Origin of the sequence: Staphylococcus chromogenes (assembly GCF_029024625.1) — a bacterium.
Lineage (GTDB): Bacteria > Bacillota > Bacilli > Staphylococcales > Staphylococcaceae > Staphylococcus > Staphylococcus chromogenes.
On sequence record NZ_CP118953.1, the window covers coordinates 2191516 to 2249186 of the forward strand.

General features: G+C 38.1%; 62 protein-coding genes and 3 riboswitches (2 of these 65 only partly in view). Of the genes, 16 read left to right on the forward strand and 46 right to left on the reverse strand.

Going from position 1 to position 57671, the window contains the following annotated elements; genetic code table 11:
* Positions 1-740 carry the 3' portion of an NAD-dependent epimerase/dehydratase family protein gene (locus PYW36_RS10710; protein WP_103158713.1) on the forward strand. 112 nt of this gene lie to the left of the window's left edge, so only the last 740 of its 852 coding nucleotides appear in the window; its start codon lies beyond the left edge, outside the window; it ends in the stop codon at positions 738-740.
* Between the two features lie 314 nt (positions 741-1054).
* On the opposite strand, the gene PYW36_RS11400 is transcribed toward PYW36_RS10710, so the two are convergent.
* The 4 genes from PYW36_RS11400 to panB all read right to left on the reverse strand — a co-directional run bounded on the left by PYW36_RS11400 (position 1055) and on the right by panB (position 3841).
* The gene (locus PYW36_RS11400; protein WP_338323073.1) at positions 1055-1393 is read right to left on the reverse strand and encodes a DUF5079 family protein; all 339 of its coding nucleotides are present in this window, start codon (positions 1391-1393) and stop codon (positions 1055-1057) included.
* A 405-nt stretch (positions 1394-1798) separates the two neighbouring features.
* Positions 1799-2182, reverse strand: coding sequence for an aspartate 1-decarboxylase (gene panD, locus PYW36_RS10715; protein ID WP_037575534.1), 384 nt, complete (start codon positions 2180-2182; stop codon positions 1799-1801).
* The gene (gene panC, locus PYW36_RS10720) at positions 2179-3036 is read right to left on the reverse strand and encodes a pantoate--beta-alanine ligase (RefSeq protein ID WP_103158714.1); all 858 of its coding nucleotides are present in this window, start codon (positions 3034-3036) and stop codon (positions 2179-2181) included. The genes panD and panC overlap by 4 nt, the downstream gene beginning before the upstream one ends.
* On the reverse strand, positions 3029-3841 hold the full coding sequence (gene panB / locus PYW36_RS10725) for a 3-methyl-2-oxobutanoate hydroxymethyltransferase (RefSeq protein WP_103158715.1): 813 nt from the start codon (positions 3839-3841) through the stop codon (positions 3029-3031). Before panB ends, panC begins: the two co-directional genes overlap by 8 nt.
* Positions 3842-3907: 66 nt before the next feature.
* Between panB and PYW36_RS10730 the strand changes: the two genes are divergently transcribed.
* Complete coding sequence (locus PYW36_RS10730; protein ID WP_103158716.1) at positions 3908-4780, forward strand: oxidoreductase; 873 nt, start codon at positions 3908-3910, stop codon at positions 4778-4780.
* 23 nt (positions 4781-4803) lie between these two features.
* On the opposite strand, the gene PYW36_RS10735 is transcribed toward PYW36_RS10730, so the two are convergent.
* The 13 genes from PYW36_RS10735 to cntK all read right to left on the reverse strand — a co-directional run bounded on the left by PYW36_RS10735 (position 4804) and on the right by cntK (position 16271).
* On the reverse strand, positions 4804-5355 hold the full coding sequence (locus PYW36_RS10735; protein ID WP_103158728.1) for a hypothetical protein: 552 nt from the start codon (positions 5353-5355) through the stop codon (positions 4804-4806).
* A gap of 77 nt (positions 5356-5432) precedes the next feature.
* Positions 5433-5621: a hypothetical protein gene (locus tag PYW36_RS10740; RefSeq protein WP_103158717.1), complete on the reverse strand. Its 189-nt coding sequence runs from the start codon at positions 5619-5621 to the stop codon at positions 5433-5435.
* Between the two features lie 27 nt (positions 5622-5648).
* Positions 5649-5963: a DMT family transporter gene (locus PYW36_RS10745; RefSeq protein WP_037575519.1), complete on the reverse strand. Its 315-nt coding sequence runs from the start codon at positions 5961-5963 to the stop codon at positions 5649-5651.
* Positions 5964-6284, reverse strand: a complete 321-nt coding sequence (locus PYW36_RS10750; RefSeq protein ID WP_037575517.1) for a DMT family transporter — start codon at positions 6282-6284, stop codon at positions 5964-5966.
* A gap of 49 nt (positions 6285-6333) precedes the next feature.
* A riboswitch (guanidine-I (ykkC/yxkD leader) is annotated at positions 6334-6438 on the reverse strand.
* A 685-nt stretch (positions 6439-7123) separates the two neighbouring features.
* The gene (cntE, locus tag PYW36_RS10755; protein WP_037575515.1) at positions 7124-8335 is read right to left on the reverse strand and encodes a staphylopine family metallophore export MFS transporter CntE; all 1212 of its coding nucleotides are present in this window, start codon (positions 8333-8335) and stop codon (positions 7124-7126) included.
* Positions 8336-8349: 14 nt separating this feature from the next.
* Positions 8350-9087 (reverse strand): ABC transporter ATP-binding protein, encoded by a 738-nt coding sequence (locus tag PYW36_RS10760; RefSeq protein WP_103158718.1) that lies wholly within the window; start codon positions 9085-9087, stop codon positions 8350-8352.
* Positions 9081-9899, reverse strand: a complete 819-nt coding sequence (gene cntD, locus PYW36_RS10765; RefSeq protein ID WP_037575511.1) for a staphylopine uptake ABC transporter ATP-binding protein CntD — start codon at positions 9897-9899, stop codon at positions 9081-9083. Before cntD ends, PYW36_RS10760 begins: the two co-directional genes overlap by 7 nt.
* Entirely contained in the window at positions 9896-10762 is an 867-nt protein-coding gene (cntC, locus tag PYW36_RS10770) for a staphylopine uptake ABC transporter permease subunit CntC (protein ID WP_103158719.1), read from the reverse strand. The genes cntD and cntC overlap by 4 nt, the downstream gene beginning before the upstream one ends.
* Complete coding sequence (opp1B, locus tag PYW36_RS10775; protein ID WP_037575506.1) at positions 10763-11695, reverse strand: nickel/cobalt ABC transporter permease; 933 nt, start codon at positions 11693-11695, stop codon at positions 10763-10765.
* Between the two features lie 12 nt (positions 11696-11707).
* Positions 11708-13306, reverse strand: coding sequence for a staphylopine-dependent metal ABC transporter substrate-binding lipoprotein (gene cntA, locus PYW36_RS10780; RefSeq protein WP_103158720.1), 1599 nt, complete (start codon positions 13304-13306; stop codon positions 11708-11710).
* A 29-nt stretch (positions 13307-13335) separates the two neighbouring features.
* Positions 13336-14628 (reverse strand): opine metallophore biosynthesis dehydrogenase, encoded by a 1293-nt coding sequence (locus tag PYW36_RS10785; protein WP_103158721.1) that lies wholly within the window; start codon positions 14626-14628, stop codon positions 13336-13338.
* Positions 14625-15452, reverse strand: coding sequence for a staphylopine biosynthesis enzyme CntL (gene cntL / locus PYW36_RS10790; protein WP_037575500.1), 828 nt, complete (start codon positions 15450-15452; stop codon positions 14625-14627). Before cntL ends, PYW36_RS10785 begins: the two co-directional genes overlap by 4 nt.
* Before the next feature lie 9 nt (positions 15453-15461).
* A complete protein-coding gene (gene cntK, locus PYW36_RS10795) occupies positions 15462-16271 on the reverse strand; it encodes a histidine racemase CntK (protein WP_103158722.1) in 810 nt (269 codons plus the stop codon).
* A 249-nt stretch (positions 16272-16520) separates the two neighbouring features.
* On the opposite strand from cntK, the gene PYW36_RS10800 reads away from it, so the two are divergent.
* On the forward strand, positions 16521-17231 hold the full coding sequence (locus PYW36_RS10800; RefSeq protein WP_103158723.1) for a hypothetical protein: 711 nt from the start codon (positions 16521-16523) through the stop codon (positions 17229-17231).
* A gap of 44 nt (positions 17232-17275) precedes the next feature.
* On the opposite strand, the gene PYW36_RS10805 is transcribed toward PYW36_RS10800, so the two are convergent.
* Positions 17276-17959 carry a YjjG family noncanonical pyrimidine nucleotidase gene (locus tag PYW36_RS10805; RefSeq protein WP_103158724.1) on the reverse strand — a complete coding sequence of 228 codons (684 nt, stop codon included), beginning with the start codon at positions 17957-17959 and terminating at the stop codon, positions 17276-17278.
* 175 nt (positions 17960-18134) lie between these two features.
* On the opposite strand from PYW36_RS10805, the gene PYW36_RS10810 reads away from it, so the two are divergent.
* Positions 18135-18665: a hypothetical protein gene (locus PYW36_RS10810; protein WP_142382076.1), complete on the forward strand. Its 531-nt coding sequence runs from the start codon at positions 18135-18137 to the stop codon at positions 18663-18665.
* 43 nt (positions 18666-18708) lie between these two features.
* Here PYW36_RS10810 and PYW36_RS10815 read toward each other — a convergent pair whose 3' ends face one another.
* The 5 genes from PYW36_RS10815 to PYW36_RS10835 all read right to left on the reverse strand — a co-directional run bounded on the left by PYW36_RS10815 (position 18709) and on the right by PYW36_RS10835 (position 23993).
* Positions 18709-20307: a coagulase domain-containing protein gene (locus PYW36_RS10815; RefSeq protein WP_172458452.1), complete on the reverse strand. Its 1599-nt coding sequence runs from the start codon at positions 20305-20307 to the stop codon at positions 18709-18711.
* Between the two features lie 516 nt (positions 20308-20823).
* Positions 20824-21144 (reverse strand): antibiotic biosynthesis monooxygenase, encoded by a 321-nt coding sequence (locus PYW36_RS10820; protein ID WP_037575490.1) that lies wholly within the window; start codon positions 21142-21144, stop codon positions 20824-20826.
* A gap of 339 nt (positions 21145-21483) precedes the next feature.
* On the reverse strand, positions 21484-21834 hold the full coding sequence (locus tag PYW36_RS10825) for a DUF4064 domain-containing protein (protein ID WP_422784796.1): 351 nt from the start codon (positions 21832-21834) through the stop codon (positions 21484-21486).
* A 350-nt stretch (positions 21835-22184) separates the two neighbouring features.
* Positions 22185-22616: a MarR family winged helix-turn-helix transcriptional regulator gene (locus PYW36_RS10830; RefSeq protein ID WP_103159594.1), complete on the reverse strand. Its 432-nt coding sequence runs from the start codon at positions 22614-22616 to the stop codon at positions 22185-22187.
* A 33-nt stretch (positions 22617-22649) separates the two neighbouring features.
* A complete protein-coding gene (locus PYW36_RS10835) occupies positions 22650-23993 on the reverse strand; it encodes a dihydrolipoyl dehydrogenase family protein (protein ID WP_103159593.1) in 1344 nt (447 codons plus the stop codon).
* Between the two features lie 134 nt (positions 23994-24127).
* Here PYW36_RS10835 and PYW36_RS10840 point away from each other — a divergent pair, with 134 nt between their 5' ends.
* A complete protein-coding gene (locus tag PYW36_RS10840) occupies positions 24128-24382 on the forward strand; it encodes a hypothetical protein (RefSeq protein ID WP_105965615.1) in 255 nt (84 codons plus the stop codon).
* Positions 24383-24435: 53 nt separating this feature from the next.
* Here PYW36_RS10840 and PYW36_RS10845 read toward each other — a convergent pair whose 3' ends face one another.
* The 9 genes from PYW36_RS10845 to xpt form a co-directional block, all read right to left on the reverse strand.
* Positions 24436-25854, reverse strand: a complete 1419-nt coding sequence (locus PYW36_RS10845) for a sucrose-specific PTS transporter subunit IIBC (RefSeq protein WP_103159592.1) — start codon at positions 25852-25854, stop codon at positions 24436-24438.
* Between the two features lie 28 nt (positions 25855-25882).
* Positions 25883-26845, reverse strand: a complete 963-nt coding sequence (locus PYW36_RS10850) for a carbohydrate kinase family protein (protein WP_037575479.1) — start codon at positions 26843-26845, stop codon at positions 25883-25885.
* Between the two features lie 108 nt (positions 26846-26953).
* A complete protein-coding gene (locus PYW36_RS10855; protein WP_103159591.1) occupies positions 26954-27928 on the reverse strand; it encodes a LacI family DNA-binding transcriptional regulator in 975 nt (324 codons plus the stop codon).
* A gap of 422 nt (positions 27929-28350) precedes the next feature.
* Positions 28351-28548 carry a hypothetical protein gene (locus tag PYW36_RS10860; protein ID WP_103159590.1) on the reverse strand — a complete coding sequence of 66 codons (198 nt, stop codon included), beginning with the start codon at positions 28546-28548 and terminating at the stop codon, positions 28351-28353.
* Positions 28541-28798, reverse strand: a complete 258-nt coding sequence (locus PYW36_RS10865; RefSeq protein ID WP_107398971.1) for a hypothetical protein — start codon at positions 28796-28798, stop codon at positions 28541-28543. The genes PYW36_RS10860 and PYW36_RS10865 overlap by 8 nt, the downstream gene beginning before the upstream one ends.
* 813 nt (positions 28799-29611) lie before the next feature.
* Positions 29612-31153 carry a glutamine-hydrolyzing GMP synthase gene (gene guaA / locus PYW36_RS10870; RefSeq protein ID WP_037575473.1) on the reverse strand — a complete coding sequence of 514 codons (1542 nt, stop codon included), beginning with the start codon at positions 31151-31153 and terminating at the stop codon, positions 29612-29614.
* Positions 31154-31175: 22 nt separating this feature from the next.
* Positions 31176-32642: an IMP dehydrogenase gene (gene guaB, locus PYW36_RS10875; RefSeq protein ID WP_037575470.1), complete on the reverse strand. Its 1467-nt coding sequence runs from the start codon at positions 32640-32642 to the stop codon at positions 31176-31178.
* A gap of 35 nt (positions 32643-32677) precedes the next feature.
* Entirely contained in the window at positions 32678-33946 is a 1269-nt protein-coding gene (pbuX, locus tag PYW36_RS10880; RefSeq protein ID WP_037575467.1) for a xanthine permease PbuX, read from the reverse strand.
* Complete coding sequence (gene xpt / locus PYW36_RS10885) at positions 33943-34527, reverse strand: xanthine phosphoribosyltransferase (protein ID WP_037575465.1); 585 nt, start codon at positions 34525-34527, stop codon at positions 33943-33945. Before xpt ends, pbuX begins: the two co-directional genes overlap by 4 nt.
* Positions 34528-34773: 246 nt before the next feature.
* Positions 34774-34876: riboswitch (purine riboswitch) on the reverse strand.
* A 243-nt stretch (positions 34877-35119) separates the two neighbouring features.
* On the opposite strand from xpt, the gene PYW36_RS10890 reads away from it, so the two are divergent.
* The 5 genes from PYW36_RS10890 (at position 35120) to PYW36_RS10910 (ending at position 39971) form a co-directional block, all read left to right on the forward strand.
* Positions 35120-35530 (forward strand): general stress protein, encoded by a 411-nt coding sequence (locus tag PYW36_RS10890; RefSeq protein WP_037575461.1) that lies wholly within the window; start codon positions 35120-35122, stop codon positions 35528-35530.
* A 246-nt stretch (positions 35531-35776) separates the two neighbouring features.
* Positions 35777-36451, forward strand: a complete 675-nt coding sequence (locus tag PYW36_RS10895) for a hypothetical protein (protein WP_037575458.1) — start codon at positions 35777-35779, stop codon at positions 36449-36451.
* A gap of 112 nt (positions 36452-36563) precedes the next feature.
* Positions 36564-37166, forward strand: a complete 603-nt coding sequence (locus tag PYW36_RS10900; protein ID WP_037575455.1) for a hypothetical protein — start codon at positions 36564-36566, stop codon at positions 37164-37166.
* Positions 37167-37187: 21 nt separating this feature from the next.
* Positions 37188-37290: riboswitch (TPP riboswitch) on the forward strand.
* A gap of 105 nt (positions 37291-37395) precedes the next feature.
* Positions 37396-38505, forward strand: coding sequence for a glycine oxidase ThiO (gene thiO / locus PYW36_RS10905; protein WP_103158652.1), 1110 nt, complete (start codon positions 37396-37398; stop codon positions 38503-38505).
* A 74-nt stretch (positions 38506-38579) separates the two neighbouring features.
* Complete coding sequence (locus PYW36_RS10910; protein ID WP_103158651.1) at positions 38580-39971, forward strand: L-cystine transporter; 1392 nt, start codon at positions 38580-38582, stop codon at positions 39969-39971.
* A gap of 122 nt (positions 39972-40093) precedes the next feature.
* Here the strand turns inward: PYW36_RS10910 and nfsA are convergent, their stop codons facing one another.
* Entirely contained in the window at positions 40094-40849 is a 756-nt protein-coding gene (nfsA, locus tag PYW36_RS10915; RefSeq protein ID WP_103158650.1) for an oxygen-insensitive NADPH nitroreductase, read from the reverse strand.
* Between the two features lie 143 nt (positions 40850-40992).
* Between nfsA and PYW36_RS10920 the strand changes: the two genes are divergently transcribed.
* From PYW36_RS10920 to PYW36_RS10935, 4 genes are all read left to right on the forward strand, one after another.
* Positions 40993-41769: a 2-keto-4-pentenoate hydratase gene (locus PYW36_RS10920; RefSeq protein ID WP_103158649.1), complete on the forward strand. Its 777-nt coding sequence runs from the start codon at positions 40993-40995 to the stop codon at positions 41767-41769.
* Positions 41770-42140: 371 nt separating this feature from the next.
* The gene (gene ahpC, locus PYW36_RS10925) at positions 42141-42710 is read left to right on the forward strand and encodes an alkyl hydroperoxide reductase subunit C (protein WP_037575442.1); all 570 of its coding nucleotides are present in this window, start codon (positions 42141-42143) and stop codon (positions 42708-42710) included.
* Positions 42711-42956: 246 nt separating this feature from the next.
* Complete coding sequence (gene ahpF, locus PYW36_RS10930; RefSeq protein ID WP_103158648.1) at positions 42957-44480, forward strand: alkyl hydroperoxide reductase subunit F; 1524 nt, start codon at positions 42957-42959, stop codon at positions 44478-44480.
* 211 nt (positions 44481-44691) lie between these two features.
* Positions 44692-45165, forward strand: coding sequence for a hypothetical protein (locus PYW36_RS10935; protein ID WP_037575435.1), 474 nt, complete (start codon positions 44692-44694; stop codon positions 45163-45165).
* Positions 45166-45224: 59 nt separating this feature from the next.
* Here the strand turns inward: PYW36_RS10935 and PYW36_RS10940 are convergent, their stop codons facing one another.
* The 9 genes from PYW36_RS10940 to PYW36_RS10980 form a co-directional block, all read right to left on the reverse strand.
* The gene (locus tag PYW36_RS10940; RefSeq protein WP_103158647.1) at positions 45225-46175 is read right to left on the reverse strand and encodes a DUF1002 domain-containing protein; all 951 of its coding nucleotides are present in this window, start codon (positions 46173-46175) and stop codon (positions 45225-45227) included.
* Between the two features lie 160 nt (positions 46176-46335).
* Positions 46336-47328, reverse strand: coding sequence for a biotin synthase BioB (bioB, locus tag PYW36_RS10945; RefSeq protein ID WP_037575430.1), 993 nt, complete (start codon positions 47326-47328; stop codon positions 46336-46338).
* A gap of 160 nt (positions 47329-47488) precedes the next feature.
* The gene (locus tag PYW36_RS10950; RefSeq protein WP_103158646.1) at positions 47489-48154 is read right to left on the reverse strand and encodes a PepSY domain-containing protein; all 666 of its coding nucleotides are present in this window, start codon (positions 48152-48154) and stop codon (positions 47489-47491) included.
* Positions 48138-49508, reverse strand: coding sequence for a HAMP domain-containing sensor histidine kinase (locus PYW36_RS10955; RefSeq protein WP_103158645.1), 1371 nt, complete (start codon positions 49506-49508; stop codon positions 48138-48140). Before PYW36_RS10955 ends, PYW36_RS10950 begins: the two co-directional genes overlap by 17 nt.
* Positions 49509-49512: 4 nt before the next feature.
* Positions 49513-50190 carry a response regulator transcription factor gene (locus tag PYW36_RS10960; protein ID WP_037575423.1) on the reverse strand — a complete coding sequence of 226 codons (678 nt, stop codon included), beginning with the start codon at positions 50188-50190 and terminating at the stop codon, positions 49513-49515.
* A 9-nt stretch (positions 50191-50199) separates the two neighbouring features.
* Positions 50200-51591, reverse strand: a complete 1392-nt coding sequence (locus tag PYW36_RS10965; protein ID WP_103158644.1) for an SLC13 family permease — start codon at positions 51589-51591, stop codon at positions 50200-50202.
* Entirely contained in the window at positions 51581-52801 is a 1221-nt protein-coding gene (locus PYW36_RS10970) for a glycerate kinase family protein (RefSeq protein ID WP_103158643.1), read from the reverse strand. Before PYW36_RS10970 ends, PYW36_RS10965 begins: the two co-directional genes overlap by 11 nt.
* 119 nt (positions 52802-52920) lie before the next feature.
* On the reverse strand, positions 52921-54078 hold the full coding sequence (chrA, locus tag PYW36_RS10975) for a chromate efflux transporter (RefSeq protein WP_103158642.1): 1158 nt from the start codon (positions 54076-54078) through the stop codon (positions 52921-52923).
* Between the two features lie 10 nt (positions 54079-54088).
* A complete protein-coding gene (locus PYW36_RS10980) occupies positions 54089-54391 on the reverse strand; it encodes a PadR family transcriptional regulator (protein ID WP_037575417.1) in 303 nt (100 codons plus the stop codon).
* A gap of 161 nt (positions 54392-54552) precedes the next feature.
* Here PYW36_RS10980 and PYW36_RS10985 point away from each other — a divergent pair, with 161 nt between their 5' ends.
* A complete protein-coding gene (locus PYW36_RS10985) occupies positions 54553-54933 on the forward strand; it encodes an iron chaperone (RefSeq protein WP_103158641.1) in 381 nt (126 codons plus the stop codon).
* Between the two features lie 90 nt (positions 54934-55023).
* On the opposite strand, the gene PYW36_RS10990 is transcribed toward PYW36_RS10985, so the two are convergent.
* The 4 genes from PYW36_RS10990 to rpsF all read right to left on the reverse strand — a co-directional run bounded on the left by PYW36_RS10990 (position 55024) and on the right by rpsF (position 56955).
* The gene (locus PYW36_RS10990) at positions 55024-55698 is read right to left on the reverse strand and encodes a CPBP family intramembrane glutamic endopeptidase (protein ID WP_103158640.1); all 675 of its coding nucleotides are present in this window, start codon (positions 55696-55698) and stop codon (positions 55024-55026) included.
* 147 nt (positions 55699-55845) lie between these two features.
* On the reverse strand, positions 55846-56088 hold the full coding sequence (gene rpsR / locus PYW36_RS10995) for a 30S ribosomal protein S18 (RefSeq protein WP_037565082.1): 243 nt from the start codon (positions 56086-56088) through the stop codon (positions 55846-55848).
* Positions 56089-56131: 43 nt separating this feature from the next.
* Positions 56132-56635, reverse strand: coding sequence for a single-stranded DNA-binding protein (gene ssb, locus PYW36_RS11000; RefSeq protein WP_103158639.1), 504 nt, complete (start codon positions 56633-56635; stop codon positions 56132-56134).
* 23 nt (positions 56636-56658) lie between these two features.
* Positions 56659-56955 carry a 30S ribosomal protein S6 gene (gene rpsF / locus PYW36_RS11005; protein WP_037565086.1) on the reverse strand — a complete coding sequence of 99 codons (297 nt, stop codon included), beginning with the start codon at positions 56953-56955 and terminating at the stop codon, positions 56659-56661.
* 313 nt (positions 56956-57268) lie between these two features.
* Between rpsF and PYW36_RS11010 the strand changes: the two genes are divergently transcribed.
* Positions 57269-57671, forward strand: the 5' portion of a protein-coding gene (locus PYW36_RS11010) for an NAD(P)-dependent oxidoreductase (RefSeq protein WP_103158638.1). Its footprint extends 233 nt past the window's final position; the window shows 403 of its 636 coding nt (coding positions 1-403); it begins with the start codon at positions 57269-57271; its stop codon lies beyond the right edge, outside the window.

Sequence of the window (57671 nt, forward strand, 5' to 3'; positions counted from 1 at the left end):
GACAAAAATTAGAACACCTCGGCGCTGAAGGCTTTATAGGTAATATTCTTGATAAATCGACCATTGAAGCGGCCATTTCACGATTTCAACCCGATGTTATTATGCATCAAATTACAGACTTGAAAAATGTGGACATGGTTGCAAATACAAAAGTACGCATCGAAGGCACACGTCACCTTGTAGATGTGGCTGAAAAATATGGGGTGACGCACATCATTTCCCAAAGTTTAGCGTTTATGTATGCCCCTGGGGAAACACTCGCTGACGAAAACACGCCTCTAGATACAGTATCAGAGGGAGAGCGTAAAATTACCGTTGACGGTGTCATTGGCGTCGAAGAAGAAAGTGCACGTTTACCTCATTTCGTCGTTCTGCGCTACGGGATGATGTATGGGCCCGGCACATGGTTTGGAAAAGACGGTATGATTTACAACCAATTTAAAGAAGGTAAAGTCACTCAATCAAAAGGTATAACCTCATTTGTTCATATCGATGATACAGTCGAAGCGGCCGTTCATGCTTTGACCCTGCCATCAGGAATTTACAATGTGGTCGATGATGAACCAGTAGATGGCGAAACGTGGGCACAATGGTACGCCCAACAACTCAAAGTCGCCCCCGAAATAGAGTACACAGAAGCAGCACCATTTGAACGTGGCGCCTCCAATTCAAAATACAAAACACAGGAAGGCACTTTACGCTATCCATCATGGAAAGACGGGATGCGCGATTTAAGCTAAAAAGCGAAGAGACAATAGTGAGCATAAAAACAGAAAAGGGTTGGGACATGCGGATGCCCCAACCCTTAAATGTATATCTATTTTTAATCACATTGAATATTCTGTTGTTACGGTTTAAAAAGATAAAGACATTATCTCCTATATTGCGGGATGAATGTAATTATGTCTTGTTATTTCCAACAGCCATATCTGGCGTGCCATTTCTTAATTCATCAGTGAAAAGTGCATAGTATAAAAATAATCTTATTAAAATTGCATCTATAGGTATTAGATTTACAATAACTAACCAAAAATAAACTTTTTCGTCTCCGATGTTAGGTGCAGTTAAACTGATATATTATTAGCCCAATACTAAATAACTTTAATAAAACCGCTAAAATATTTAGACTTGCTTTCGCATCATTGACAATAATATGAAACTCATTGATACAAAAAAGTACGAGACCCAAAAATGAAATAAATATGGCTAATTGGACCCAAAGCCAATAATCAAATAAGTCCCAATGTGTATATGCATTGCCTAATATGTAGCCCACAGAAGTAGAAACTAATTGCATATAACCCACAAATAAATTAACTAATAAGTACCTCAACGCTGAGAGTACGTTCATTTTGATATTGTTGAAACTATCTTTTTCATAATAACGGCGCACGAGATAAGCCAAATACCAAGTGTCACATAAATAGTCATAGGCACTTCATCCCATGCTTGTGTGAACATCATTGCTAAAGTAAAAAAAAATGCCTAGTAGTATCGGTACTGAACCCATAGGCAAGGAACTTAATAAAAACACCTTTTCTAGGCTACTAATTCTCTGAATTTGACTGGGGATAAGTAACCTAGTTTTTGTTGAATTCTAAAATTATTATAATTCATATGTTGAATAACCTACTAATTTCATTTCTACTGCTTTCATTTTAGTTTCTACACTATAAGCAACTCGTTTCATAGAAAAAAACACCTCCGAATAAATTCATTTTAATATGAATTCAACGAAAGTGTTTTTATTTTGTTCCCATTTTTTGGGGTCGCTTCATAGCCTTCCATGGGGTCTCTTTTATACAATTACTGTTTGTTCTTTTTCTGTAATCATTTGTTCAATTTCATTGTTTTCATTCATTACAGCGACTTTTGGAGAATGTGTCAATAACTCGTTTTCATCTAGTTGCACATACGTCATAATAATTACGACATCTCCAACTTCTACCAGTCGAGACGCGGCACCATTTAAACAAATTTGCCCGCCACCTCTTTTGCCAGCGATGACATAGGTTTCAAATCGCGCACCATTATTGTTGTTCACGATTGCTACTTTTTCATTAGGCAAAATATCCACCGCATCCAATATATCTTGATCAATCGTGATGCTCCCGACATAATTTAAGTTTGATTCTGTCACGCGCGCACGATGAATTTTACTGTTCATCATTGTTCTTATCATTTTTCTTCATCTCCAATAATAATATTATCTATTAAACGTGCTTTAGAAAATTTTACAGCTAAAGAGATGAAAATCTGACCAGAAATACGGGTTTGTTGTACTAACTCTGGATAACTGTAGACTGCTACTTCTTCAATGGCACCATCTGTATGGGTTTTGAGATATTCTGTCACTTTCTCAATGATGATGTCACTTTGACGTTCTCCATCTTTATATAATGTATTCGCGAGTTGTAAACTTTTGTATAGATGCGGGGCTTGTTGGCGCTCGTCTTCGGTTAAATAAACATTTCTCGAACTTCTCGCAAGTCCGTCACGTTCACGTACAATGTCGACACCTTGAATAACAATAGGGTGGTTCATTTCTTTGACCATTTGTTCAATGATGGCCAACTGTTGTGCATCTTTTTTTCCGAAATACGCTACATGGGGTTGAACAATGTTGAAGAGTTTATTGACCACCGTCACCACACCCTCAAAATGTCCCGGTCGCTTTGCCCCTTCTAACACGGAAGCCAGTCGTCCTACATTTAAAGTAATTTCTAATGAGTGAGGGTACATCTCTTCGACACTTGGATAAAAAACATAATCGACACCGATTTTTTGTGCGGCTGCCACATCTTGATCGATTTGTCTCGGATAGGCGTCGAAATCTTCATTTGGACCAAATTGTAAGGGATTAACAAAAACACTGATGACCGTGATATCGTTATATTCAATGGACTGACGCATCATTGTTAAGTGACCTTCATGAAGCGCCCCCATCGTTGGCACAAAGCCAATACTTTTCCCTTCTAAACGCAATCGAGTCGTTAATTTTTGCATTTCTTGAATCGTTGTTATTACTTTAGTCATTGAATTCACCCATAATTTGTTTTTGATACATGTAGGCATCTGATGGAAAATCGCCTGCTTTGACTTCTTGATGATAATGTTTTAACGCATCAATGCCCGTTGAAAAATCACCATATTGTTTAACGAATTTCGCGTGGCGGTCAACGCCATAATTTAACATGTCATGATAGACGAGTACTTGGCCGTCTGTATTTTTCCCTGCACCAATGCCTATCACTGGAATCGACAACTGCTCTGTGATGACTTTAGCCAAATCGCTCGGAATCGCTTCAAGCACAAGTGCAACGGCTCCTGCTTGTTCTACTGCTTTAGCGTCCTCAATCAGTTGTGTCGCTGCGGCTTTTGTGGCCCCTTGCATTTTGTACCCTAAAATTCCGACACTTTGTGGTGTTAATCCAAGATGTGACACGATTGGAATCCCCATTTGTGTCGCTTGTTGAATGAATGGGGTTAAATGTGCGCCTTCCACTTTGAGAGCGTTGCCATGACTTTGTTGATAGAGGCGTACCGCGTGACGGATATCTGTCGCAGCGTCTATTCCAACAGAACCAAAAGGCATGTCTACCACAACAAAGGTGTTTGGCGCCCCACGTCTCACCGCGCGACTATGATGCAACATATCCTCCAATGTCACATCTACCGTACTTTCATAGCCGAGTACCGTCATACCGAGCGAATCTCCAACTAAAATGATATCGATTTCAGCCGCTTCCACTTGTTTAGCGCTCGGATAATCATAGGCCGTCACCATCGTGATTTTTTCTTTATCTCGTTTCATCTGTTGTAACTGACTTAATGTTTTCAACGTACTCACCCTTTTTTGATATACTTTATGATAAGTATATCTGATTCAAATAAAGGAGCAACTGATATGACTACTTTAGCAATTATTGGTCCTGGCGCAGTGGGCACCTCCCTCGCACATGCGCTCGAAAATTGCCCGCTAGACGTTGATCTTTTAGGGCGACGCGATGAAACACTTACTTTTCATGAGTACGCCACCTCAAAAACACATACCATCAAAGTGAAAGCACTTCAAAATGCGAAAAAACGTTATGATTGGCTGATGATTGCGGTTAAAACGACACAACTGGATGCGATTTTACCTGATATTACGCGTTTGATTCATCCAAATACACGAATTATCCTTGCGCAAAATGGCTATGGACAACATCAAAAATTCTCGCACCCTCATGTCTATCCTGCCGTCGTTTATATTAGTGGACAAAAAGAGGCGCAACAAGTCACCCATTTTCGTGACTACCGCCTTCTTATCCAACAAAATCCTTCAACACAAGCACTTCAAGATATCGTGAAACCTTCCCAATTGGATTTGCGACTTGAATCTGATATTGACACTCACATCTGGTACAAATTACTTGTCAATTTAGGTATTAACTCCGTCACCGCATTAGCAAGAGAGACCGCCAAAGTACTCCAAGATGATGCTATGACAGAGTTGTGTCGTCATTTAATAGAAGAAGGGCGACAAGTAGCACAGGCAGAAGGCATTGATTTTGCGCCATCTTTAGTTGAGGACATCATGCACATCTATGCTGGATATCCTGATGATATGGGAACAAGTATGTACTATGATTTAATGCATCAACGCCCTTTAGAAGTTGAAAATATTCAAGGGTATCTTTATCAGTGTGCGATTAAGCATCAATTAAACACACCGCATCTCGCAATGGCTTATACACTTTTACATTACGAACATCAAAAAGCACAAACGTCTATTTAACTTTGACGTTTGTGCTTTTCACGTTACATTTTATCTTTTTCTACCGTTTGAATAAATTGAAGTTCGTAAACTTCACGGTCTTGATAACTGTTAAATTGGTCGATTTTTCCTTTTAAATAAATTGTTTGGCGTTTTCGACTTGCGTTATGCTTAAACTGAATTTTAATTTTCAGATTTGATTCATAACCATTTTGACGTATCGTGCTTTCTAACTCTTTAAACACTTGCTTGTTGATGGGCAACATATACCCTTCTTTGCTCGGTAAAATGCTGGCATATTTCTCTTGCAAAATATCATCTTCGTCTACATAAATCGCAATTTGCAGTTCCTTTGCTGCGCCAGCCCCCATATTATATAACTTTAAAAAGTCGTCGCCTAATTGTTCATTATCTCGATCTATTGTATTTCTCAATGTTAATCCATCACTGTCACGTGTCATGAGGATTTGATTAAATCCGAGTGCAGGTAGGAAACTCATTTTCATTTGATACAGTTGTATCGATACAGAAATAAAGTAGAATAACGCCATAATAAAAGTACCAACCGAACCCACGGCAGATAATATATTGATGATACTCATCTCATACCTCCTACATGTGAAAAGTTAGCCTTTGTGTTATTCCACGGTGTTCATTTTTCAAACGCTAACATTTAGCGATGTTGACCGAGAAAATCTTTCGGCATCATTGGATGCACTGTCCATGTTAGTAGTAATCCTAATAACACAGCAACTATCACGGTATTCATCCAATCAAAACCATGTCCTAAAACAGCCAATACCGTTAACACTAAAAATCCTAAAACACTCAAAATAAGCCATGATCCTATAAATTTCATCATCTTTATCTTCCTTTCTATTGCTTCTCGTTAACTTAATAATTTTAAACCTATCGTGCACGCTAAAATGACAAAAATACACGCTAAACGGAGTGCATTTTTACTTTCACCATAAAACAAAATCCCGACTAAGGCGCCTCCAACAGCTCCAATTCCAGTCCATACAGCATACCCCGTACTCATCGGAATAGATTGAAGTGCCAACGACAAAGTTGAAAAACTAAGCACAAAAGTAAGCGCGACCGCTAAAATTGCCCACTTTTTCTTTTGTACGGCATACATATTCATAAAAACGACACCTAGCATCTCAAATGCTCCTGCTAAAATCAATATGAGCCAAGCCATTTAGTTCGCCTCCTCTGTCGTCGCCATTTTCAAACCAATCACTCCTAAGAGCAGGATGAAAATCAATAAAATCTTTATGAAGTTAAACGGTTCTCCAAATATTATGAAATCCATGAGGGTCACTCCCGATGTTCCTAAACCTACAAACGTCGCATACGCCGTCCCGACCGGAAGATGTTTCGTCGCATTGAGTAACAGTACAAAACTAAGCGTGATGGCAACAACTGTCAGCAGCCACTCTAAAGGAGTGGTCGCATGCGTCAATCCAACGACCCATCCTACTTCAAAAATCGCGCCTACAATCACTTTCAACCAGTTCACGTTTCATCTCCTCCCAATAAAAGAACCTGAGAGACTTATGTATCCATAAATCTCCCAGGCTTTTGTCCTTCCGTGTCATGTGAAGTCCGTTTCACATGGGTTTTCTCTCGGACCAGACTATTCAACTGAATACGGAACCCTAGAAAACATTCACATCTATTCAATTTATTTAACGTTATATAGCGTAACACACTCCATTTCACGTGTAAACTAAGTGAAACGCAACACTAAAATCGCACGTCCTATAAAAAGACATATAAGATGCCTATCTGTCCTTTTTGGAAAAGTTTTTGAACATATAGAGAAAAAGTTAGATAATTTGAGCATTTTTAATTTGTTTCTAATGTTCATGTTTTATAATCATTACATGTTAGAAATTGAAAATGCTCGACTGTCTATCATTTTCCAAGTTTTGATACAGACAATCCTAATTATTTCAATTTCTAACAGCAATAATCCTCTTAGCACGTGCTATTAGTGTAGGCCGGAACCCCACTTCCGGTCTTTTTTAGTGTGCTCGTCTTACTAATATACCCTGTTTAGGTGCATTTTTTCAATCTTTCTCTATGTTTTTTAATAATTTATCATATTTTGTAGATTTTTAAGTGACGCAAAAGAAAAATATACATTGAATATAACCTTTTGTTTATCGATGAATTTTTGAATGATTCTTTAATAAAACACTTATGCGTTCCGTTTCCCGAATAATATGAAGGACGATGTAGCATAAAAACGAGCAATGATGACAAATATTCACCATTGCTCATAGAAATTTCTATATTTAAAATGTTTCATTCATTAGGGGGTGTTCTCAAAACTTCTTTTTGAACATTTCTTTATTATGAAACTCGTGTTGACTCGGTTTTATCGATAAATCGTGCGCGGCGTTCTATACAAAAGAGGGTTGTTGTCAGTAGCATGATCCCACAAATGAAGTACATGACTGCATAGTTTGTAAGGTCGGCAATCGGACCCATTAACGCGGAACCTAAGGAAACTCCTAAATCCGCTGTTGCAATAAATAAACCGAGCAACATGTTGCGTCCATATTTAGGCAGTTTGAAACTTAAGAATGAGGTCAGTGTGGGATAAATCAAGGCTTGGGCAATTCCAATTAATACGGCACTCACATAGAGGACAAGTGACCCAATCGTGTGCCCTACTGCAATACCCAATACTGCAAGTGTGAGTAAACTCATCACTTTTACCATAAATCCTACATGCCAACGTCCGTCAGAAGGAATATACTGTCGCAAGTAAAATCGTGCTAAAACGACGGTAATCGCTTGAATCGCAAGGAAAAGTCCCGCGTGGCCAACACCGTATGTCTGCGTATATAATACGATGAATGTTGCGACGGCACCAAACCCAATAGACGCCACTAACATAACTAATCCTGCTTTAAATAAAAATTCGTTTTTGAAAAATTGTAAAAAAACGGAGACAGGACCATAAGGAAGCGTCTCTTTCTTTTGGGGTTGAGGCTCATCCTGAACGTTTGTGTCTAACGTTGCGCTAAAACCAAATACCCCTGTCGTCACTGCAATGATAATCATCGCAACAGCAAAATAACTCATGTTATCCATTTGCCAGATACCCACTGCAATAAGCGGTCCGATGACCCCTGGTATGTATGAAAATAGCGAATACAAGGAAATCCCTTGCGCACGGTCTTCCTCAGGGAGGGCGTCAATGATTCCAATTTGTAAAGCCATAGAGAAAAAGGCCGTACAGACCCCTTGCATTACCCGGGAAATAAAGTAACCTTCTAACCCCGTAAAGCCATACATGATGAGGGCAATGCCGTTAATCACTAGGATGAGTCTTAAAATTTTGATAGGTCCGATGTTCGCAATCACATGGCCTGCCCACGGACGAAAGAGCATAGCTGTTAACATGTAGGCCCCCATGACGATACCAATCGTTGTATTCGTCGCGCCAAAGTCATGCCCCTTTAACGGGATCATCACATTAAGGATTGCATTTGCACTAAAGAAAAATAGCGCTAATATATAAAGCCTTAAAAAAGGCCAAGCAAGCGCGCCTTTCATTACGTCGCCTCCTATTATATAAGTTGTTTTTCAAGCAACGCCCGCGTATATTCGTGTTGTGCTTCATGAATGCGGTGTTTGGATAACGTTTCTTGGACCTCACCTTCTTTGAAAATCAGTAAACGGTCACATAAATACGTGGCTGCTTGAATATCATGGGTAATGAAAATATAACTGAGCTGATATTCTTCTCGTAAACAAACTAATAAATCTAATATTTGCGTTTGGATAGACATATCCAACGCACTAATCGCTTCATCTAGTACCAAATAATCTGGTTTTGTGCTAATGGCCCGGGCAATCGCTACACGTTGTGCTTCTCCACCAGACATCATTTGAGGATAACGTTTGAGAAAACTTTCATCGAGTCCGACCTCTTCAAGTAAACGAATCATTTCCTCTTGGCGTGCTTCTGCTGATAAATTCAATTGTTTGAGTGGCTCTTTCAAAATTTGTTCTACATTAAAGTATGGATGTAATGACGATTTGTAATTTTGAAAAACCGCACTCATTTGTCCTTGTCGCACGTCCCGTCGACAAACACATTGACCGTTAATTTCGACACGTCCATGATTCGGTTTTTCAATGCCAAGAATCATGCGACCAAGCGTGGATTTTCCGCTGCCACTTTCACCAATGATGCCAATACTTTCTCCTTTAGCACATGAGAAACTGACTCCTTTCACCACTTCTCGGTATCGACGCAAGCCTTTATCACGATAAGATTTTTTCACATCTTGAACACTTAGCATGGACGGTCATCCCTCACTTTTTCAAAATACGACGTCAATTTTTGACGGGCATTCACAAGATATTGTGTATACGCATGTTGCGGGTGGTCTAAAACGTCTTTTACCGGTCCATACTCAATCACATCGCCATTTTTCATTACGAGCACATCATCCGCAATATGTTTAACGACCGCTAAATCATGTGAGATGAAAATCATGGCACACCCGACCGCTTCTTTAATATGTTGAAATTCTTTTAACACTTCATATTGGGTAATAACATCTAGCGCCGTTGTCGGTTCATCTGCAATAATCAACTCCGGCTTTAATGCAAGCGCCATCACAATCATCAAACGTTGTAACATCCCTCCTGAAAGTTCATGAGGATACGCTTGCATAATCCGCTTGAAATCATGCAACCCCAGCATATCAAAATATTTTTTCAGTAAGGCTTGTTGCTCTGCTTTTTGCGTAATATGATGACTTTTTAATATCTTACGCATCTGATAACCAAGCGTAAATGATGGATTGAAGGCCGTTCCGCCTTGTTGCATAATCATCGCAATCTCTTGACCACGGATGCGCCGTAATTGTGCTTCAGTTTGGTCTAATAAAGAAATGTCGTTAAAATGCGCTTTACCATTCATATGAATGTTCGATTCATTCAATCCGAGCAGGGCTTTACACGTAATAGATTTGCCGCTGCCACTTTCACCGATAATCGCCAGTATTCTACCTTTTTCCAATGTGAATGAACAGTGATGCACAAGCACCTGGTTCGTATGGCCATCGATGAGCGTTAATTTTTGGACATCTAAAATCGGTGAACTCATGACATCACTCCTCTTTTCACACGTTGTTTTACTTGTTGTTTCGATAGCTTTGGATCAACCGCAATTTGAATGGCATCTGATAAGAAATTAAAAGCAAGGACAATCACAATAATGGCTATTCCAGGCGCAAACATCAGCTCTGGATGACTGAACATCACTTTGCGGGCCTCATTCATCATCATGCCCCATTCCGCAGTGGGCGCTTTTACACCTAACCCTAAAAATGAGAAACCTGAAATTTGTAAAATCATCGACACCATTGAACTTGAAGAGATAACGGCAATATCCGCTATGGTGAGCGGTAAAATATGCGTCACAATAATGCGTGTATGCGATAAACCAATGGCACGCGCAAATTTTACGTCATCAGAGTCACGATACTGCATGACACTTGTTCTAATGATGCGACAAAACCATGCCCAACGCGTAATGATAAATGCGACGAAAATACTTTTTAAACCAATACCGAGGACGCCAATTAAAGCGAGCGTCATCACATATGTCGGAAATGACAACATAATATCACAAGCACGCATTAAACAAGTATCCACCCACTTGCCAAAGTATCCTGCGATAAAACCTAGCACCATACCGATGAAAACGGCACAAAGGAGTGCAGCAAGTACTAACATTAGACTTGGGCGAATCGCATAAATCAGACGGGTTAAGATGTCTCGCCCTAAATGATCCGTCCCTAGCCAATGCGCAAGGGACATCCCTGCAAATTTATTTTGAATGTCGACAGCAGTAGGCGTATAGGGCGTTACAAAAGGCGCACAAATGCCTAATACGAGATACAAGCCAATCACAAAGAGCGCGAATTTTGCGCCGCGATCTTGCCATAAACGTTGAAGGACTATCATTTAACCGCCCTCCCTTAACTTAGGATTGAGCCACATATTAATGATATCTGCCAACGTATTCAATAAGATGAATAAGACAGAAATGATTAAGACGTAAGCTTGAATGATCGGAAAATCTTGTTCCATCACGGCCTTGACGCTCAGTTGTCCCATGCCTGGCCAAGCAAAGATATTTTCAATCACGACAGAGCCTCCCAAAATAATGGGAATCGACATACAAAAGATAGAGACCACCACTTGCATCGCATTACGAATGACTTGGAGGACAATCGTTGGAAAGCCAACCCCCATCGCACGTGCATACAACACATAATCTTGATCAAGTTGTTGAATCATTGCGCTTCTCACATTTCTAAAATAAATGCCAATGTAACCGAGAGAAATCGTTAATACCGGTAATACATAACTTTCTGGACCAGTTAAACCTGAGGTCGGCAATAAGTTCATACGCACAGAGACGTAAATAATTAACATCGCCGCTAACCAGTAAGACGGAATCGCTGTTAATACAAACGCCACGCTACGTGTGACACGGTCAAACCATGTCCCACGTAACAAGGCAGTGAGTGTCCCAAGCAAGAGAGACATCGTAATAATCACTGCACTTGAAACGAGCGTCAGTTTCAGCGTATTGAAGAATGCAGGCCACACACGTGTGCTCACTTCGTCACCCGTCACAAAACTTTGTCCAAATTTGAACTGTAACGCGTCTTTTAGCCATTCCCAATATTGCACGAGAAAAGGGTCATTCAGACCATACTTCGCTCGTGTTTCCTCAATAAGGCTTTGTGTAATATTCGGCACTTCTTGCGCATGTAAAATAACAACGGCTGGATCTTCATTGGATAGCCTAGTTAAAGCAAATGTAAGAAAACTGATGATAAGGAGCAAAGGCAGGGTCAGTAATAACCGTTTAACGATACTGTATCCCATGGTGTCACATCCCTATTTGTAATCCATTTGTTCAAATGGTAATTCGTATTGTGATTGTTTAAATGTAATGCCTTTTAAATCTTTAGGTGCAATAACCGTCATTTTCCCGTGTGAAATTGGGATAAAAATGGCTTCGTCGTGCACTGTCGTTAAAATGTCATGATACTTTTTATCTTGTTCTTTCGCATCTTGCGTTTTTAATGCGTCATCAATGTTTTGGTATAACGCTTCTTTATTGTCGATACCTGATGTGGCAGATTTATATCCAGTGTCTGCTTTAAACGCTGAAATTGTGCTTTGTGGGTCATATTGTAAGCCCCATGTTTGGTTGAATAATAAATCATAATCTCCTGATGTACGGCGTTCTGCAATTTTGTCTGAAGTTTCACCCACAATGTGTAATTTCATGCCAATTTCTTCTGCTTTCGCTTGGATAAATTCAGCTTCTTGTTTTTGAGAATTCGAGTTGTTGTCGTAATATAATTTCATTTCTAACTTTTGACCGTCTTTTTGACGCAACTCCCCTTTTTTCTCTTGTTTCCAACCGGCTTCATCTAAAGTTTTAGCCGCTTTGTTTAAATCAAATTGACGTTCAGGTAAATCGATATCTGCGTGAGGCACGTTTTTAGAGAACAACGTCTGTGCTGGTTTTTCTGTTTTATCTAAAATTTTATCTGAGATGCTCTTTTGATCCACACTTTGCCATAACGCTAAACGCACCGCTTTGTCTTGGGCTGGGCTGTCTTTTTTCCCAGAGTTCGCAACAATCATTTTTGTATTCATCGGTTGGCTGCGTTTTAATGCGTAATCACCTGAATCTGTAAGTTGTTTTACCGCTTCATTATCAATATTGTCTGCACCGCGGTCATCCGTAAACGCAAAGTTGACTTCCCCTTTTTGTAACGCTAAGAAAGAAGTTTCGCCTGCTGGTAATACTTTTGCGACAATACTTTTCAGTTTAGGCGTACCACCCCAATAGTCCTCATTACGTTCGAATGTCGCACTTTCATCTTTTTGATGATCTTTTAATTTGTATGGACCTGTACCACTGAACGTTTTCAATCCCTCTTTCGTCCCGCCATTTTTAAATGCTTTTGGAGAAACAAACACATAAGGTCGTGTCATCGCAAGCTCTTCTAACGTCGCGTTGTAAGGTTCTTTTAATGTTAAGACAAAAGTATGGTCATCTTTGACTTCCGTTTTATCGATAATCGTTGATAATTTAATCCATGAATGAAGTGACTTGTTTGCTTGAACTGCGTCAAAGTTCTTTTTCACTGCTTCTGCGTTAAAGGGTGTGCCATCATGGAATTTAACTCCTTCACGTAAATGGAACGTGTACGTTTTACCATCTTCAGAGACCTCCCATGACTTTGCGAGCAGAGGTTGAATGCCTTTTTGTGTATTATCTACTAATGATTCGTACACCATGCCTTGTGCTGACATCGATCCACCGTAGACGTGGGGGTTCATATCCCCAATGTCTTTAGAAGTGGCGTACGTAATATTTTTGTCTTCCTTCTTTTGTTCAAGTGCCTTCGTATTGCCACAAGCGGCTAATACCACGAGTGTCGTTAATGCTAAAATAAACCATTTGAATGTCTGTTTCATGCTCTTATTCCTTTCATTCCATTTTTTACTCAGTGTGCGTTTAGCCCTTGTTGAATACAGGTCATATCGTCTTCAAACGCTTGTGGAAAAAATTGCTGTGATTTCTTTAAATGCGGTTGTTCGGAGTTAAACTGTTGAAGCGCTGTTTCATAGCGACTGAGTAAAACATCAATCATCGGTGTTTCAATATTGAGTGTGCGGCCGAGGCCTTGTATGATTTTTGTTCGGTAATAATCTTCATACGGCATGCGTGGTATTTCCCATATACCTGCTTGGTTTTGACTAATTTTCCGGAAAGGGACGGCAGAAAAATCATCATAAAAACCTTGCACGTCCGGTGTAGAAAAAGGATCAATCAATATTCCCGTATAACGTACATACAATAAATACTCTTGCTCAATGGCAGGAAGTGATTCAAATTGTGCAATACGTGACGTATCCATCGTTTCAGGACGTAAGGGGTAGTTTTCTTCCACCATAAAGCGCAATAAATTCAACGGTTGAACATCCATTGCTTGTAAAATGGCGGAAATCTCTTGCCACATCTCTCTCATTTCATGAATCAAATCCATCGTAATTGGGCCTTCTGGATATAACTTGTAAACGTAAAAAGGCACCTTTGTTCCGTAAAATATCGCCTGTAACGCATGTGTGTTCATAAAAAGTGCTGGATGCACATATAACGAACTGTTGCGTGATTCAGCCTCGATAGCATCCGACACACACGTAATCGGCAAATCAATTTGTGCGAAAAGTTGCGCTAAACACGTCATCCATGCTGACGACGCCTGTGAAGAACCAAGATACAAATGTTTCTTTAATCCCATCGTCATCACTTCATGCGGGTGATCCGCATTCGTCACTCGTGTATCACCTAAATACGTCGAACAACTTATGACTTCCACATTCGGTTGTATAGTCTGAAGCGCGGCGCGTACAATTAAGTTCGAGCCCATCGTCGGTGACACGAGCAATACACTTTCAACCTGTTGTAACACGCTATCAGGCAATTGTCGTAATGTAGCGGTGTAGGCATCAGCAGTACACGCTAACACGAGCAAATCAAATGTCCCCTCAACCGCCTCATACGATGGGAAAACGTTACTTGGGGTCATTTCACCGGTCAATTTGAGGTGTTGCTCATTTTGAACCGTTGCTTTAACATATCCTGCCTGACGCACTGCATCGACAAATTGTTTTGAACGCATAGAGACGTGGCTCCGACTGACAAAGGCCACTTCAGCTTGAAGATAGCGATGAAAAAGTACCCCTAACTGTACTGCCACAGGGCCTGTCCCCATGATTAAAATACGCGTCTTCATGCGCCCACACCTTTCACTACATCTGCTTTTTGATATAAGGCAATATCGAAAATTTGATTTGGCTGAATGACTTCATCGACACACACCCATTGATGTGCGTTTGTCTCTCGCTTCGGATAATTAAAAATCGATTTTAAGTCATTGCCATAACGCATTGACACTACAGTCTCTGGACCTGTGAGTGCATACAGTTGTGCTAAAATATCGTATTTCACTGGGACGGTCGAGCTAAAAATGACGTGCGTCACTTCTTGAATTTGTGGCAGTTGATCGACCGTCGCCTGATACAATTCGATCGAGGCTTGCGGCGCTAAATCGGCCACAATTTGACGGCCATATTCAATCGCTTCTGCATCAATATCAATACCAATCACTTTAGCCCCCGTTTCTTTCGCTATTTGAATGGGGGTCATCGGAAATGCACCGGAGCCGACTAACAAGACCGTATCATTCGCAGTGATAGCGAATTGACCAAATTCTTCCTGAATACAATGTTCAATGTTTTGAAAATACGTCGTTTCAGTCGCTTCGCCTAAAATGTGACGTTTCGCACGTAAAACTTCCATTAATTTCACACATTTGGCTGTAATATCGGCAAGGGCTGGCACAATGCTTGGTGGGTGGGCTTGTGTCTGCTGCCAATCATGAAAACGCGTCGTATTGTTTTCATTTAATATGTATCGACTGAACACATCGACTTCGCGTTCAAGCTCTGAAATTGATTCAAAATTAAGGGCAACTTTTTGATAATGTGCCACAAAATTCCGATAAAACGTTGCAAGTTCTAGTTCCATTTCTGTCTCGAGTTGGATATTTTGTGTCATAATACTCTCCTATTCTATATAAGCCATTCCCGTCGCGACGGTTTTAACGTTTCCCCTTATTGAAATGTGTATCTTCTCCTTAAGCGTTACATAGGTGCGCAATGCCCCACCCGGTTGATGTACAATGACATCCGCTTGCCCCTTTGCTTCGTGCAAGGCTTCAAATACGCCGATAGAACCTGTGCCCGAGCCACAACTTTGTTCCCAAATCACACTGCCAAGTTCAGGCACATAAATGAGTGGATACAATTGACGTTTCGAAACGTGATACAGCAGTATCCCCACCGTTTTAAAATGATTCGGCCACACTTCAGAGGTGACGAATGCTTCCACTTGTTGACGCATCCTTTCATCATAAATTGTTATTGGAACAACAAAATGACAATAAGAGGCATACTCAATTTTTAACGCATCGACATTTTCATCACCTAAATGTACAGAGATCCATTCATAACTTAAAGGTGGCGGTAACGTCGCCTCATAATCCCCTAATCCATGAATCACGCAAGTCGTCGGTTCTGTCACCCCTGAAACTTGAAGGGATAACTGACCCTCCTCGACCCACTGACGCTCTTTCAAGTAATGCAACATCGATAATGTCGCATTACCACAAAACTCATTGCCACTCATACGTAAATGGTAGAGATCGTCTCCTGATTGTGGCTTCAAAATAAAGCCCACCTGTTCACAACAAACATGTGACGTTCGCATTAACTGATTCGCAATCCTCACATAGTCCGTGCAATCATGTTCAGAATCTACTAACACCGTCATATTTCCAGACGGATTAAATTTAGAAAAATGAACAATATCTTTCATCAACTAATCTCCTTTGAAAAGCAATTGTTCAATGTACAAATCGTAATGATAACGATTTAAGAACATAATACTTATTTTAAATAGTTCTGTCAATAGTGATAATCATTATCAATTAAACAAATAAACGAATTTCGAATCTTTTTCTTCTATATCATGAGCAAGCTAGAAAATGTGAAAATTTGATGACACAATGTAAAGAAAACATAGTAAAATAATGTAGAACAATATAAAAGAGCGAAGGGGATATCTATGAAATTAAAGTCAATCTTATTTCTATTGTTAACGAGTGTTTTATTACTTTCTGGATGTAGTCTTTTTGGGGAAGACGACAAACAAAACACACAAACAGAAGAACATAAAAAGAAAGATAAAAAAGAACAAGACAAGAAAGAACCAGAGAAGAAAGAAAAACAAGCTGATGAAAGTTCTAATGATGAAAATAGCGGTGAAACCTCACAAGATAATACACAATCTTCTAATGAAACAGCAACATCTCAAAAGAAAAATTTAGATGTGAACAATGTGACAGATAGAGCATCATTAGAGGCTATTATTTATGGTGATTATAGTGAATATGACAAAATATTAGCTTATAATAGCGCAGTTGCAAATGGTATTATCCCACAAGGTAATGTTATGGAAGGACCTGCCGCTGCAGCCTATGAAAGCTCATTGCGTATCGAACGCGGCGAAGAACAATCGATCTATGAAAAACACCAACAAGACGCCTCCACAAGCGAAGATGTTAACGCTGAAATCAATGCGGCAACAACTAATGAAGAACGTATTGATGCATTACGAAAAAAATACAACGGCGGACTTTCATCTGGTGAACTTCAAACAAAATATGCTATCGAACAAGGTTACTATGATGGCGAAGACGCTGAAGAAGTTTATAGTGAAATCCAACGAAGAGAAGCAGATATCGCTGCGGGTAAATACGACCATTACCAACAATAAAAAAATAGGCAAGAAGCTCTTTATTGAGTTTCATGCCTTTCATTTTACAGAATCTGTTGAATATCTTTCATTGATTTCAAAGTATAAGTCGGTGTAATTGGCGTATTGTTCTCCACATTGCGATGGTTATACCAAACGGTATCTATGCCTCCATTCATCCCACCTTGAATATCAGAGGTGAGAGAATCACCGATAATGATAAAATCTTGTTTTTGAAATTCTGGCATCGTTTTATAAACGATATCGAAAAAATCTTTACTCGGCTTTTGTGTCCCCATCTCATCAGAAACAAACAAATGGGCGATATAATTCATTAAATCTGTTTGGGCAATACGTCGCTTTTGCGTGTCTGTCACACCATTCGTCACAATGGCTAGCGTATACTTCGTCTTTAAATAATCTAGCGCCGCTTCCACACCGTCAAGCCACTTAATTTGTGCCGTCGCTAAACCATCACGAAAAGTAACATCCGCTTGATGCCCGTCGACCTCCATCTCATAATACTTAAATGTTTCAATAAATCGATGACTTAACACTTCTGCTTTTGTAATCTCTCCACGTTGGAACGCTTCCCAATGCGCTTGGTTGATTTTTTTAAACATCTCATAATCCCTTTTATGCGTAGGCACTTTATAGTGATCCATCAAATAAGCGTACGCTTGAACCTCCGCATCATGAAAATCTACCAACGTATCATCAAAATCAAGTAAAACTACCTTGTAACTCATTATGGCCACTCCCGTTACTTCGTCATTTAGCGCTATTGTAACAGAAAAAACGTATTAAAATGAAGTCTGCTCTCTAAAACACCATTATAGTCTTCAAGAGTCAAAGTCATCCTCCCCTTTTCTCATTCATAGTATACTGTACAATATAGAAAAAGAAACAAAGGGGATAATGATGTTGATTAAATATTTAGGAACTGCGTCACTCATAAGTGTATTATTACTCACTGGATGTCATCAAGACGAGAGCAAAGAGAAAAACAAAGAATCTACTTCTAAAATCACACAAGAAAAAAGCACAAAAGAAAAACAACAAGAGAAAACCTATTCGAATGAAACTCAAAGTGTTGAACCGATGACAAACCAAAGTAGTGAAACGATGAACCAAAATATGAACGAAACTAATGCTTTACCCAATAACTCAAACGCAACTACGTCTATCCCAAATAACACAAATGAAACGAGTCACACCTCTTTACCAAACGGAGATGCTATGTTTGCCATGCCAGGTACAGAAGACAGTAACGCATCAGAGGCTCAACGAGAATGGGAAGCTCAAAGAGCACAAGACTTATCACAATCTGAAGGGAATTATAATGAAAGTTGGAGCACTGCAGATCAAGCGCATGCTGAGTATGAAACTTTAAAATCCGGGCATCCTGGAATGGCGAACGATACGAGCGTACCTATGGAGCCATTTCCTGAATAGAAAAGACTAGCTTTTTATCTGCTAGTCTTTTTTGGCTATCTTATTAATATTGGCCGTTATAGATTTTATCAATTTGTTTATTTAAGCGAGCTTGTTGCGCTGGGTCTAACGTTTTTACTTTTTCACGTGCAGCCACAAGATCTTGTGCAGAATGTGAGTTCACATATTGATTCACTTTTTCTTCTGCTTCTCTTACAAGGTTACGCTTAATTGCTCGTTTGTCACGATCAGTGTAACCAGAAGTATCACTTTCGCTGTAACCATATTTATAGCCTGATTTTTGATAGAAAGAAGATTGATCAATATCTACAACGTTTGATTCTGTAATGGTTTCTTTAACTTCGGGCGTAGTGTCTTCAGTTGTTGTTTGTTTTTGGTTGTTTGCACCCTTTGCCTTAGGTGTTGTATCTTCAGTAAATTCAATTAAGTTACCGTTTCCACCATATTGATTTGACGGTTTAGAGTCAGCGTCCGTTGTCACATGGTTTGATTCACCACTCATCCCTTTTAATGCAGGTTGTTGACTTTGACGCGGTGCCATAGGTAAAGTAAATGTTTCTTCACGTTGTTTTTGTTTTAATACAGGTTGTGTTTGTCTTTCAGTCGTTACCGTATAAGCCGGAAGCTGTTGTGTCGGTTCTTTAATCACAAGTTCATTTTTTGAATCATGATGTTGCTTTAATTGTTTATGAGGAAAAGCTTTCGGATTATCTTTATATGATTCCTTTTTCATTGATTTCTCTTTAGCCTTTTTATTAGCTTCAGCTTTGGCTTTTCTAGAGTTTTCAGTGATTTTAGCTAAACTTTCCTCAGCTTTCTTTGCTCGTAATTCTACGTTAGGATCTCTAAAACGTGCATCTTCTTTTGCTTTTTGAGCGTCTTCACTAACTTTTTTAAGAACATCTAAGTTGTCTTTATTTTCTTTAGTTAATGGCTCTATTTTAACTGGCCTTTCTAATTTAATATCTTTAAAAAATTCATCAATTATCGTTTCCAGATTGCCACTCATTTCGTCTAACATTCTTTGATTAGTTGGTAACTTATCTCTACGTTCTTCAGGAGTAGTACCAACTATCAAATCTAATTTTGCATATAAATCTTCTCTTGCATCTTTGTATGCATTTCCTCCGAATGCTCTAGCTGACATTAAAGCTTGATCTTCCAGATTATATATTAAATCAAGACCTTTATCGAACTTATCATCATCAAATCTTTTTAAATCTTTATGTTCATTTTCAATTTTAGCAGCTCCACTCATAAAATCTTGTTTATTTTGTTCTAATGACTTACGAATGTTATTATATTTTTCAACTGTCATTCCACCATTAGAAGGGTGTCCTTTTAGAATAAGTTTATTAAATGCATCTAATTCCGCTAAAAATCTATCTTGATATTTTTGATATGCATCTTTATATTCTAATTCATCATAACCGCCATGTTCATTTAATGATAAATTTTGAGTTAGTAATTTAAAGTTATCTTCGTACTTTTCCCTAGTAACACTATCACTTCTATTTCCTACCATTTTTAAAGTCTCAGACTCGTGTTCAGTCTTCTTCACCACTGCACTTGCATTGTTATCAAATATAAAATTAGACGCTAAAATTGCGCTTGCTGATAATACTAATAATTTCTTTTTCATTTTGTTCTCCTTTAATTTAAATAAAATAACCCTTGTCAAATTCCCTCCTATTTGACGCAGCTTTTCGATTATATAAGCTTTGTCCAACATAAACCATTAAGTGTTGGTTAACCTAATATTAATTCTAGTTTAAAATAGTTCGTTTCTAAAAATTGTAGTACACTTTCATTTTAAATCCTCAAAAGTGTAGTGAATCTGTATGTTTTGGTTACATTCTACACTTTAGAAATCTTTATATACCAAGAATGTCTTTAAAATGACTTATTTAAAAGATATTTAAGATTTTTTGACTGAATTTTAAGAAAATTTAGTCGTATTTTGTATTTTAAATATTCCACTTATTTTTAACTATTTTACAGAGCTGTCTTAACTCTGTGTTATTTTTAACTCAATAAAATTTAAAAACGTAAAATAAAAAGGCTAGAAGATCTCTAGTATCCTCTAACCTTTTGTGATTATAAATTCTAATTTTATTACGTATTATAGTTAAAATTTTTCATCAGACGACTTGATGATTTATTCATCATATTTATACGCAATCGTATATGTTGTGACCTTATTGTTAATAATTGGACTCTCTTCGTTCCCTTTATTATTTCTTGCTTTTTGATGAGCCTCTTTAAATGCATCTGAATGTAGCCAGTTTTTAAATGCATCCTCAGACTGCCAAATTGTTAAAATTTTGACTTCATCATAGTCTTCAGTTTCATTTGTGACCGTCACTAACATATCTTTAAATCCTTCGATGGTGTCGATGCCTTGTCTATTTTTGAAGCGTTCCACGACACTTTCAGATTTCCCTTTTTTTATTTTCAAACAGTTTTCTGCCATAAACATAAGTCATCACTCCTTAGTGCAATTCTATTAATTTGTATATAATTTATATTCAATCAGTTCATTTAAGTTATTCTTCAATAAAAATCATATTATTAAACGCTCAAAATTTGAAATATAATGCTTTTGGTCTTCGGAATTCTTAATTCTATCAAGCATTTCTACAATTCTTATTTTGTGTAGACCTCATCAATTTAATCTTACAAATTGATGTGTGACGCACCTATTAACTGTAAATAATAGATTAATAAAAACAACCAAAAAAGGACTAAAGACATTAAAATGTCCTAGTCCCAAAACAAATATTTATTGTAGGTAACAATTTATATACTTAATTGATTATTACTTTCTAATTAAAGCAAGAATACCTGCTACTAGAATTAAAATACCTGATAAAATACCAAAAAAACTAATAAGAACAAAATTTAGTATTCCACCTACTACTAAAATTACTCCCATAAGCACTCTTTTTTTATTAATAATACAACTTATGATTAATGTAATAATACAGACAATAATTACAGACACACCTAACCCTGTAGCTTGTCCACTATCAGCAGCTCCAAATTCAGTCCCAATACTACCGGCCATAATTGCAAATAGACCACCAAGAATACCAAATACACTACCCATAATTCCAAGTACCATTTCTGCGACTCTATTAGTCGGTTTTGAATAGAATTGCTCGTTCACAAATAAACTCCCCTTTAACTTTAAATTTGTCAAATAAATCAGTCAGTCATAATAACATATTTCTTTCCAGTTATTTGCACTTAAATTATATCCTATAAAACTTACCGGCACAATAACATTTTACTAATATAATGAAAATTATACAGTTAATAAAAACAATTTAAATTGAGGTGTTTAGATTTTGCCTTTTTCCAACAATCTAATGAGTCAAAAGAATAAAACAATTCTAATCTTTAGATTTTATAATTAAGTAATGTCACATAAGGACTTTAATTGATTGTTCTAAAAAGCAGTATGAATAGCCCTATTAAAGCTTAAGAACCATCCATACTGCCTTTTACAATATTTTGTTAAAGATCAAATTCATTTTTAAGCGTCTGTTCAATTTTGATAAGTTCATTTCTAACGCATTGATATTCTTGAACATCCATAATGGACTGTACGCTATTTTCTAATTTATCGCATATTTCTTTTTCATGTCGCTTTGCTTTATCTGTTAAATGAATTTCTAAAAATTTCTTGTTTTTAATTCGTTGTATCCAGCCTGCTACTTCAAGTCTTTTCAATAATGGTGTTAATGTATTGCTAGAAAGATCTAGTTTTTCACCCAATGATTTGACAGTTTGTGGGCTTTCTTCCCAAAGCGCAAGTAATACTAGATATTGAGAAAATGTAAGTTCATAGTTTTTTAATTCTTTTTCATAAAATTTATTTAGTCTTCGGTTTAAATTATAGACCGAAAAACAGAGTTGATTCGATAATTTTAATTCTTCATTGTACATAGCCCGACCTCATTTTACAGAAACGACCTTCTACTACATCATGGCTGTTTTTAACAAATCTAGTACGCCACTGGAAGATCCAGGAAATGCGAAAATCATTTGGTTCAACTCTTTCACTGTGAGTTTTCCGTTAACAATAAATGTTAATAAATTGATTAAGTCAGGCGCATCATCTGCATAAACAGCTGCACCGACTAGTTGCTTTTGTTCGTTTACAACAATCGTCATTTCCGCTTCAATTTCATTTTTATATTCAAAGCGCATTTGTTTACCAAATGGAATATCAATCACTTTATAATTCTCATTTTTTTGCGCTTCTTCAATACTTATACCAATGTTTGACAATCTTGGCAACGTATAAAGTACAGATGGAATTGCCGGATATTTTATAGGTTGTGTATTCCATCCTAAAATATGTGCAGCAATATAATTTGATTCGAATGTTGCGGTTGGCGTTAATTTAGGGATGGCTTTATGAATTACATCGCCACTTGCATAAATGTTAGGAATATTCGTGCGTAAATAATCATCAACTTCTACACCTTTTTTTGAATACTGAATGCCGACTTCATCCAATCCAATACCTTCCACATTAGGGTTTCTACCTGTCGCATCTAAAACATAATCAGTCGCAATTTTTAAGCCTGATTCTGTCACAACCTCATAATTTGAAGCTTGCTTTTTAATAGCCATAGTATTTTCGTTCATATGAAAATGCACGCCATCTGCTTTTAACTTTTCGATTAATTTATAGACATGTTGTCGATAAAATCCTTTTACGGGTTCCTCATCAACATGAATCATATGCGTCTCAACGCCCGCTTTCGCAGTAATAGATGCAAATTCTAAACTTATAATTCCAACGCCTATAAACGTGATATGTTTTGGCATATGTTCAAGTGACAAAAAGTCTCTACTATCATGTGCAAATTCTTTACCTTCAATATTTAAGCGATTACTGTGTTGACCAGTTGCAATCACAATATGTTCTGCATTGATTTTTTCGTTATTGACTTCAACTGTATGAGGGGCAACAATTTTACCCGCTCCTTTAATAATATCAATCCCTATTTCTTGAAACAGATGTTGTAACTTATCCGCTAATGGATCAATCACCGCATGCTTGTAATCCATTAGATTTTCCCAATCTACAGCGAGGTGCTCTGTATTCAGTATATTTCCGTAATGAGAAGTTTCTTCTAAAATTTCAAATGGATTTTCTAATAAAATTTTGGCATTGCAACCATAATTGGTACATGTTCCTGCAATACGATCTTTTTCAATGATAGCAACAGATTTACCCGCTTGATTGAGTGTCAGTGCGGCGTGCCATGCCGCATGCCCACTCCCTAAAAAGAGAACATCATAGTTTTTCATTTTATTTCCTCCTAAAGTTATATGCAACTTACAAGTCGCGCGCGATTTGTTAAAGCATATCATTCCTCTATTTAAATTACAAATTATATAACTTATATTTGAAAAATTAGTTTAGACTTTTTGATTTCTCATGAATGGGGAAACTGAAAGTTAGATTTCAAATCATTACTAATCCTTACAATGGAAATGTCACTTTAGGATTAAAATATCGAATTTGGGAATTTAGAAAAAAGCAATATTTACTTGAATATGTCGAAAACCATCCCATCATTGAAATAGAAGGAAATATGCATTTTGAAAGAACGTCTTACTATAAAGAAATGTGCACGATTAACAATCAAACGCCGAAGTCCTTAACCAAAAGGTATATTGTCATTTACACACGTTAATACCACATAAAAACACTTCCTATTTTGAAATAAGGAAGTGTTTTATAATGCGATTATTTTGCTTCTTTAAGTGCTTTAGCCATTTTATCGCTATATCCGAAGAACCATGTGAGCACGAATCCTACGACGAATGAAACGATTAATACTAAAATATAGAGTGGCAATTGGCCAATATCTTTAATAAATAACAACATACCTGGTAATACCGTAATGGCCATTCCTGAAGCTTTTAAATGGAACAATGAGGCAAGAAATCCTCCTACAGCTCCGCCAATTAATCCACATACAAACGGCTTAAAGTAACGCAAGTTCACACCAAAAATGGCAGGTTCTGTAATTCCTAAAAATGCTGAAAACGCGGAGGGTAGTGCGAGTGCTTTAAGCTTTTTCTGACGTGTTTTAAGACCAACCGCAACTGTCGCAGCCCCTTGTGCTGTCATTGCTGCTGAAATGATAGGGTTGAATTCATTGTACTTAAACTGTTCCAATAATTGAATTTCCATAAAGTTGAAAATATGATGTACCCCTGTCACCACAATAATTTGTTGGAAAAAGCCAATGAGTAAGCCGGCAATACCAAATGGCAAGTCTAGTACTCCTTTTGTACCTGCGAGTATGATTGTTTCTAAGCCGTGGAACACAGGTCCTATGACGAAAAGACCTAGAGTAATCATAACCAACAATGTTAAAAATGGAGTAACGATTAAATCAATCGCATCTGGAATTCTCTTGCGTAAAAATGTTTCAAATTTGGCGCCAAGTAAACCCACGACAAAGGCAGGTAATACTGACCCTTGATATCCTACAACTGGAATAAATCCTAAAAATTTCAACGCCTCAGCTGAACCATCTCCTACTTGGTACGCATTTGGTAAGGCAGGGTTTACGAGCATCAAACCGAGCACTATCCCAAGAACTGGACTTCCACCAAAAACTTTAAAGGCACTCCACGCTACAAGCGCAGGTAAAAATGCAAAAGCGGTATCTGTTAAAACTTGAGTAAAGAGAATGAAATTTGGTGAAATGTCTATTGGGGTCATGCCCATCCAAGATAAGATTTGTTCGTTCATCAATACGCCACGGAGTCCCATAAATAAACCCGTCGCCACTAATACTGGTATAATCGGAACAAAAACATCACCAAACGTTCTAATCGCACGTTGGAACGCATTGCCTTGTTTACCTGCTTCTTGTTTCACTTCACGCGTCGATTGACCTTCAATACCTAAGTCTTCAACGGCTTTATAAATTTTATTTACTGTTCCCGTCCCAAAAATAATTTGGTACTGTCCAGAATTAAAAAATGCACCTTTCACTTTATCTGTATTTTCAATACTGTTTTGGTCGATTTTTTCTTTATCATGAAGAACAATTCGTAGTCTTGTCGCACAATGGGCAATCGACTTTATATTCTCTTGTCCCCCAACCGCTTGAATGACTTGTTTTGCGATTTGTTGATCTGACATGGCCATGTTGCTTCTCCTCCTCTGACGTCCTCGTCTACTTTTGTATTAACTCTTGAACCTCTTCTAATGTAGGTATACTTCCAATCGCACCTTTTTTCGTTGTGGTTAAAGCGCCTACCGCATTACTCATTGCGAGAATATCTGGTGCGTGTTTCTTCAAATAATCAATAGGAGTGCATTCATTTTGACCTTTTAATAGTTGATAGATCACTGCTCCCACAAACGCATCCCCAGCACCAGTCGTATCTTGAACATCGACTTTATAACCCGGGGAATATCCGATACGCCCTTCTTTCGAATAAATAGAAGCGCCATTCGCGCCTTCTGTATAAATAATAAATTCCGTTTTACCTTGAAACAGTTGTTGGAGTGACGCTGGATCTTCACTTCCTGTTAAATAGACCAATTCCTCATCTGCAATTTTTAAAATGTGTGCTTTCGGCATGAATTCAAGCACTGTCGTTTTCAATGCTTCAATTGATGGCCATAACGGAAATCTCAAATTCGGATCAAAAATAATAGTTCCTTCTGCTTCTTCCATTAGGGCAATGACATGTTCATGTGTATTTTTCATAGGTGACGGAATCAAATCCACTGAACAAAAATGCAGAATATCATCGGGTTGAAAATTGATATTCAGAGATGACGGTTCTAACAACATATCCGCAGAAGGATTCCGATAAAAAGCAAAATCACGTTCTCCAGATTCTGTTAAACTCACAAAGGCAAGCCCTGTATTTGCCTCATGTGTTCTTTTAATATTGGCCGTCTCTACTCCTTGCTTTTGTAATGTTTCTAAAATCAAATCTCCAAAGGCATCTTCACCGAGTTGCGTAATAAGACTAGAGGCGGCACCAAGTTTTGCTACACAACTCGCTACATTAGTAGGTGCGCCACCCACTTGAGGCTCAAATCCAGTCACGTCTTTAAGTTCTACACCTTTTGTTTGAGGAATAAAATCAATTAACGCTTCACCCATCGCATATAATTTTCCCATGATTTCACTTCTTTCTTTATGGAATGACAAAACTCTATTTTCATTTTTGGAACCGGTACCAAAATAGTTCAAAAAAAAGTAAAACTCTCTTCACCGAGAATTTTACTTTTAGTTGTGTAAAATGTCAACGCTTTCTTTTTCATCGATGGTATAATCCATGCGTTGTAGTAACGGGACTTCTTCCTCATTTAATAGGGACATCATCGATACTGCCGCAAGTCGTCCGGTCTCTTCATAAGGAAAGACAATTGTCGTAATCATCGGCGTGACAATCGAGGTGGTCTCATAACCCCCAAAACCAGAAATAGACAACGTTTGAGGCACCTCGATTTTCATATCTAATGCTGCTTTTAACACGCCTAACGCAAGGTTATCTGTCGCACAAATCACAGCATCATAATCCTTAATAAAGGCTTTAGAACGCGCTTGAGCATCCTTTAACTTAAACGATGTCGTGTAAATATCCGCTTGTTGACCGTAATCCGCAAGCCCATCAAGCACACCTCGACGGCGATGTACTCCTACCGCTTCATCACGTTCATCAACACCAAAATAGGCCACACGTTGAAAATGCGCCCGACCAAAATAATTTCCGATAAAGCGGCCTGCCTCATAATCATTTTGAATAATGGAATGAATACCGTCGTATGCTTGCCCCACTAATATAATAGGGACATTAATCGCTTGGATTGCCTTCAAATGCGCATCACTGAGTACCGTGGCAAGTAAAATAATACCGTCGACTTTATTTTTCGCAAGCGTAGATATCGCATCAATCTCCCGTTGTTGATCTAAATCCGTATTCACAATAATGGTTTGATAATTTTGCGTTCTTAAATAAGTTTCAATGCCACATAACGTTTGATTTGAAGCATACGAACTCAATCGCGGTACAATGACCCCCATCATTTGTGTTCGTTTTGCCTTTAAACTTTGGGCAAATTGATTCGGACTATAGCCCGTTTCTTTAACAACACGTTCAATTTTCTGACGCGTTTTCGTACTAATCGAACCGCCGTTCAAATATCTCGACACCGTACTTTTCGACACACCCGCAAGCCTTGCGATATCACGAATATTCATAGCTTTCACCTCGATTACTATCATAGCACAAGAAATAAGATAAAATTGGAGAATAGAAAGTGTCATGACGCATTTTATACTATCAACTTCAAGTTCACTTATTCTTGTATACAAATGGCCTCCAAACCCATGATGTATGTATAATCTAAAATACTTTATTTGCCTAACATCTTCAACGATGAGCCAACAGTAGCTCTACTAGATATTTTAAAATTTAAAAAAACTGATGATGAACACGTAAAGTTAAAATAGCTTTTTAGAAATTTAGAGGGAACTGAACGTTACCTCTTTTTAACTTATTTTACATTGATTTTCTAGCCTTAAACAAAAAATACCCCCCATGAAGTTAGATTTTTAGTCCAACTTTTGGGGGCACATCATAGGGCGATTCATATACTAATAAAAATAACGCTATTGATACGTCATAAACCTTTTCTTTTTATTTGTCTAGTTAGAAATACAAAAATGAGTATTCCATGAATAATTGTTAATCCTTTGAAAAGAGGGGAACTAAAAGAAATAAAAAAGGCAGTCAGTATTATTTCAAGTAAAAATATAAAAATTATTATGGCTAACAATGTTTGTTGAGATTTAGGCGTGTTATGACCTTTTTCACTCATAATAAACCTCCTTTACAAAAACAATTAATACAAAAGTATAAGCTACTGCATTAGCTACATTTTTATTAAAACCAAACTTATCCACAAGTTTTTTACTTATGGCTGTTTGGGCTTTTTCTTGAGAATTGGCAAGTAGATTCACGGTATTAGTAACTTGCCAAAAGCGTTTTCCACCACTAACGTTAACATATAAATTAAGTTTTATAAAATAATCATCTTTTGAAAAATCGATTTCAGTTTTACTAGTCACTAATCTTTTTATTTCTCAAATTGTATATTATCAACCAAATACGAAGGTACTTCAATAATTTTAATTATAATAAATCAATTTAATATAATTATATTAAATTGCGGTGCACATCTGTGGAATGCACTTGAGGGAAACTTTTACTTACAATTTCCTCTTTTTTATTGTCTTTATACACCTTACTTTTCTCACACTTTACACTTTTCCAATTTCACATCACAAAAACCACCCTCTAACCATTTACGGTTAAAGGGTGGTTTGTTTTCTCACTATTATTCCCATTAGATAACATGAGTGTTTTTCGTTGGTTGGTACTAACTTTTAACCATTGATATATCAGTATTTTTAATAGCTGTATATCTTCTGTCAATTTGCATTACTTATTAAATAACGTATTCAATGTCTATAGGCAAAAGACTGTAATATGTTACTTTCATCAAGAAATATATTTTAAAGATATATAATTCATATACAAAAACTCAGCCCTACATCTTAAGATACAAGGCCTACAAACATATAGTTTATTTCCTTAATAGCAATAATAAAGTAAGGATTAATAATTAGCAAGTGCTCGCTAAAAAATTATATACTGACTTGAAGCGTTCGTCATATACATGTTTATTCTTTCGAGCAAAGACCATGAAGGAATTGAGTTCATCAATTCTACGTTCTCTCAGTTTTTTGTTCACAACTATTTTATCGTAAAGATAAAGCATTGCTAAAATATCATGAATATTGTAATTACTAAGCCTTTTATTTAAAGTTTGTTTACGAATACCTAAACTTTTCGCATATTGCGTTATTAACACACTTTTATTATTCCCACTCAATTGTGCTTGGGGGTTTTGATGTGATGTCATACACGACGCGGTTGACGTGATCCACTTCGTTTACGATACGTGTTGAGATCTTTTGTAAGACTTCCCAATCGATACGTGCAAAGTCACTTGTCATACCGTCGATAGAGGTTACGGCACGGACACCGACTGTGTAGTCATACGTACGGTAGTCTCCCATAACTCCAACCGAGCGGATGTCTGGTAATACTGTGAAGTATTGCCAAATGTCGCGCTCTAAGCCTTCTTCACGAATCACTTCGCGAAGGATGGCATCAGATTCACGGACGATTTCAAGTTTGTCTTCTGTGATTTCGCCTAGTACGCGGATACCTAATCCCGGACCTGGGAAAGGTTGTCTCCAAACGAGGTGTTCTGGAATACCTAATTCGATCCCTAATGCACGTACTTCATCTTTGAATAACGTGTTGATAGGTTCGATTAATTCGAATTCCATATCTTCTGGTAAGCCACCTACGTTATGGTGAGATTTGATCGTTTGTGCAGTTTTTGTTCCTGATTCAATGACGTCTGTGTAGAGTGTACCTTGTGCAAGGAAGTCTACGCCTTTTAATTTTGAAGCTTCATCATCGAAGACGTAAACGAATTCGTTACCGATAATTTTACGTTTTTGTTCTGGATCTGATACGCCTGCAAGTTTTGACATGAAACGGTCTTGTGCGTTTACACGAATAATATTCATGTTGAAACCTTCACCGAATTGTTCCATCACCATGTCGCCTTCACCTTTACGTAAAAGACCATGGTCAACGAAGATACATGTCAATTGATCGCCAATCGCTTTGTGTAATAATACCGCAACTACAGAGGAGTCTACTCCACCGCTCATTGCGCAAAGTACACGACGGTCGCCAACTTTTTCGCGAATTTTTTCCACTTCGATTTCGATGAAGTTTTCCATTGTCCATTCGCCTGTACAGTTACATACGCGACGCACGAAGTTACGTAATAAGTCGTTACCAAACTCTGTATGACGCACTTCTGGGTGGAACTGTACGCCGTAGATACGACGAGATTTGTCTTCGATTGCTGCGTATTGTGTGCTCGGGCTATCGGCAATCACTTCGAAACCTTCTGGGATTTCAATCACTTTATCAGAGTGGCTCATCCAAACTGTTTGTTCTTCTGGTAAACCGAAGAATAACTCGTCTGATTTAGCGTTGATTGTCGCTTTGCCGTATTCACGTTCGTTCGCGCGCTCAACTTTACCGCCTAATAATTTCGTCGTTAACTGCATACCGTAACAAATGCCTAAGACTGGAATACCTAGGTTGTAAATCTCAGTATCAATTGTGAACGCATCCTCTGCATAAACAGAGTTCGGTCCACCTGATAAAATAATCCCTTTTGGATTCATTTTTTTAATTTCTTCAATCGAAATTTCGTGATCGTGCAATTCACTATAAACGCCCATTTCACGAATGCGTCGTGTAATTAATTGATTGTATTGACTCCCAAAGTCTAGGACAAGAATTAACTCTTGTTCTTTTGCCATTTCCATAATGTGTGTACTCCTTTATCCCTTAGAATGAGTAGTTTGGTGATTCTTTTGTGATTTGAACATCATGAGGGTGGCTTTCTGCTAGACCGGCTGCACTCATTTTAGTAAATTGTGCTTCTTCACGTAACGCTTCTAAGTCTTTCGAGCCTGTGTAACCCATACCGCTCTTCACGCCACCAATTAATTGATAAATTGTATCTTGTAATGGACCTTTATAGTCAATACGTCCTTCAACACCTTCTGGAACGTATTTTTTAGGGGCTTTATCTTCTTGGAAGTAACGATCGTTTGAACCACTTTCCATCGCACCTAATGAACCCATACCACGGTAAACTTTATATTGACGTCCTTGGAACATTTCAACTAAACCTGGGCTTTCTTCAGTACCAGCAAGTAAGCTTCCTAGCATAACCGCATGTCCACCGGCAGCTAATGCTTTTACGATATCGCCTGAGAATTTAATCCCCCCATCAGCAATAATCGTTTTACCATGATTTTTCGCTTCTGTGGCACAATCGTAAACTGCTGTAATTTGAGGGACACCGACACCTGCAACGACACGTGTTGTACAAATTGAACCTGGTCCAATTCCTACTTTTACAACATCTGCGCCCGCTTCAAACAATGCTTTTGTCGCAGCTGCTGTTGCAACGTTACCTGCGATTAATGTCACTTCAGGATATGTGGCTTTAATTTCTTTCACTTGGTTAATTACGCCTTGTGAGTGACCGTGGGCTGTATCGATTACTAATGCATCCACACCCGCTTCAACAAGTTTTTCAGCACGAATACCAGTATCTTTTGCAATACCAATCGCCGCCGCTACAATAAGACGACCGTGGCTGTCTTTTGCCGCATATGGATATTCGTTCACTTTTTCGATATCTTTAATCGTAATGAGGCCTTGTAAAATACCGTCTTCTACTAATGGAAGTTTTTCAATTTTGTGGTCTTGTAAAATCTTCTCAGCTTCTTCAAGTGTTGTACCTACTGGTGCTGTGACTAAGTCTTCTTTAGTCATCACATCTGAGATTTTTATTGAGAAGTCTTCAATAAATCTTAAATCACGGTTTGTTAAAATTCCAACAAGTTTGCGTGATTCATTGCTATCTACAATTGGCACACCTGAAATACGGTATTTGCCCATTAATGCTTCTGCTTCATAAACGCTTTCTTCTGGTGTTAAGTAAAATGGATCAGTAATAACGCCATTTTCAGAACGTTTTACTTTTTGAACTTCGTCCGCTTGGCGTTCGATGCTCATGTTTTTATGAATCACACCGAGTCCGCCTTGACGTGCCATCGCAATCGCCATTTTTGATTCTGTTACCGTGTCCATACCAGCTGAAACAATCGGGATGTTTAATTGAATACGTTCTGAAAGTTTTACACTTAAGTCGACTTCTTTTGGTAATACATTTGATTCTGCCGGAATAAGTAATACATCATCAAATGTTAATGCTTCTTTAACAAACTTGTTTTCCCACATTTTTCGTACAGCCTCCATTCAAATTGATAGTTATATTATTTCACATTTTCTTCATTTTGTTGATAGTTTAGACCATTAAAAAATAAATTCAATATAATAGCAGAAATCGTGCCTAACACAATACCATTTTGTGTGAGCCATGTTAGTTGATCACCGAGCGCTTTAAACGCTTCTGGAACAGCAGTAATCCCTGTACCGAGGCCAACAGAAATGGCAATGATTAATAAATTGTTTTGATTTTTAAAATTAATATCACCGAGGATGCGCACACCATAAGCCATGACCATCCCAAACATCGCAAGCATAGCGCCACCAAGGACAGATATAGGAATGATGTTGGCTAGCGCTCCAATTTTAGGAATACATCCGCAAATGATAAGCATGATGACCATTCCATAAATGACATCATTTTTCTTAGCGCCTGACAATGAGACAAGACCGACATTTTGAGAATATGCCGTGTACGGAAATGCATTGAAAATGGCGCCTAACGTAATCGCAATCCCTTCGGCCATATAACCTTTTCTAAAATCTTTGCGCTCAAGCTTACGACCTGTAATTTGGCTAAGTGCATGGTAAACACCTGTCGATTCAATCAAACTGATTAATGCCACAATGAAGAAGACGACGATGGCACCAAAGTCAAAGGAGAATCCGCCAAATCGGAATGGACGAGGAAGTTCAAACCAATGGGCTTGACCGACTTGCGCAACATCGACAAGTCCTAAGAAACTCGCAATAACCGTCCCAGCAATCAGACCAATTAAAATCGCAATAGATTTAATAAAACCACTCGCAAAACGTTGAACGACTAAAATAATAATTAACGTCGCAAAACCTAATAAAATGTGTTTAGGTGAGCCGTAATCTTTCGCGCCTTGCCCCCCTGCAATATAATTCATTGCGACAGGCATTAAAGTAATTCCGATAATCGTGACCACACTTCCTGTGACCACAGGCGGGAAGAATCGTACGAGATACGCAAAAAATGGCGCAATTAAAATTACGAGAAGGCCTGAAACAAAGAGTGAACCATATAAAACGTCCACCCCTTTAGACTGACCAATCATAATCATTGGGGCCACTGCCGTAAACGTACAACCTAACACGACCGGCAAGCCTATCCCGATACCACGATATACTTGTAAAAACGTCGCCACACCACACATAAAAATGTCGACAGTGACTAGAAAAGCAATTTGTTCCGGTGTGAATTTTAAACTCGAACCTACAATGATAGGGACAAGAATCGCCCCGGCATACATGGCAAGGAGATGTTGTAAGCTTAATAGGAATCGTTTCATGCGTTTTCGTCTCCAACAAGCGTGATTTTATTACCTTCAAGAGAGGCAATTTGACATAGAGATGAAACATTTAGCCCAGCTTCTTCTAGACGCGTACGCCCTTGTTGAAAGCTTTTTTCAACTAAAATACCGATACCCACTGTAGTCGCATTGGCTTGTTGAACAAGACGATGAAGTCCAAGTGCCGCTTCTCCATTCGCTAAAAAGTCATCAATAATTAAAACTCGGTCGTCTGATGATAAAAATTCTTCTGAGATAATAACCGTACTCGTTTTATTTTTCGTAAAAGAATGAACATCTGTATGATAAAACCCTTTAGTTAACGTGCTTGGTTTTGCTTTTTTGGCAAAAAGACATGGGACATCAAAATGTAAAGCCGCCATGATTGCAGGTGCAATGCCTGAAGCTTCAATTGTTAAAATTTTCGTCACGTTTTCTTTCGCAAATTGATCATGAAATACTTTTCCAATTTCGTGCATGAGTACCGCATCAATTTGATGATTTAAAAAACCATCCACTTTTAAAATTTTTTCATCAATGACAACGCCATCTTCAATGACTTTGTTTTTTAACCTTTCCACTATGGTTCCTCCTCGTTTTTGGTCCAAAATATTAAAAAAGCCCAAAACTTCAGAATATAGTTTTAGGAACGAGTAAGAGAAATACAGTTGTAAGTTTGCGTATGCATCTTTGGAAGAGAAAACACATATAAAAGGAATTAAGACAGTAAGATGAACAAGTTCAACCTACACCTTATAACGTTTATACATATATCATCTCACAATTGAGGCATCCACTTGAGTAACTTGCGGCCTCAAGTCACATTACATTGATTTTCAATTACTCATAGTCACATTGTTTAAGGCAACGTGGTAGAAACTTCTAAAGCCATATTCTTCAGATTATATGAGTGTGATAAATTATTTAATGATGATAGCAAATTTGAACATAATTCGCAATAGCATCGCGTCAAACTCATTATTTTCAGAAATTTATGTGAATTCATTGCGGAAACGTTTCAAATATGGGCATAATATGATTGAATACATCTACTCAATCCTTGTTTAATGTGGATAAAGTTGAACATATTTTCAAACAACCTGTGCCAACGATTAATGAACATTAAACATGGGTAATACAAATGATGAATAACAAAAAACGGAGGCGTCGATTATGGCAGAATTTGAAGTAGCGCGTACAGAAGAAGATGCGATTAAAGCAGTAGAAGCTTATTTAAGAAATGGTTATGATGAATCTGAACTTACGGTTATTAGTAAAGAAAAATTAGAAACGAAACGTTTTAACGACAGTCAAATTCAGCATAAATCAACAAATGGCACAGTAAGTGATAAATTTATGCGCATGTTTATTGGTGAAGATGCTGAAGGTGCAGCACTCAGTCGCTATGATTTCGGTGAAGACCAAACTGAAGATTTAAAGCAAGATCTTAACAATAATAAAATTGTTGTCATTGCCCAAAAAGATAAAGTGAACCATGGTGAAGTTGCGAAAAATAATGCTGCTTATATGAATGAATCTACAGATAATCATAAACCTTCTGAACATAAAGGCGATATTGAATAAAATTCAACTAACGTCCACGTTCAATGGTAGAATCGATAGGGTTAGGACATAGTGCCCCCTATAAATAGATAGCCATCAAAATTTACGCTTAGATAAATTTTGATGGCTATTTTAATCCGACTTAAACAATTGAATAGTCAAGCATCATCAAATATATGAAATGATTTATGTTATAGTCCCCTTCAACATTACTATCGTTCTTTCACATCTATGCTATACTGTTATCAATCAAGAGAGGTGAACGACATGAAATTTGTACAAATAAAATCGACCAAAGATCAATGGTTCGAACCGGCCATCGACTTTTATATGGATAAACTTGATCCTCTTGTCACCGAGGACGAATCGGTCTTTGTGCAATCTTTAAAAACTGAAAAGACACAAAACGATTACGTCTTTTTAGTGGGCATTGACAATGATAAAGTGGTTAGTTTTTCAACTGCACACTATGAAGCAACAACAAATACAGGTTTTATCGTTTATTTAATTGCTGAGCCTGGCGATCACTGTGAAACGTATTTAGCTGAAACATTAAACGAGGTAGAAAAAGGCGTGAACCGTTTATCACATCAACTCCATGGTCGTGATGTGAATTTCTTTATGTTTGAATCTACTCTCGAAAGTGAAGATGTCGATGAACAAACTGCTAAGGATATTGCTTTTCGTCGCCGTTTCTTAACAGAACATGGATTTGAAAAACAAACACAAATCGACTACGTACAACCTTCCCTCGACCGTAATGGGAAACCTGTACCGCTAGACCTTTACAATAAGGCAAATATTCCTTTGACAAAGGATATTTACGGCACAAGCGTTAAGTCTTGCTATATTTTAAAATATGTCTTTGCCAATCGTATTCCACGTCGAGTGATTTATCCGTTATTGATTAAAATGAATTTAAGTAAAGATATGAATGCATAAGTCCTTGAAATCCCTTCTTAAAGCCGTTACAATAATGTAGAGGTAAGGCTGACGGGTCACTGAACTCAGACTACCGTGGGTCTAAATAGACTGACAGAAAGGATTCATTCATATGCTAACAAAAGAGTTTGCACTTAAATCAGAGCTTAGCGAAAAACAAGTGCGTAAAATTGTACAGCACCTAGAAGAACGTGGCTACCAGTTGAAAAAAACCGAATATAGAGGCCGTGAAGCGACCGACTTTCAAGAAGAGGATATCGAATTATTCCAAGAAATTGCTGAACGTGTCGGCCGTACGAACAGTTATGAACTCGCATTCGAAGAGCTCGAAAAAGAAAAAGACTTTTTACAAGTCATCGTAAAAGAAAATCCTGATAACTTACCATCAGATCAACAATTTCCACAAGTGATGCAAGAGTTAAAAGCTGAAATCAACAAAATGCGCGAAGAACGTCAATTATTAGGACAAATGATTTCACAAGTTCATCAACAACAAGAAGAATTAAAAACATTACATAATCAACTCAATAATCAACTCGAAACAAATACAAAATCATTAAACGCAATGACAGAACATCAAAAACTTCAAGCTGAACAGTTAACAAAAACACAAGAAAGCATTGAAACACAAACAAAAGAACAAAAAGAATTGGCGACTACAATTAAAAACAGTCACCAACAAAAAGGATTTTGGGCACGCCTATTCGGAGGCTAAGCCTTTATCATAAAATTAAATACGATGTGCTAGGGGTGCTCTAATTGAGCTGAGAAAGATGTCATCTTAACTCTTTGAACCTGAAGTGGTTAGTACCAACGAAGGGAAGCTATTTTAACTTATGAATTGAATGTATACACTTTACTGAACTTATAGAAAATAGGCCTACATTCTTTCTCACCATGAATCTAGGGCGCGACCTCTTGCACATTGTGTAGGAGGTTTTTTTATGGAACAAATTGTGATTATTGGTGGAGGTGTAATAGGACTCTCTATTGCACGTCATCTTGCCGACGCTCACTGCGAGGTTTCTATTATTGATCGTTCGACACCGAGAATGAATGCATCTTATGCAGCAGGAGGAATGTTAGGGGCACAAAATGAATTTTTCGAAGAGAGTCCACTTTATCGTTTGGCGATGAAAAGTCGTGCATTAATGCCAAATACTGCCTATCGTTTACATCAAGAGACAGGCATTGATATCGAATTTCAATCCTATGGGCTCATTAAACTTGCGACAGAGACGCGTCATGTTAACGCTCTACGCGCTCAGTATACATTTTTAAAACAAGATGATCACCGTCTCCATTGGTACAACAACCATGCACTTCAACAACATTTTCCTCAACTTAATCCTGAGACGACGGCGGCATTCAAAATACATGATGATGGCCAAGTGAATGCGCATTTATACACAAAAGCGCTCACACAAGCAGTAGCCTTACAAAAAAATACAACTCTTCATTTAAATACAGAAGTCTTAGACATCACTCAACACGTGGAAGGGGGTTATACATTAAACACTTCTGCATGTCACATTCATGCGAACATCTTAGTGGTTGCGGCCGGCGCATGGAGTGGTCAATTACTCCAATCTTTAAATGTGGACCTTCCTACTCGTCCAGTAAAAGGCGACGTCAAACTTATACAAGCCTCCCGCCCGATTCTGAATACAACCTTATTTAATATGAATGGGTGTTATATCGTTCCTAAAAAAACGAATCGCTATTTAATAGGTGCAACTTCAGAAGTAGACAATTGGTCCACTCAAAACCATCCCGATAATTTAAAATGGTTAGATGCTAAAAGCCAAGCCATGCTCCCCCAATTGAGACATGAACAGACCCTCAAAACGTGGACTGGTATTCGTCCAATTACAGAAGACGGCTGGCCCGTGATGGGCAAAGCTTCAGACACGCTATTTGTTTCAACCGGCCACTATCGCAATGGTATTCTTCTATCTCCGATTGTAGGGAAACTCATAGCGCAAGCGATTCAAGGAGATTCAGAAGCCTTACGTGAGCTCCAACCCTTTTCACCACAAATTCGACAAAAATAAAAAGAGCTTGCTTTTAAGTGTCTTACCGATTATCCTTATTATATAAATCGGAATTAGAAGGAAGCGTACACATTATGTCAACATTATTCATTATTATTAACTTAGTCGTTTTCGTCTTAGCACTCATCGGGCTTTGGTGGATGGCTAAAAAACATATTAAATTCCCTAAACGTGTCTTTCTCGCACTCGGTTTAGGGATTGTTTTAGGTTTAATCTTACATCTCACATACGGTTCAAGTAGTAAAATCACGACGCAAACAACTGAATGGATCAGTATTGTCGGAGAAGGTTATATTTCTTTATTAAAAATGATTGTAATCCCGTTAGTTTTTGTATCAATTGTCGTTGCATTTACAAAAATTGACATCGGCGAAAAGTTCGCAAAAATGGGCGGACTCATTTTTATGTTTTTAATTGGAACTGTGGCCATTGCTGCAGTCGTAGGCATTGTTTATGCGATGCTTTTTGGCTTAGACGCCTCTTCTATCGACCTTGGCCAAGCTGAAAATGCACGTAGTTCTGAAATTACGAGCCAGGCGAAAGAAATGACAGCTACAACTTTACCAACACAAATTTTAGAATTATTACCTGCAAATCCATTTTTAGATTTCACAGGCGCACGTGCAACATCGACTATCGCGGTTGTTATTTTTGCTGCATTTATCGGTTTTGCCTTTTTACGTGTTTTACGTAAAGAACCTGAAAAAGGTCATATTCTTAAACGGGGTATCGATGCCATTTACGCACTTGTCATGGCGATTGTAACTTTTGTTTTGCGCTTAACACCTTATGGTATTTTAGCGATTATGATTACAACGATTGCAACAAGTGATTTTGCGGCCATTTGGACATTAGGTAAATTCGTTATTGCGTCTTATGCTGCATTAATTACGATGTATTTGATTCACATGATTATTTTAGTATTGTTAGGTATCAATCCCCTACAATATGTTAAGAAAACCGCTGAAGTAATTTTATTTGCGTTCACGTCACGCTCCAGTGCAGGCGCATTACCGCTCAACATCCAAACACAAACACAACGCCTTGGTGTCCCATCAGCGATTGCTAACTTCTCTGGTTCATTTGGCTTATCGATAGGCCAAAACGGTTGTGCGGGTATTTATCCAGCCATGCTTGCCATCATGGTTGCACCTGTCGCAGGCGTTGAAGTAGACTGGCAATTCATCCTCACACTTATCGTTGTTGTCGTATTGAGTTCATTTGGTGTAGCCGGTGTAGGAGGCGGTGCTACATTTGCATCCATCCTTGTACTATCTGCACTCAATTTGCCGGTAGGTCTCGCAGGGGTCTTAATTTCTGTTGAACCTTTAATTGATATGGGCCGTACCGCACTCAACGTCAACGATTCCATTCTTGCAGGGACAGGTACCGCAAAACTGACAAAACAATTAGATGAAAATCAATTCAAATCTAACCACTACGATGAGCTTGCTTCTGAGCATTAATTAAAAAGAGGTCGCGACATTACGTTCGCGACCTCTTTTTTTGTTTATCTCTTTAAACGCTCTTCACGCAAATATTAAAGCACTTCTGCCATTTTAAGAACTCAATCTTTCTCTTCAATCGTTTATTTTTTGTTGAAGCCTGATAATTGAAGCCATTCAAGCATTTCTAAGCGTTGTTTACTTCCCATAAATTGTGCGATTTGTTCTGACCATGTTTCCGTACGTTCGCCGTTCGTGCGTGTTTTATAATAGTTTGAGACCGTTTCATCATACGCTTCAATTTGTTCTGCAAGTTTTTGATCCTCGCGCTCATATTCATCAATATGGAAAACATGATCAAGCGGTAGGCGTGGTTTCGGCGCGCCATTCTCGTCCTCTGCCGGTTCTCCGATGGCCATGCCGAATAATGGGAATGTGTACTCAGGTAAACCTAAAATCTCACGCACACGTTCTACATCATTACGGAGAGAACCTAAATAAACGATACCATACCCCATATCTTCTGCAGTTAAAGCAATATTTTGCGCCATTAAAGCAGCATCTACAGTTCCGACTAATAATCCTTCCGCTGTTTCAAAACTGCTTTCTAACTCTGCATCCCGTTTTTGGCTTACAAGCTTGTGACGGTGATAATCAATGACAAAAACAAGCAAATAACCATTTTCAACCACATACGGCTGTCCTGATACTTCTCTTAAAGATTCTTTCTTTTCAAGATCTTCTACACCAATCACAGAAGTCGTTTGTAGAAAACTTGAAGTCGACGCCATTTGCCCTGCCTCAATTAACTTTCGAACGATATCGCGATCAATGGCATTTGGCTTAAATTTACGTACAGAATGATGTTTTTTAGCTAACTCATAAACATGTTCAGACATGATTGACACCCCTTATTGTCCTTTTTTTCTATTTTATCAAAATGATACGTCCCCCGCATGACTGGTGTTTGACCCCACTTGCATTCATTAGTATTTACCGTTATCATAATTGTAACAATTTTCTGAATAAAGGGGCCTTTATTATGACAAATCAAACCAAATATTTAGCTAAAACACTTCATCAAGCCTATCTTAATCAACAGGCGATCCCTTTTTTAAATCCTGAAGCAGCTGTAGACGAAACTTTAGGTTACGCGGTACAAGAAGCACTCATCGAACGCATTCAGGCGAGTCACGGCGCAAAACAAGTCGGTTATAAAGTCAGCATGACGAGCAAGGAAACTCAAGCTTACGCCAATACACATGAACCTGCATATGGGACATTGTTGAGTCATGTCGTTAAAGATACAAGTGCGACCATTCCGCTTCACGATTTGTTCTCACCCTTAATTGAACCAGAGCTCGTTTTTGAGTTAACTGACGCACTTTCACCTCATCCAAGTGCAGAAGAAATCTTAGAAAAATCTAAAATCGCACCTGCCATCGAGGTGCCTGATGCGCGTTATCTCAATTGGTTTCCTAATTTCACACTTGGTGATTTGTTAGCTGACAATACGGCAACGGGTTTAGTTGTCGTGGGTCCATCCGTCTCTCCTCCTGATTATGAGACGCTTGGCAATATCGCCATGACTTTAACCCATGACGATAAAACCATCGGAAACGGAAATTCGTCTGCCGTTTTAGGTCATCCTGTCAAAGCTGTACAATGGCTCGCCGAAAAGTTAGCCACTCATGGCAAATCTCTAAAAGCAGGCGACGTGATTTCTTCTGGTACCTTTATTGCGCCTGTCCCCGCAGAAGTTGGTACATTCCAGGCACACTATAACCACATCGGAAATGTAGAAGTTACATTTGAATAATGTTATAACTAGAGTGAATCTGATGATTAATCAGATTTGCTCTAGTTATATGTGAAAACATGCTCCTTCATTTTATTTAAACTATCAAATTATTTCTAATTGAGAAAATCACCATTTAATTGATATTAATTTGAAAGAGAAAACGTATTTTATTAAGCGATCACTGCACTTTTCAAGAGATGGGTTAGCCTATATTTAATTTGCATTTAAACTAAAAAAGGAGCATTTTCGTTTGACGTTATCTCGTTTTCATGTATAATAAGAACCAAGATTAGAATTATTATTAATAAGGAATGATGACAAAGAAACACCCGACATCAATTCTAATCAATAATAATTATGACTCACATTTAATTAGGAGGAATTTCATTATGTCTTTAATCGGTAAACAAATTGAAGAATTTTCAGCACAAGCGTACAACGCAAAAACAGACGAATTCATCGAGGTCTCTCACGAAGATTTAAAAGGTAACTGGAGTGTAGTTGTATTCTATCCAGCTGACTTCTCATTCGTATGTCCAACAGAATTACAAGACGTTCAAAACCAATACGCTAAATTACAAGAGCTTGGCGTAAATGTTTACTCTGTTTCAACAGATACACATTTCGTGCATAAAGCTTGGCACGATCATTCAGATGCAATCAGCACATTACAATACGTAATGATTGGTGACCCATCTCAAACAATCACACGTAATTTTGACGTATTAGATGAAACTTCTGGTCTTGCACAACGTGGTACATTCATCGTTGACCCTGACGGTGTTGTTCAAGCAGCTGAAATTAATGCTGACGGTATTGGCCGTGACGCAAGCACATTAGTACACAAAATCAAAGCTGCACAATACGTACGTCAACATCCAGGTGAAGTTTGTCCTGCTAAATGGGAAGAAGGTAACGACACATTAACACCAGGATTAGACTTAGTAGGTAAAATCTAATCTCAATCACCTATTCCGGAATGAGGAGGATGAACGGAAACGTTATTTACTCTCATTCCTTAAAAGATTAATAGATTAACCCAAATACTCTCATCAAACTTATATCGTTTAGGTAGACAATGAAGCGTTTGTTCATCTATATAGGTGCTCAAACGCCTCATTCTTGCCTGGGCGGGACAGCAATTTCCAATGGATGAGATTGTTGTCCCGCTCTCAATCCATTTTTATTTTAGGAGGCCCATGTTTATGTTAAATCAAGAGTTAAAACAGCAATTAACACAACTACTTGATTTGATGGAAGGTGACGTTGTGTTCAAATTAAGTGCTGGCACGGATGAACACTCTGAAAAATTAAGCAACCTCGTTCAAGAAGTTGCAGAGATGTCACCTCGCATCACAGTAGAAAATGCTGATTTAAAACGCACACCAAGTTTCAGTATCAATCGTCCAAATGAAGACACAGGGATTACATTTGCAGGTGTCCCACTTGGTCACGAATTCAATTCTTTCGTACTTGCTTTATTACAAGTCAGTGGACGTGCACCAAAAGAATCACAATCAGTGATCGATCAAATCAAAGCGATCGACAAACCTTTACATTTTGAAACATTCGTCAGCTTAACATGTCAAAAATGTCCTGACGTCGTTCAAGCTTTAAACTTAATGTCAGTGCTTAACCCAAACATTACACATACAATGATTGATGGTGCTGTATTTAAAAAAGAAGCTGAAGACATTATGGCGGTCCCAGCTATTTTCTTAAATGGTGAGACATTCGGTAATGGTCGTATGACAGTTTCAGATATCTTAAATGAATTAGGCGAAGGTCCTGATGCTTCAGAATTTGAAGGTAAAGAGACATTTGATGTGCTTGTTGTCGGCGGTGGCCCTGCAAGTGCAAGTGCAGCGATTTACTCAGCACGTAAAGGCTTAAAAACAGGTATCGTCGCTGACCGTATCGGTGGTCAAGTTAACGATACAGCAGACATCGAAAACTTAATCGGTGTTAAGAAAACAACAGGTCCTGAACTTTCAACAAACTTAGAACAACATATCACTGATTATAATGTTGACGTAATGAAAGGCGTTCGTGCTGATGAAATTAAGAAAACAGACGAAGGTACTGAAATCACATTAGATAACGGCGCAACTTTAAAAACAAAATCTTTAATCATCGCTACAGGTGCCCGTTGGCGTCAACTTGGTGTTCCAGGTGAAAGCGAATTTACAAATAAAGGTGTCGCTTACTGCCCTCACTGTGATGGTCCTTTATTCGAAGGTAAAGATGTTGCTGTTGTAGGTGGCGGTAACTCAGGTGTAGAAGCTGCCATTGACCTTGCAGGAATTTGTAAACATGTCACATTATTCGAATATGGCGATACGATGCGTGCAGATTCTGTACTTCAAGAGCGTCTCCATTCATTACCAAATACAACAGTCATTACAAATGCAGCAACTTCTGAAATTACAGGTACTGACCGTGTGAACGGCATCACGTACACAGACCGTAAAAATGATGAGTCTAAACACATTGAACTTGACGGTGTGTTCGTTCAAATTGGACTTTCACCAAATACAGAATGGATTGGCGATGCTGTTCAACGTAACCGTATGGGTGAAATCGAAGTGGATAGACTTAACCAAACAAATGTCCCAGGTATTTTTGCGGCTGGTGACTGTACAGATCAACGCTACAAACAAATTATTATTTCAATGGGATCTGGCGCAAGTGCAGCATTATCTGCCTTTGACTACCTTATCCGTAACTAATATACAAAAAGAGTTGAGACCAACGTCCCAACTCTTTTTTTACTTTCGACGAAATTTTCTTTTGCGAGCTAAATTTGAGACGACCCCTTTTCTAAACGAACCCTAATGATTATGCATAGCAATAACTTTCTACTAATATTTGCCTCTAATATTCCATTCTATTATAATATAAAATTATATTATAAATTTAAATCATTGAGGTTTGAATGTTATGTCAACAAAATCTATAACCCAAATCAGTGTCATTGCTGCACTACTTACCCTATTTTCGTTATTTAAGCTACCGGCACTATTTCCCGGTTTAGAATTTCAACTATCTGCGCCGGTTTCTTTATTAATTTTGGCATTTTTTGGAATAAAGCGTTATTTTATTGGAGGCGTAATTTCTAGTGTTCTTTTGTTAATTATTGGAGCAGCTAATCCGTTACATCTTTTTATCTCATTTGTTTTTCGCCTCATCGCAATACTCATTGTATACATATCCGGTGTTTCATTACGCAGTCTATGTCTCGCAAGTTGTGCCGGCACTTTAATTTCACGCATTATTTTAGCAGAGTTTTTACACTTACCTCCGATTTTACTCGTTGCGCATGCATTGCCTGGGGTCCTCTTTACACTTTTGGTTGTAAGTACGCTCTATCCTGCCCTTAGCCGTCGCCCTATTATTCAAACGTTATGCAAATAAAAACGTCAACATAATCAACTGTGAATGATACACAATGGATGATGTTGACGTATGATTTTTTATAGAAAAGAGACTAACCAATGATATAAACTTGTAAAAATCTCTACAATCGCATCCCAAATTTTTTGTAGGAAATTTCGTGATTCTTCTGTATTCAGTTTTTTCAGTTCGTCGAGTTTATCGCTCGCTTGTTTTTGGATATCCTTTTTAAGCGCGTTGGCTTGTTTTTGATACGCTTTTGGATCTTGATTAATCACGTCTGATTGAGCCACATTCATCATCAAATTCTGAATGATTGCAATATCATTATCACTTAAAATTTTGTTTAAATGATTTTCGTGAATAGTCTGATTCACAATGTTTGTAACCGTCGTTTGATTAATTTGCTGGTTATTTTGTTTGGCTTCAGCAATTTGTGATTTCATATCCGCAATCGCTTGGTTTAAGGCTTCATCAGAATAGCCTTCTTTTTGAGCATTAGCTTCACTAATGTTGGCCAAATCATTCATTTCTTGATGCGCATGTTGAATATCTTTTTGGTTTAAGGTGTTGCCTTGCGCTTCATATGCTTTATAAATACCTGTTAATGCGCCTTCGCCCGTCACTGGGTCAATGGCCGCAATTTTAATCGTCGCATCTTGTATCCCTGCCGTAATGGCTGCGTTCATATATTGCTCACGTGTGATTCGTGTAATGTTTTCCGGTGTCTCTATTTCTACATCAACCCCACGCCCAAACGTTTTCGGCTGAATGTACGCACTTGAATGAATAAAATCATATTCTGTTCCGGTATAACGGATCACATCATTATAATCGACTTTATACGTCGTCACATCGTTATCCACACCGAGAAGATCTTTGGTTTCATCTAATTGCTTTTGATTTAAATCTGCCCCTTGAATAAAAATATCTTCTTTAGGTTTGTACTCATTTGCAGCTTCTGCGTTTTGAATGACGCTCGTCGTTAATATAGCGGCTGCAACTCCACTAATGAGTAGTTTCTTATACATGTCTTCACTTCCTTTACATTAACATCATTTTAACATGAATTTCGCGCAATTTAATCATTCCTTAGACGTAACACATCGGTGGTTTAAAGCATGATTTTTTCTCACAAAAAAACTGTCGACCTTTCCTCATGTCGACAGTTTAATCATTTAGCTTTGCATATTATAAAGTTTTCACAGGTTGAGCAGAATCATGGTGATAATCGATTTCATATCCCATATCTTTAATCATATCGTAATCCATCTTATTCGGTTGCCCACCTGTAATCAAATAGTCCCCTACGAAAATGGAGTTTGCGACCATGAGCGCGGTAGATTGTAATGAGCGTAAATTCACCTCACGTCCACCGGCAATACGAATTTCTTTCGTAGGATTAATAAGTCTGAACAGTGCCAAAATACGTAAACAACGCATCGGTGTCAGTTGATCCATCTCACCGAATTTCGTCCCTTTAATAGGATGTAAAAAGTTCACCGGAATACTGTCTGCATCAATATCTCTTAAAGCAAATGCCATATCCACGATGTCTTGATTCGTCTCTCCCATGCCACAAATGACACCTGAACACGGAGAAATATTGTTGGCTTTCATCGTCTCAATGGTATCCACCCGATCTTGATATGTATGCGTCGTGACGACTTCATCGTGATAATTTGCACTCGTATTTAAGTTATGATTGTAACGATCAACACCTGCCGCTTTCAGTTGTGCGGCTTGTTTTTCGTTTGCAAGCCCTAAGCACGCACAAATTTTTAGTTGCGGATGTTCTGCTTTGATACGTTCAACTGATGCTGTGATATGATCCACCTCTTTATCACTTGGACCTCTACCACTCATCACAATACAATATGTCCCTATTTCATTTTCAGCTGCTACTTTAGCTCCTTCTGTAATTTGGTTCTCTGGAATTAAAGCATAGCGTTGTTTCTCTTTCATTTCACGTGATTGACCACAATAACCGCAATCTTCAGGACAAATCCCACTTTTAGCATTTAAAATCATGTTTAGTTTTACTTTATGACCGTAATAATGTTTGCGGAGTTGATAGGCTTCATGCACAAGCTCCATCGTATCCAATGTATCATCAACAAATAAGTCATAGGCTTCTTGTGGGGATAAGGGCATGCCTTGTAAAATGCGCGTTGCTAAATTCATATTAAAACCTCCTCATCTATAGGACAGTATAGCATAATTGTAAACAAAATTATAAATAAGTTTACAATAGGCCATTCAATATAAAACAACCTATACAAATCATGTCTACCGTAGAATTTCGGTTGTCATTTGCATAGGTTGCTCATTTAACGTCACGATGTTAATCATCGTCCCAATCGTCATCATCGTCTTCTGTAGGTGTTGATGGGGGCTGTAATGTATTTTGAGGAGGTGCCATTTCGTTTGAAGGAGCGACTGTAGTTGGGTTGTTCTGTGGAGAAGATACAGTTGCTTCTTCTTGTGGTGTAGCGTCTCCTCTCGTAAACCATGAAACCGATGTGACTTTGCCCGTCATTCGATTCACCATAACATTCGCCCCTTCAGCTGTATTCACATGTTGCGTCACCGCATAATGTTCTGTTTGCTTAGATTGATGGCGTTTAATGGCGACAAACGTCCCACCCACATGTTTTTTAGCAATGTCTTTGGCTTGTTTTTCATTTATTTTCGATTGTTTAACTTTGTCTTGTTTCGTCTTTTTAGAAGGGCTGGATTTGATTTTTGTTATTTTTTTCACCGCTTCTTTTTTACGATCAATCACAATATGATATTCAGCATCTGCACTCACTAATTTAACTTCGAATTCTGAATCACCATTTCGAGGGTGTATTTCTTTAACTTTCCCCTCATAACGTTTTTCGACTAATTTTTGTGCATTCTCTTTGCTCATGTAACTTTGATGCGCATTTGCGTAAATCATCATTCCTAATAAGAGGGTGAGTATGAGACTAATAACGATAATAATAATTTTAATAAATGGTTTCATGAGGGCCTCCTTTTGGAATGATTAACGTAAACGTCGTGCCGACATTCACTTGACTCTTCACTTGAATGTCAATGTGCTGTTGCTGTGAGATTTCTCGAGCAATAGAGAGGCCGAGTCCCGATCCTCCTGTTTTGCGTGAGCGTGCTTTATCAACACGATAAAAACGTGTGAAAATATGTGGTAACTCTTCTTCAGGGATACCAATCCCATCATCGGCTATGGATAACACCAAATTTGATTTTGTTTCTATCAGTGTTAGTGCAATACATGTCCGGCCATATTTATGCGCATTGTCCATAAAAATATGCAATAACTGTTTAAAAGAAGGGACATCAAGACAGACTTCACTCGAATGTGTTTGATTATAGAATTTTAATGTTTGTGGATACACGTTGGCCATTCTTTTAACTAATTCATTCACGATATCTGCCACATTCACCTTTTCTAGACGTCTTTCCGTCTTATTTTCTGTAATTTGCGCAAAGTAAAGCAATTGTTCTGTCAGGTATTTCATTTTTTGCGCTTCATCGTGAATGGCATGAATACTTTCATCAAGAGTTTTCGCATCTTTTTTACCGAAGCGTTTTAACATTTGGCTGTAGGAACTGATTACTGTAATCGGTGTTTTGAGCTCATGTGAAGCATTCATGATAAAAGCCCGTTGTTTCTCATCATGTTCTCCTAGCTTTGTCATCATTTCATTAAATGCCGTCGACAACACCTTTAATTCATAAGAATCATTTTTATGCACTGGGACAGGGCGATAATCTTTCGTTTCTTTCGTCTCTTTAATATGTTGAATCAGTTTTAAAATCGGACCGGTAATAATACGCGTCATCACATTATTAATATAAAAAATTAGAACCAAAATGAATAACGTTGAACCGATTAAGATCCATTTCAATATTTGAAATGTCTCGTACTTGAAGTCTACGTTTTCATACAATTGTAGATTAACCACTTCACCATTTTTCCATACGATCGGTAACGATACCATCGCAAAATGATGCCCTTTATAAGCGATGGTCTTTTTGTATTGGTTCGCTTGATAATCTTGTTCCATATTGTTATACGAGACGTCGGTTGTAAATTTGACGATAGCAATATTATCTTGATTTACGACACTGATATAACCATCAGATAAAATATAGCCATGATTCATAATTTCTGCATTTGTTTGATTTTCCGACGACTTAATTTCTTCCATAATGTTGATGCTACGATTTTCCAACTGATTCAATTCAGAAGCGAGCGCATAATGTTTAAACATGAAATAAACAAGAATGTTCACACAAATCACGACGATGACCGTCATTAATGTAATGTAAAGTTGTATTCGCGTTCTTAAGCGCATTCGATCAATCCTTTATCATATATCCATAACCACGGACACTCGAAATCAAGGACGGTTTGGATTGGTCTAATTTTTTTCTGAGATGGCGTACATATACATCAACAACATTTGTATCCCCTTGATAGTCATAAGCCCATACCTTGGCGATGATTTGGTCTCGCTCTAAAGCTTGATTTTTATTTTCTAATAAGTACACGAGCAATTCATATTCTTTCGGCGTCAAGTTGACCAACGTGCCTTCTCGGTAGACTTCTCGTGCACTTGTGTCTACCTGTATATGACGATGCGAGAACACGCGCTTCGTTTCTTGCATGTGTGGCGCTCTATCTTTCAAATGTACACGGATACGCGCCAGTAATTCTTCTATTTCAAAGGGTTTTGTCATATAATCATTTGCGCCTGAATCTAATCCGCCTACTTTATCCATTACCGCGTCTCGTGCAGTGAGCATGATGACTTTCACTTGCGTATCTTTTTTGCGAATACGACGTAGCACTTCTAACCCATTAAGTTCAGGCAACATCACATCTAGTAAAATCAAGTCAAATTGATGGTCTTCAAATTGTTGTAAAGCCTCTTTACCGGTATATGCAATGGAGACTTCATATTCTGCAAATTCAAGCTCCAATTGCAATACGCGGGCAATTTTTTCATCATCTTCTACAATTAAAATATGATTCATAGTAGCCTCCTACTTTAAATGTAATCCCATAAATTGCCAGTATACGAAATACATGATTATCATCAAGCCAATGTATAATGGCATTAAATATAAACTGACTTGCGCCAATTGTTTCGTCGTATAAGGACGTGGTTCTAATTCATAAAAAATAAGTAGCGCCTTAGAACTTACTGGAAAAGTCACACAATAATTCATCCCTATGAGCGCAATAAACACAATGGCAACAGGATTTAAACTGAGTAATTGGGCCAATAATATAAAGGCAGGGATTAAAACGACCGCTCTTGTCGTATGACTCGTAATCAACAAATGGGAAAGCACACTGACCGTACTCAACAATAAAACTAAAAACCATTCATGTGCGATGGGTAACGCTTTTATCGTATGCATCATTTGGTTTTGAAAATAATCAACGACTTGATATTTTACAAGCAATTCTCCTAATACTGTGGCACTCGCTACAAAAAAGATTAAACTCCATGACACTTTTTTGAGTGCTTCATTCCATCCAATTAAATTCAATTGAGGTAAAAGCATGATTAAACTCATTGCGATGGTGACAAATGCAATATCGAAACCGTGGATTGATTCTGTTAGCCAAAGCAACATCGTGATCCCAATGAGAACAGCAGCCGTTTTTTCTTTCGACGTTAAAGGACGCTTCTCTGTATGTACGGTCTTAGTTGAAGATTGAATAGGTGATATGGACTGTGGTTGAATATGCCACCACAACACCATAACGGTAATCACACTGATTAATAACGCAAAAGGCAATCCCCATATTAAAAATGACAGATAGCTTATGCGCTGCTCCGTTTGTCCTTCCAAAATACTCACACCAATCAGATGACTCCCTGCACCTATTAACGTGGCATTCGTCAGCATCAGTATCATTATCGGAATCAACATCCCAAAAAATGTTTTATATTTTGGGAATTGGACTTGTAACGCTTGAAATATAGGCATAAAAGCCGCGGCACGACTGGACGTCGATGGAATGGTAAATGTCATACATAATACAGTCACGATAATAAAGAGGACAGCACGTAATTGCGTCTGACAATGTCTCGCCATCCATGCGACTAAGCGCTCTAATAAACCACTCTTTTCAATGACGGCACTAATAATAAAAGCACCAATCATAAGCCACACAATGGGTTGTTCGAACGCTTGGAACAACATCGTTTCTGGTATACCTAATAATATTGCGATGACTAGACACAACATGCCCACTAATCCTGCCGGAACTTTTGATAGGACAAATAAACCAAGTGCCAATATAAAGCACATAAGACTGACTTTACCAAGGTAACTCAATTCCATTACGCCGAAAATATATAAAGAGGTAAGTAGGAAAATCAACCAAGCAATCAGCTGGGTAAAAGACACATTAACTTGCATCGTGTACGGCTACTTTCTCGTCTTGAAAGACATCATCATTGTCTTCATCTTGTATTGATTGAGACATGGACATACCTATTGAAATATAACGAATCGCACTTTCTGCACTGCCTTCAAGCCATTTTTCAGCATCTTCAATCGCATTTTCTAACGTCGCTGGACATGGAATAATACTAGAAAAGGCATCAATACCACTTTGATAATTAATTTTCGCATTTGTCCCAATCGTTCCCGCAAAAGCAATAACGGGTTTATCGTAATTTTTAGCGATACGGGCAACTTCAGATGGAATTTTGCCATTCGGTGTTTGGTAGTCAATACAACCTTCCGCGGTAATCACGATGTCACTTTGGGCGATCGCCTCTTCCACATCAATGTAATCCATAATAATATCAAAGCGCGGGTGTAGTTGTGCATGCGCGAAAGCCATTAATCCAGCGCCTAAGCCACCCGATGCACCTGAGCCTTCTACTGTACGAAGATTTTTCCCGGTTTGACGCTCAATCAACGTCGCTAAATGTTCTAAGTTCATAGATAAATGTTCGACCTCTTCAGGCGTTGCGCCTTTTTGAGGGCCAAACACCCGGGCCACCCCGTGTTCTCCACATAAGACATTCGTCCAATTGACGGCTACATCAATTTGCATCTCTTGCAAGCGCGAATCAATTTGAGATAAATCCATTTCTGCAATTTTATGAATATCCGCTCCACCTTGAATATGGATACGATTTTGTTGATGATCATACAGTTTGACGCCAATCGCTTGCGCCATCCCGATACCTCCATCGGAAGTCCCTGAATCACCACAGCCAATTAAAATACGGTCTATACCATAATCTAATGCTTTAATGAGTGTTTCACCGACCCCATACGTTGTCGTATACAGCGGATTACGTTGATTTTGTGGGACATGCCGTAATCCCGCAATCGCTGCCATTTCAATCACTGCAATAGTTTGACCTTTCTCTTTAAAAATCCCGAAAAATGAGGAAATAGGTTCGCCTACAGGGCCTGTCACTTCTGTCTCAATTTTATAGCCCTTTTTCACCTTAATCATCGTTTCGACAAACCCTTCGCCCCCATCAACCATCGGGATAACTTGAATGTCCTCATTCGGCACAACATTGCGAATTCCTTTTTCAATCGCATAGCCGACTTCTTCTGCACTTAAACTCTCTTTAAATCCTGAAGGAATAATTGTATATTTCATCGTCTAACACTCCCCTATTAACGCCCTAGCAAATTGTATAGGTCTACTTTAATAGGCGGAAATTGAAATTAACTTAAAGAAAAATTAAAAAACGATTAAAAAATAGGCGTTCACTACTTTTAATAAAGCACAATCCCCCCAACAATTCCTAGAACAACGATGGCCCAAGAGGGCACTTTACAATACGCTAACAGCACAAATAATATTGCCGCAAACACAAAATCTATGCGTGTGTGTATCGCTGAAGTGAGAATAGGGTCGTAAAATGCAGCAATTAAAATCCCGACGACACCTGCACTGGCTCCTTTTAACATTTGGCGTACTTTGACATTACTTTGCACCTGTTCCCAAAATGGCAATACACCTACAAGCAATAAAAAGGCCGGTAGAAAAATAGCGATAGTGGCAACGAGACCCCCTAATCCTCCTGACATTACAGTGCCAATATAGGTCGCAAATGTGAATAACGGTCCTGGAACAGCTTGCGCCAACGCATATCCTGTAATAAACTCATTTGCTGAAATCATATTTGTTGCGACGAACCCTTCTTTTAAGAGCGGAAGCACGACATGTCCTCCTCCAAAAACAAGGGCACCTGCACGGTAAAAATGATCAATCATCGCTATCCATGTCGACTGTGAGACTGCATTTAAAAACGGTAAAATGAATAAAAGACTGAAAAAGAGTATTAATGCTACCCCACCGACAGACTTTCGAATATTGAACAAACGCACAGCGGTACTTTCAGTGCGCTCCTCTTGAAACAAAAACAGCCCCATTATACCAACAATCACGAGGGCCACGATTTGTGCAGAAGCGTGCGTTACAAGTACCGTGATGACAAGTGTAAATAAAGCCAACAATTTCGTTTTGACATCAGGCAATAATTTATGCGCCATCCCTAATATGGCATGAAGGACAATAGCCACCGCCACAATTTTTAAACCATTTACCCATCCCATCTCCATGCTTGTCTTATGAAAGATTAGGGCAAATATCATTAAAATTAAGACGGAAGGTAGTGTAAAACCAACGAACGAAATAATTCCTCCTATGAGCCCTGCTTTCGCCACCCCGATACCAAATCCGACCTGACTGCTCGCAGGTCCTGGTAAAAACTGGCAAAGTGCCACGAGATGGGCGTATTGTGTCTCCGTTAACCATCGCCTCCGTTTCACGTATTCATTATAAAAATAGCCTAAATGCGCAGTGGGGCCCCCAAATGAAGTACACCCCAACCTTAAAGCAATGAAAAATAGTTGTACGTACGTTTTCATCCTTTTCCTCCTATAGTTCATTTAGTAATTCTGATAATTTACTTTTGCTTACACGAAGCATTTCAACACCGAAATCTGTACAACGGTAAAGCACACGTTGATGCCCTTCTACCGTCACTTTTTCAGTTTCAAGTAATCCTTCATCTTCCATACGATGAAGCAAAGGATACAATGTCCCCGCACTTAATTCATAGCCATGTGTCCGCAATTCCTCAATCATCCAACTCCCATAAATCGGCATTTGGCGTGCGTGATGCAAAATATGAATATAGATAAATCCTAAAAACATACGTCTCTCTAATTTACTTTTCAACTTCTCACCTCCTATTAAAATCGAAATTAGATATCGGATTTCGATTTTAATCTACCATAAAACTTTATGTTTTGCGATATCTTTTCATTAATAATATGATAGAGTTAATCAAATCCTGTAAAAATGATTGTTCTAAATCAAACTTAGAAATGAGGCATATGATGGAAACATTTGAAGATTTTTTAGAGACCATTGAAAAACCAGAGTATCGTGAAAAATTCAAAAACGTTATTGAAAAATTATTGGCTGATTATCCTGAGCTCACTTTAGAAATCAAATGGAACCAGCCGATGTTATTGTTAAAAGAAAATGGCACATTTATTTTAGGATTTAGCAAAGCCAAACCCCATTTTGCTGTGGCACCCGAAAAATATACAAGAGATTATTTTGATGAAGATATAAAAAAAGCAGGCTATCAAACGACTAAAATGTTCATGAAAATCAAATGGACGGAAGAAGTCAATTATGATTTACTTCATCGGATGATTGATAAAAATATAGAAGATAAAAAAGACACCACTAAATTTTGGCGCGAGAAGTAATTTGAAGACAGTTTAAAGTAATCCAAAAAGGAATGGGCCACTAAACCCATTCCTTTTTCAATTTCCTACATCTTTGAGGAACGCTCATTACTAAAATAATAAAGGGATAAACGTAAACGCATTATTCACGATATGCATCAGTAAAGGTAACGCTATGCGTTTTGTTTTTAAATACACTAAACTGTAGATTACCGCAGACTGAAAATAAATTAAAAACTCAATGAAATTCGATGGTCCGTGCGTATATGTAAATAGTGCAGACAATATAATAACTCCAACCCATGGAAAACCGTGAAACATATACTTCAGCCCCATTCCACGATAGACCACTTCTTCGATGAAGGGCCCAATAAATGTCCCTAATAGGACAAACCACAACGTCGAGCGCATTTGAATGGCATCATCGATTGCATGATCATTTGCGGTTGCATCTGTCCCGAGTAAAGAAAACAACCATTGGTCAAGACATGCGATGAGCATAAAGGCAGCGATCGCAAGTAGAATATTCGAAAATTTAAGACGTTTATAGGTGAATAGTTTTAATTTCGCCCCTCTCCACAAAATAGCTGCCATTAAAAATGCGACAAGACCCACAACACCGCCTACGATGGAAAATGAATTAGTATTGATGCTAAAAAAACCTACGAGTAACGCAATGCCCACACCAAAACCAGCTAATCGCTTACGCCGAGAAATTGAGGATCCAGGCGTTCTTTCTTGTTTTTCCCATGGTTGAATGTGTAAATATTGTTTCCACTTTTTCATGAATCAATCACCTCTTATGTATGGTCTAAAGTTGCTAAATTACTACACATTATAGGTGATAAACTTAATAATTTTAATTTATAAAATAATAATTAATTTTCTAACACAAAAAAGCCCCGCTACCTTTTCGGTACGGGGCTTCCTGCTTTACGCTTCGTCTTTAACGAATGGTAATAACGCCATATGACGTGCACGTTTGATTGCAGTCGTTAATTGACGTTGGTATTTAGCTGAAGTTCCAGTCACACGACGTGGTAAAATTTTACCGCGTTCTGAGATGAAACGTTTTAATAATTCAGTGTCTTTGTAGTCGATGTGTGTAATACCGTTTGCTGTGAAATAACAAACTTTTTTACGACGACGACCACCTCTTCTTGGTCCACCTGCCATGATTTGTGCCTCCCTTGCTTCATTTTTTTATACGTTCATTATTTTAAAATGGTAAATCATCATCGCTAATGTCGATAGGACCATTCGCATTCGCAAATGGGTTATCATTGTTAGATGATGAATTGTTATTTTGATATGACGAATTTTGACCTTGTTGTTGTCCACCGAATCCTTGGCTATAACTTTGGAAGTCATTGCCTTGGTTATTCGAATGACGTTGGTTTTGTGATTTCGGTTCAAGGAATTGAACACTGTCACAAACGACCTCCGTCACATAGACACGTCGGCCTTCTTGGTTTTCGTAACTGCGTGATTGTAAGCGACCGTCAACGCCAGCCAGACTTCCCTTGAACAAGAAATTGCTCACGTTCTCTGCTTGCTTTCTAAAAACAACACAGTTAATAAAGTCTGCTTCACGTTCCCCTTGGTTGTTTGTAAACGTACGATTCACAGCTAATGTGAAAGTCGCTACGCCTACACCTGAGGGCGTCGTTCTGTATTCTGGATCTTTAGTTAATCGACCTACTAATACAACTCTGTTAAGCATATTCACGCCTCATTTCTATTCTATTACTTGTCTTCGTCTTCACGAACAACAATGTAACGAATGATATCATCATTGATTTTTGCTAAACGTTGGAATTCGTCAGTAGCAACGTTGTTTTCAGATTGGATACGTACGATGTAGTAGTAACCATCTTTGAAGTCTTCGATCTCATAAGCTAAGCGACGTTTACCCCAGTCCTTAGTTTCTAATACCTCAGAGCCTTCAGAAGCTAAAATTCCGTTGAAACGTTCAACAACTGCTTTTCTTGCATCCTCTTCAATGTTTGGACGCACGATGTACATTACTTCATATTTTCTCATTGTATATTTGCACCTCCTTGTGGTCTATACGGCTTAACGAAGAATTACGTTAAGCAAGGAATAATTTTCATTACTCACATTTCAGTATTCTACCATAAGCTGTAACTTATTACAACGAAAAATTTAACACTTATACCCTATGCCTATCGTCTGCGCTCTTCTTTTAAGACATAGCGTATAAAGTCATTTACGTATACCTATTCAAAAGTCCGTCGTTTTTTTGATGAGCAGATTTTAAACGTTTAAAGGTTCATACTGGTATATTTAATATATCGATACTAAAATTATATAAATTATGTTTGGAGGTCTTTTCATGAAAGTAGGTATTATTGGCGCTACTGGTAAAGTAGGTCGTTTAATTATGAATGAAGCACTAAATGAAAACATGGAAGTGACTGCAATTGTTCGTAACGCCTCAAAATTAGAGGCAGATGTTCCAGTTATTGAAAAAAATGCATTTGATTTAACACGTGATGATTTATCCCAATTCGATGTTGTAGTTAATGCCTTTGCTGCACCATTAGATGATTTAGATCAACATATTCAACTTGGACGCGTTTTAATCGAAGCGCTTGAAGGTACAGATACGCGTCTTATCATTGTGGGTGGCGCAGGTAGTCTTTATTCAGATGACTCAAAAACAACAACATTAATCGACAAATCTATGGTTCCAGATTTTGCAATGCCGATTGCGAAAGCACAAAATAAAAACCTTG

Coding starts and splice junctions, on each gene's coding strand:
- panD (WP_037575534.1), bottom strand. CDS start 2,182: ATGATAAGAACAATGATGAACAGTAAAATTCATCGTGCGCGCGTGACA.
- panC (WP_103158714.1), bottom strand. CDS start 3,036: ATGACTAAAGTAATAACAACGATTCAAGAAATGCAAAAATTAACGACT.
- PYW36_RS10730 (WP_103158716.1), top strand. CDS start 3,908: ATGACTACTTTAGCAATTATTGGTCCTGGCGCAGTGGGCACCTCCCTC.
- PYW36_RS10740 (WP_103158717.1), bottom strand. CDS start 5,621: ATGATGAAATTTATAGGATCATGGCTTATTTTGAGTGTTTTAGGATTT.
- PYW36_RS10745 (WP_037575519.1), bottom strand. CDS start 5,963: ATGGCTTGGCTCATATTGATTTTAGCAGGAGCATTTGAGATGCTAGGT.
- cntE (WP_037575515.1), bottom strand. CDS start 8,335: ATGAAAGGCGCGCTTGCTTGGCCTTTTTTAAGGCTTTATATATTAGCG.
- PYW36_RS10760 (WP_103158718.1), bottom strand. CDS start 9,087: ATGCTAAGTGTTCAAGATGTGAAAAAATCTTATCGTGATAAAGGCTTG.
- cntD (WP_037575511.1), bottom strand. CDS start 9,899: ATGAGTTCACCGATTTTAGATGTCCAAAAATTAACGCTCATCGATGGC.
- cntC (WP_103158719.1), bottom strand. CDS start 10,762: ATGATAGTCCTTCAACGTTTATGGCAAGATCGCGGCGCAAAATTCGCG.
- opp1B (WP_037575506.1), bottom strand. CDS start 11,695: ATGGGATACAGTATCGTTAAACGGTTATTACTGACCCTGCCTTTGCTC.
- cntA (WP_103158720.1), bottom strand. CDS start 13,306: ATGAAACAGACATTCAAATGGTTTATTTTAGCATTAACGACACTCGTG.
- PYW36_RS10785 (WP_103158721.1), bottom strand. CDS start 14,628: ATGAAGACGCGTATTTTAATCATGGGGACAGGCCCTGTGGCAGTACAG.
- cntL (WP_037575500.1), bottom strand. CDS start 15,452: ATGACACAAAATATCCAACTCGAGACAGAAATGGAACTAGAACTTGCA.
- cntK (WP_103158722.1), bottom strand. CDS start 16,271: ATGAAAGATATTGTTCATTTTTCTAAATTTAATCCGTCTGGAAATATG.
- PYW36_RS10800 (WP_103158723.1), top strand. CDS start 16,521: ATGAAATTAAAGTCAATCTTATTTCTATTGTTAACGAGTGTTTTATTA.
- PYW36_RS10805 (WP_103158724.1), bottom strand. CDS start 17,959: ATGAGTTACAAGGTAGTTTTACTTGATTTTGATGATACGTTGGTAGAT.
- PYW36_RS10815 (WP_172458452.1), bottom strand. CDS start 20,307: ATGAAAAAGAAATTATTAGTATTATCAGCAAGCGCAATTTTAGCGTCT.
- PYW36_RS10820 (WP_037575490.1), bottom strand. CDS start 21,144: ATGTTTATGGCAGAAAACTGTTTGAAAATAAAAAAAGGGAAATCTGAA.
- PYW36_RS10830 (WP_103159594.1), bottom strand. CDS start 22,616: ATGTACAATGAAGAATTAAAATTATCGAATCAACTCTGTTTTTCGGTC.
- PYW36_RS10835 (WP_103159593.1), bottom strand. CDS start 23,993: ATGAAAAACTATGATGTTCTCTTTTTAGGGAGTGGGCATGCGGCATGG.
- PYW36_RS10840 (WP_105965615.1), top strand. CDS start 24,128: ATGGGGAAACTGAAAGTTAGATTTCAAATCATTACTAATCCTTACAAT.
- PYW36_RS10845 (WP_103159592.1), bottom strand. CDS start 25,854: ATGGCCATGTCAGATCAACAAATCGCAAAACAAGTCATTCAAGCGGTT.
- PYW36_RS10850 (WP_037575479.1), bottom strand. CDS start 26,845: ATGGGAAAATTATATGCGATGGGTGAAGCGTTAATTGATTTTATTCCT.
- PYW36_RS10855 (WP_103159591.1), bottom strand. CDS start 27,928: ATGAATATTCGTGATATCGCAAGGCTTGCGGGTGTGTCGAAAAGTACG.
- PYW36_RS10860 (WP_103159590.1), bottom strand. CDS start 28,548: ATGAGTGAAAAAGGTCATAACACGCCTAAATCTCAACAAACATTGTTA.
- guaA (WP_037575473.1), bottom strand. CDS start 31,153: ATGGAAATGGCAAAAGAACAAGAGTTAATTCTTGTCCTAGACTTTGGG.
- guaB (WP_037575470.1), bottom strand. CDS start 32,642: ATGTGGGAAAACAAGTTTGTTAAAGAAGCATTAACATTTGATGATGTA.
- pbuX (WP_037575467.1), bottom strand. CDS start 33,946: ATGAAACGATTCCTATTAAGCTTACAACATCTCCTTGCCATGTATGCC.
- PYW36_RS10890 (WP_037575461.1), top strand. CDS start 35,120: ATGGCAGAATTTGAAGTAGCGCGTACAGAAGAAGATGCGATTAAAGCA.
- PYW36_RS10895 (WP_037575458.1), top strand. CDS start 35,777: ATGAAATTTGTACAAATAAAATCGACCAAAGATCAATGGTTCGAACCG.
- PYW36_RS10900 (WP_037575455.1), top strand. CDS start 36,564: ATGCTAACAAAAGAGTTTGCACTTAAATCAGAGCTTAGCGAAAAACAA.
- thiO (WP_103158652.1), top strand. CDS start 37,396: ATGGAACAAATTGTGATTATTGGTGGAGGTGTAATAGGACTCTCTATT.
- PYW36_RS10910 (WP_103158651.1), top strand. CDS start 38,580: ATGTCAACATTATTCATTATTATTAACTTAGTCGTTTTCGTCTTAGCA.
- nfsA (WP_103158650.1), bottom strand. CDS start 40,849: ATGTCTGAACATGTTTATGAGTTAGCTAAAAAACATCATTCTGTACGT.
- PYW36_RS10920 (WP_103158649.1), top strand. CDS start 40,993: ATGACAAATCAAACCAAATATTTAGCTAAAACACTTCATCAAGCCTAT.
- ahpC (WP_037575442.1), top strand. CDS start 42,141: ATGTCTTTAATCGGTAAACAAATTGAAGAATTTTCAGCACAAGCGTAC.
- ahpF (WP_103158648.1), top strand. CDS start 42,957: ATGTTAAATCAAGAGTTAAAACAGCAATTAACACAACTACTTGATTTG.
- PYW36_RS10935 (WP_037575435.1), top strand. CDS start 44,692: ATGTCAACAAAATCTATAACCCAAATCAGTGTCATTGCTGCACTACTT.
- PYW36_RS10940 (WP_103158647.1), bottom strand. CDS start 46,175: ATGTATAAGAAACTACTCATTAGTGGAGTTGCAGCCGCTATATTAACG.
- bioB (WP_037575430.1), bottom strand. CDS start 47,328: ATGAATTTAGCAACGCGCATTTTACAAGGCATGCCCTTATCCCCACAA.
- PYW36_RS10950 (WP_103158646.1), bottom strand. CDS start 48,154: ATGAAACCATTTATTAAAATTATTATTATCGTTATTAGTCTCATACTC.
- PYW36_RS10955 (WP_103158645.1), bottom strand. CDS start 49,508: ATGCGCTTAAGAACGCGAATACAACTTTACATTACATTAATGACGGTC.
- PYW36_RS10960 (WP_037575423.1), bottom strand. CDS start 50,190: ATGAATCATATTTTAATTGTAGAAGATGATGAAAAAATTGCCCGCGTA.
- PYW36_RS10965 (WP_103158644.1), bottom strand. CDS start 51,591: ATGCAAGTTAATGTGTCTTTTACCCAGCTGATTGCTTGGTTGATTTTC.
- PYW36_RS10970 (WP_103158643.1), bottom strand. CDS start 52,801: ATGAAATATACAATTATTCCTTCAGGATTTAAAGAGAGTTTAAGTGCA.
- chrA (WP_103158642.1), bottom strand. CDS start 54,078: ATGAAAACGTACGTACAACTATTTTTCATTGCTTTAAGGTTGGGGTGT.
- PYW36_RS10985 (WP_103158641.1), top strand. CDS start 54,553: ATGGAAACATTTGAAGATTTTTTAGAGACCATTGAAAAACCAGAGTAT.
- PYW36_RS10990 (WP_103158640.1), bottom strand. CDS start 55,698: ATGAAAAAGTGGAAACAATATTTACACATTCAACCATGGGAAAAACAA.
- rpsR (WP_037565082.1), bottom strand. CDS start 56,088: ATGGCAGGTGGACCAAGAAGAGGTGGTCGTCGTCGTAAAAAAGTTTGT.
- ssb (WP_103158639.1), bottom strand. CDS start 56,635: ATGCTTAACAGAGTTGTATTAGTAGGTCGATTAACTAAAGATCCAGAA.
- rpsF (WP_037565086.1), bottom strand. CDS start 56,955: ATGAGAAAATATGAAGTAATGTACATCGTGCGTCCAAACATTGAAGAG.